The sequence below is a fragment of the Nocardiopsis sp. JB363 genome, assembly GCF_900143625.1.
Lineage (GTDB): Bacteria > Actinomycetota > Actinomycetes > Streptosporangiales > Streptosporangiaceae > Nocardiopsis.
On sequence record NZ_FRFF01000081.1, the window covers coordinates 1 to 50,765 of the forward strand.

46 protein-coding genes are annotated in these 50,765 nt (G+C 69.8%); 10 read left to right on the plus strand and 36 right to left on the minus strand.

Features of this window, described 5'->3' with window-relative positions:
- Positions 1–303 precede the first annotated feature (303 nt).
- From BQ8420_RS12035 to BQ8420_RS12045, 3 genes are all read right to left on the minus strand, one after another.
- The gene (locus tag BQ8420_RS12035; protein ID WP_087098415.1) at positions 304–603 is read right to left on the minus strand and encodes a chorismate mutase; all 300 of its coding nucleotides are present in this window, start codon (positions 601–603) and stop codon (positions 304–306) included.
- Positions 604–844: 241 nt separating this feature from the next.
- Positions 845–1,504 carry a PaaI family thioesterase gene (locus tag BQ8420_RS12040; protein WP_087098418.1) on the minus strand — a complete coding sequence of 220 codons (660 nt, stop codon included), beginning with the start codon at positions 1,502–1,504 and terminating at the stop codon, positions 845–847.
- Between the two features lie 151 nt (positions 1,505–1,655).
- Positions 1,656–2,093, minus strand: coding sequence for a GNAT family N-acetyltransferase (locus tag BQ8420_RS12045; RefSeq protein ID WP_087098420.1), 438 nt, complete (start codon positions 2,091–2,093; stop codon positions 1,656–1,658).
- Positions 2,094–2,155: 62 nt separating this feature from the next.
- Here BQ8420_RS12045 and BQ8420_RS12050 point away from each other — a divergent pair, with 62 nt between their 5' ends.
- The 4 genes from BQ8420_RS12050 to BQ8420_RS12065 all read left to right on the plus strand — a co-directional run bounded on the left by BQ8420_RS12050 (position 2,156) and on the right by BQ8420_RS12065 (position 6,006).
- Positions 2,156–3,028 carry an AraC family transcriptional regulator gene (locus BQ8420_RS12050; protein ID WP_087098422.1) on the plus strand — a complete coding sequence of 291 codons (873 nt, stop codon included), beginning with the start codon at positions 2,156–2,158 and terminating at the stop codon, positions 3,026–3,028.
- Between the two features lie 68 nt (positions 3,029–3,096).
- Entirely contained in the window at positions 3,097–3,837 is a 741-nt protein-coding gene (locus BQ8420_RS12055) for an AzlC family ABC transporter permease (protein WP_087098424.1), read from the plus strand.
- Positions 3,834–4,148, plus strand: a complete 315-nt coding sequence (locus tag BQ8420_RS12060; RefSeq protein ID WP_087098426.1) for an AzlD domain-containing protein — start codon at positions 3,834–3,836, stop codon at positions 4,146–4,148. Before BQ8420_RS12055 ends, BQ8420_RS12060 begins: the two co-directional genes overlap by 4 nt.
- 175 nt (positions 4,149–4,323) lie before the next feature.
- The gene (locus BQ8420_RS12065) at positions 4,324–6,006 is read left to right on the plus strand and encodes a thiamine pyrophosphate-dependent enzyme (RefSeq protein WP_087098501.1); all 1,683 of its coding nucleotides are present in this window, start codon (positions 4,324–4,326) and stop codon (positions 6,004–6,006) included.
- A gap of 137 nt (positions 6,007–6,143) precedes the next feature.
- Here BQ8420_RS12065 and BQ8420_RS12070 read toward each other — a convergent pair whose 3' ends face one another.
- On the minus strand, positions 6,144–7,049 hold the full coding sequence (locus BQ8420_RS12070; protein ID WP_087098428.1) for a LysR family transcriptional regulator: 906 nt from the start codon (positions 7,047–7,049) through the stop codon (positions 6,144–6,146).
- Between the two features lie 73 nt (positions 7,050–7,122).
- Here BQ8420_RS12070 and BQ8420_RS12075 point away from each other — a divergent pair, with 73 nt between their 5' ends.
- Entirely contained in the window at positions 7,123–8,133 is a 1,011-nt protein-coding gene (locus tag BQ8420_RS12075; RefSeq protein ID WP_087098430.1) for a DMT family transporter, read from the plus strand.
- 114 nt (positions 8,134–8,247) lie between these two features.
- Here the strand turns inward: BQ8420_RS12075 and BQ8420_RS12080 are convergent, their stop codons facing one another.
- The 4 genes from BQ8420_RS12080 to BQ8420_RS12095 form a co-directional block, all read right to left on the minus strand.
- Positions 8,248–9,174 (minus strand): RluA family pseudouridine synthase, encoded by a 927-nt coding sequence (locus BQ8420_RS12080; protein WP_087098432.1) that lies wholly within the window; start codon positions 9,172–9,174, stop codon positions 8,248–8,250.
- Positions 9,171–9,755 carry a signal peptidase II gene (gene lspA, locus BQ8420_RS12085; protein ID WP_087098434.1) on the minus strand — a complete coding sequence of 195 codons (585 nt, stop codon included), beginning with the start codon at positions 9,753–9,755 and terminating at the stop codon, positions 9,171–9,173. Before lspA ends, BQ8420_RS12080 begins: the two co-directional genes overlap by 4 nt.
- A gap of 29 nt (positions 9,756–9,784) precedes the next feature.
- Positions 9,785–10,195 (minus strand): TraR/DksA C4-type zinc finger protein, encoded by a 411-nt coding sequence (locus BQ8420_RS12090; protein WP_087098436.1) that lies wholly within the window; start codon positions 10,193–10,195, stop codon positions 9,785–9,787.
- 145 nt (positions 10,196–10,340) lie between these two features.
- A complete protein-coding gene (locus BQ8420_RS12095) occupies positions 10,341–10,601 on the minus strand; it encodes a hypothetical protein (RefSeq protein WP_087098503.1) in 261 nt (86 codons plus the stop codon).
- A 384-nt stretch (positions 10,602–10,985) separates the two neighbouring features.
- On the opposite strand from BQ8420_RS12095, the gene ileS reads away from it, so the two are divergent.
- Positions 10,986–14,186 (plus strand): isoleucine--tRNA ligase, encoded by a 3,201-nt coding sequence (gene ileS, locus BQ8420_RS12100; protein ID WP_200815909.1) that lies wholly within the window; start codon positions 10,986–10,988, stop codon positions 14,184–14,186.
- A 54-nt stretch (positions 14,187–14,240) separates the two neighbouring features.
- Here the strand turns inward: ileS and BQ8420_RS12105 are convergent, their stop codons facing one another.
- The 15 genes from BQ8420_RS12105 to BQ8420_RS12175 form a co-directional block, all read right to left on the minus strand.
- Positions 14,241–15,539, minus strand: a complete 1,299-nt coding sequence (locus tag BQ8420_RS12105; RefSeq protein WP_235006118.1) for a hypothetical protein — start codon at positions 15,537–15,539, stop codon at positions 14,241–14,243.
- Between the two features lie 95 nt (positions 15,540–15,634).
- Entirely contained in the window at positions 15,635–16,558 is a 924-nt protein-coding gene (locus tag BQ8420_RS12110; RefSeq protein WP_087098442.1) for a DivIVA domain-containing protein, read from the minus strand.
- Between the two features lie 130 nt (positions 16,559–16,688).
- Positions 16,689–16,985, minus strand: coding sequence for a YggT family protein (locus tag BQ8420_RS12115; RefSeq protein ID WP_087098444.1), 297 nt, complete (start codon positions 16,983–16,985; stop codon positions 16,689–16,691).
- 39 nt (positions 16,986–17,024) lie between these two features.
- Entirely contained in the window at positions 17,025–17,552 is a 528-nt protein-coding gene (locus BQ8420_RS12120; protein WP_087098447.1) for a cell division protein SepF, read from the minus strand.
- 134 nt (positions 17,553–17,686) lie between these two features.
- Positions 17,687–18,415, minus strand: coding sequence for a YggS family pyridoxal phosphate-dependent enzyme (locus tag BQ8420_RS12125; RefSeq protein ID WP_087098449.1), 729 nt, complete (start codon positions 18,413–18,415; stop codon positions 17,687–17,689).
- A gap of 127 nt (positions 18,416–18,542) precedes the next feature.
- Positions 18,543–19,262 carry a peptidoglycan editing factor PgeF gene (pgeF, locus tag BQ8420_RS12130; protein WP_087098451.1) on the minus strand — a complete coding sequence of 240 codons (720 nt, stop codon included), beginning with the start codon at positions 19,260–19,262 and terminating at the stop codon, positions 18,543–18,545.
- A gap of 118 nt (positions 19,263–19,380) precedes the next feature.
- Positions 19,381–20,904 carry a cell division protein FtsZ gene (gene ftsZ, locus BQ8420_RS12135; RefSeq protein ID WP_087098505.1) on the minus strand — a complete coding sequence of 508 codons (1,524 nt, stop codon included), beginning with the start codon at positions 20,902–20,904 and terminating at the stop codon, positions 19,381–19,383.
- Between the two features lie 459 nt (positions 20,905–21,363).
- Complete coding sequence (locus tag BQ8420_RS12140; RefSeq protein ID WP_200815905.1) at positions 21,364–22,092, minus strand: cell division protein FtsQ/DivIB; 729 nt, start codon at positions 22,090–22,092, stop codon at positions 21,364–21,366.
- An 11-nt stretch (positions 22,093–22,103) separates the two neighbouring features.
- Complete coding sequence (gene murC / locus BQ8420_RS12145; protein WP_087098455.1) at positions 22,104–23,558, minus strand: UDP-N-acetylmuramate--L-alanine ligase; 1,455 nt, start codon at positions 23,556–23,558, stop codon at positions 22,104–22,106.
- Positions 23,555–24,715 (minus strand): undecaprenyldiphospho-muramoylpentapeptide beta-N-acetylglucosaminyltransferase, encoded by a 1,161-nt coding sequence (gene murG / locus BQ8420_RS12150; protein WP_087098457.1) that lies wholly within the window; start codon positions 24,713–24,715, stop codon positions 23,555–23,557. Before murG ends, murC begins: the two co-directional genes overlap by 4 nt.
- Positions 24,712–26,142 (minus strand): putative lipid II flippase FtsW, encoded by a 1,431-nt coding sequence (gene ftsW, locus BQ8420_RS12155; protein ID WP_087098459.1) that lies wholly within the window; start codon positions 26,140–26,142, stop codon positions 24,712–24,714. Before ftsW ends, murG begins: the two co-directional genes overlap by 4 nt.
- A 177-nt stretch (positions 26,143–26,319) precedes the next feature.
- The gene (gene murD, locus BQ8420_RS12160) at positions 26,320–27,786 is read right to left on the minus strand and encodes a UDP-N-acetylmuramoyl-L-alanine--D-glutamate ligase (RefSeq protein ID WP_087098461.1); all 1,467 of its coding nucleotides are present in this window, start codon (positions 27,784–27,786) and stop codon (positions 26,320–26,322) included.
- 4 nt (positions 27,787–27,790) lie between these two features.
- A complete protein-coding gene (gene mraY / locus BQ8420_RS12165) occupies positions 27,791–28,864 on the minus strand; it encodes a phospho-N-acetylmuramoyl-pentapeptide-transferase (RefSeq protein ID WP_087098463.1) in 1,074 nt (357 codons plus the stop codon).
- Positions 28,861–30,303, minus strand: coding sequence for a UDP-N-acetylmuramoyl-tripeptide--D-alanyl-D-alanine ligase (gene murF, locus BQ8420_RS12170; protein ID WP_087098465.1), 1,443 nt, complete (start codon positions 30,301–30,303; stop codon positions 28,861–28,863). The genes mraY and murF overlap by 4 nt, the downstream gene beginning before the upstream one ends.
- A 396-nt stretch (positions 30,304–30,699) precedes the next feature.
- On the minus strand, positions 30,700–32,364 hold the full coding sequence (locus BQ8420_RS12175) for a UDP-N-acetylmuramoyl-L-alanyl-D-glutamate--2,6-diaminopimelate ligase (RefSeq protein WP_087098467.1): 1,665 nt from the start codon (positions 32,362–32,364) through the stop codon (positions 30,700–30,702).
- Positions 32,365–32,505: 141 nt separating this feature from the next.
- Between BQ8420_RS12175 and mmuM the strand changes: the two genes are divergently transcribed.
- Positions 32,506–33,396 carry a homocysteine S-methyltransferase gene (mmuM, locus tag BQ8420_RS12180; protein ID WP_087098469.1) on the plus strand — a complete coding sequence of 297 codons (891 nt, stop codon included), beginning with the start codon at positions 32,506–32,508 and terminating at the stop codon, positions 33,394–33,396.
- Positions 33,397–33,451: 55 nt separating this feature from the next.
- Here the strand turns inward: mmuM and BQ8420_RS12185 are convergent, their stop codons facing one another.
- The 4 genes from BQ8420_RS12185 to mraZ form a co-directional block, all read right to left on the minus strand.
- The gene (locus BQ8420_RS12185) at positions 33,452–35,431 is read right to left on the minus strand and encodes a penicillin-binding protein 2 (protein WP_087098471.1); all 1,980 of its coding nucleotides are present in this window, start codon (positions 35,429–35,431) and stop codon (positions 33,452–33,454) included.
- Positions 35,428–35,871: a hypothetical protein gene (locus BQ8420_RS12190; protein WP_087098473.1), complete on the minus strand. Its 444-nt coding sequence runs from the start codon at positions 35,869–35,871 to the stop codon at positions 35,428–35,430. Before BQ8420_RS12190 ends, BQ8420_RS12185 begins: the two co-directional genes overlap by 4 nt.
- Positions 35,872–35,880: 9 nt before the next feature.
- Entirely contained in the window at positions 35,881–36,936 is a 1,056-nt protein-coding gene (gene rsmH, locus BQ8420_RS12195) for a 16S rRNA (cytosine(1402)-N(4))-methyltransferase RsmH (protein ID WP_087098475.1), read from the minus strand.
- Between the two features lie 279 nt (positions 36,937–37,215).
- Complete coding sequence (gene mraZ / locus BQ8420_RS12200) at positions 37,216–37,647, minus strand: division/cell wall cluster transcriptional repressor MraZ (protein WP_087098477.1); 432 nt, start codon at positions 37,645–37,647, stop codon at positions 37,216–37,218.
- A gap of 473 nt (positions 37,648–38,120) precedes the next feature.
- On the opposite strand from mraZ, the gene BQ8420_RS12205 reads away from it, so the two are divergent.
- From BQ8420_RS12205 to BQ8420_RS12215, 3 genes are read left to right on the plus strand one after another with little or no spacing between them, the layout of a single operon-like run.
- Positions 38,121–39,113 (plus strand): MoxR family ATPase, encoded by a 993-nt coding sequence (locus tag BQ8420_RS12205; protein WP_087098479.1) that lies wholly within the window; start codon positions 38,121–38,123, stop codon positions 39,111–39,113.
- Between the two features lie 40 nt (positions 39,114–39,153).
- Complete coding sequence (locus tag BQ8420_RS12210) at positions 39,154–40,401, plus strand: DUF58 domain-containing protein (protein WP_087098481.1); 1,248 nt, start codon at positions 39,154–39,156, stop codon at positions 40,399–40,401.
- Between the two features lie 8 nt (positions 40,402–40,409).
- Positions 40,410–42,746: a DUF3488 and transglutaminase-like domain-containing protein gene (locus BQ8420_RS12215; protein ID WP_087098483.1), complete on the plus strand. Its 2,337-nt coding sequence runs from the start codon at positions 40,410–40,412 to the stop codon at positions 42,744–42,746.
- Positions 42,747–42,944: 198 nt separating this feature from the next.
- On the opposite strand, the gene BQ8420_RS12220 is transcribed toward BQ8420_RS12215, so the two are convergent.
- The 9 genes from BQ8420_RS12220 to BQ8420_RS12260 form a co-directional block, all read right to left on the minus strand.
- On the minus strand, positions 42,945–43,361 hold the full coding sequence (locus tag BQ8420_RS12220) for a DUF3040 domain-containing protein (protein ID WP_087098485.1): 417 nt from the start codon (positions 43,359–43,361) through the stop codon (positions 42,945–42,947).
- Positions 43,362–43,605: 244 nt separating this feature from the next.
- The gene (gene dinB, locus BQ8420_RS12225; protein WP_087098489.1) at positions 43,606–44,892 is read right to left on the minus strand and encodes a DNA polymerase IV; all 1,287 of its coding nucleotides are present in this window, start codon (positions 44,890–44,892) and stop codon (positions 43,606–43,608) included.
- Between the two features lie 90 nt (positions 44,893–44,982).
- Entirely contained in the window at positions 44,983–45,780 is a 798-nt protein-coding gene (locus tag BQ8420_RS12230) for a methyltransferase domain-containing protein (RefSeq protein WP_200815907.1), read from the minus strand.
- A 66-nt stretch (positions 45,781–45,846) separates the two neighbouring features.
- Positions 45,847–46,260, minus strand: a complete 414-nt coding sequence (nusB, locus tag BQ8420_RS12235) for a transcription antitermination factor NusB (protein WP_087098491.1) — start codon at positions 46,258–46,260, stop codon at positions 45,847–45,849.
- Positions 46,260–46,823: an elongation factor P gene (gene efp / locus BQ8420_RS12240; protein WP_087098493.1), complete on the minus strand. Its 564-nt coding sequence runs from the start codon at positions 46,821–46,823 to the stop codon at positions 46,260–46,262. Before efp ends, nusB begins: the two co-directional genes overlap by 1 nt.
- 137 nt (positions 46,824–46,960) lie before the next feature.
- Entirely contained in the window at positions 46,961–48,061 is a 1,101-nt protein-coding gene (aroB, locus tag BQ8420_RS12245) for a 3-dehydroquinate synthase (RefSeq protein ID WP_087098495.1), read from the minus strand.
- Positions 48,058–48,558 carry a shikimate kinase gene (locus tag BQ8420_RS12250; RefSeq protein WP_087098497.1) on the minus strand — a complete coding sequence of 167 codons (501 nt, stop codon included), beginning with the start codon at positions 48,556–48,558 and terminating at the stop codon, positions 48,058–48,060. The genes aroB and BQ8420_RS12250 overlap by 4 nt, the downstream gene beginning before the upstream one ends.
- Positions 48,559–48,733: 175 nt before the next feature.
- Positions 48,734–49,915 carry a chorismate synthase gene (gene aroC / locus BQ8420_RS12255; protein ID WP_087098508.1) on the minus strand — a complete coding sequence of 394 codons (1,182 nt, stop codon included), beginning with the start codon at positions 49,913–49,915 and terminating at the stop codon, positions 48,734–48,736.
- 51 nt (positions 49,916–49,966) lie between these two features.
- Positions 49,967–50,765 (minus strand): A24 family peptidase (locus BQ8420_RS12260; RefSeq protein WP_143847218.1); only part of this gene is annotated, 799 nt, incomplete at its 5' end.

The following is a 50,765-nucleotide window of genomic DNA, read 5'->3' on the forward strand; positions in this document are numbered from 1 at the left end:
GCCCCGCCCAACAACCAGCAGGACCGCCCCCTCAGGCGCCCCACCAACACACCCGAGAGACGCCCAACAACCCCAAGGAACTCGGCCTCAGGCGCCCCCACACTGAACCAGTAGATCCTGCTTGCAGCACCCATCGCAGCACCCATCTCGGCGCCGAACCCGGCGCCCCTCCCAGCGCCCCTCCCGGCACCGAACCCGGTACCGAACCCGGCGCCCCTCCCAGCGCCCCTCCCGGCACCGAACCCGGCAGCGAACCTGGCACCGAACCCGGCGAGCGCTGCGAGCAAGAAGCGTCATCGTGGTTCAGCGGGTCGCCTCCTGCTGGGCGGCGTCGAGTCCGGCGCTGATGACGCTGTCCATGATGGCGGCGAGCCGGTCCGGCCCGAGACGGGGCGCGTGCGCGGCCATGCGCTCGACCAGGAGGCGCTCGCGTTCGGAGTCCCGTCCGGCGAAGTAGCCGACCGGCTTGAGCCGCTGCACCTCGGCGGCGACCAGGGCACGGCGTTCGAGGAGCTGGGCGAGTTCGGCGTCCAGTACGTCGATCCGGCCGCGCAGGTGGGCGATGTGTTCGTCGGTCTGCGGCGGGATGCGGTGGTCGTGCACGGTGGGCCCTTCCTCGGTGTGTACGGGTGCGCGGTGCGGCCGTACGTCCCCGAGGGCGGGGGAAGCGGGGCGTCGGCCGCCCGGAAAAGCGAAAGAGCACCGGGCGTTGCCCGAGTGCTCCCTTGCCGACGTTCCCCTGGTTCCGCCTACGTGGAAGCGGCCGACGGGTCCGTCGGCTTACTAAACACGAAATAGCGGTGGGTCATGGGGACGATCGTACCCGCTACCGAAGCCGAGGAGGCTATTCGGGGACCTCGACACGGATCATGAGCGCGGTGCCCTCCGCGGTGATCTTGCCGTGCGCGCGAATCTGTCCGGCGACGTACACCTTGCGGCCCTCGACCCGCTCCACCCACGAGGTGATCTCCAGCGGGGTGAACAGCGGGGTCGGTCTGCGGTAGTCGATCTCCAGGTTCGCGGTCAGGCCGGGGCTGGTCTCGACGGCGGAGACGCTTCCGACCGCCTGGTCGAGCATGGCGGCGATCCAACCGCCGTGCACTAGCCCGGGAGGGCCCTGGTAGATGGTGTTGAGGGTGATCTCGGCGCGCAGGCCCTCATCGGTGCGCATCAGGGCGAGCCGCGGCGCCGCGGGGTTGGTGTCGCCGGCGACGATGTTGGTGATGGTGCCGATCTCGGTGGTTCCATCGCCGAGCTCGCGGGAGACCATGGTGCCGATCTGACGGCGGGCGACGTTGAGTCGTTCGGTGAGGCCCTCGACGGTGGCGGCGGTCTCGGCGAGCGTGTCGGTGTCGACCTCGGTGTTGGCGACGGCGTCGATGAGGTCGTGCACGCGGGAGACCAGGGAGCGCAGTTCGGCCGGGATCTCGGTGCCCTGGACCAAGGGGAGGCCGTAGGCCCGGGGGTCGGGCGTCTCGATGGCCGGCTGCGTGTTGACCGTCATGTGTTCCTCGTCGAAGTTCGTGGGCGTCGGCCCGGGGTCAGGCCTGGCTCAACGTCAAAACCGAATCGTACTCGGTAGTATTCCGATTTCCCGTGACACGGCGGTGCGCTCCCCGTCACACGCACCGGAGACGGGGACCACCGACGACGGTTCAGGACAGCTCGTGCTCCATGTGGCGGTGCGGGATCCCCGCGTCGAGGAATTCCGGTCCGTGGGCGACATAGCCCAGCCGTTCGTAGAAGCCGAGCGCGTGGGTCTGCGCGTGCAGCTCGACCCTCTTCAGTCCCATCTCCCTTGCCAGGTCCCCGACCGCGCGCACCAGGGCCGCACCGATCCCCTTGCCGCGCCCCTCCGGCAGAACCGCCATGCGTCCCAGCAGTCCCACGCCCTCACCCTGGTCCACCAGCCGGACCGTGCCCACCGGCACGTCGCCCTCCTTGGCCAGGAGGAACTCGGCGGTGGTGTCGCGCTCGTCCCACTCCTCGGCGATGGGCACCCGCTGTTCGGCGACGAAGACCGCACCCCTGATGACGAAGACGGCCGCACGGTCCCGTTCCCCGCGCGCGCGAAGGATCTGTGGCTTGCTCATGGGCGCAGACTAACGGAGCCCTCCCCCGCCACCGACCGGCGCCCACGCCCTAACCTGGGGGTATGGGTACGCCGAGCGAGGTCCATCCCACCGTCGAGGATCCGCGCGTGGAACAAGCGCGGTACTGGCGCTTTTCCGGCCTGCCCGGAACCGAACTGTTGACCGCCCGGTTCGTCACCACGGCCTTCACCCGGCACACCCACCCCACGTACACGATCGGGATGATCACCGGCGGGATCGAGGAGTACACCCACCCGCGCGGACGCTCCCGGGTCGGCCCGGGAGGATTGGCCGTGGTCGCCCCCGGCGAGGTGCACACCGGGCACGCCGGTGTACCCGAGGGGTGGGACTACCGGGTGTTCTACCCCTCCCCCGAGGTGGTCGAGGAGATCGGCCGTGAACTGGGCATGCGGGGAACGCCCGGCTTTCGCGAGTCGGGAATCGACGCCCCGGAGGTGTCCCGGGTCCTGGTCGCCGCGCACAGGGCCGCCGAACGCGGGGACCGGTTGACCTCCTCCGCCCTGGCCCGACAGGGGTTGGCGATGCTGCTGCGTTCGCACGGCCGTGAGCGGGTCCCGGACGCCGCGGAAAGGACCGCGCGCCCCGAGGTGCTGCGGGCGCGCGACCTGCTGGCGCGGGATCTGACCGCCCCTCCGACCCTGGAGGAGCTGGCCGCCCACGTGGACCTGGGCCCCTTCGCCCTCAACCGGGCCTTTCGCGCCCGTTATGGGCTGCCCCCGCACGCGTACCTGAACCAACTGCGGGTGGACCGGGCCCGAGCTCTGCTCCTTGAGGGAAGACGGGTCGGGGAGGTCGCCACGGAGGTGGGCTTCGCCGACCAGCCCCACCTGACTCGACACTTCCGCCGCCATCTGGGGGTGCCGCCCGGCGCCTACCGGCGCGACCTGGGTGACCGTCCCCCGCGGGGCGGGTGACGGACCTCACCAGGAGGGCGCAAGAACGTTCAAGACCGATGACGCGAACCCGTCTAACGTGGGCGAACGTGAGTATCCTGTCGCAGCTGCGCTCCCCGGCCGTCCGGGACAGCCTGGGCATCGGCGTCGCCGTGGGCGCCGCCGGCCTGGCCTTCGGTACGGCCGCGGTGGCCGCGGGGCTGTCCCCCGCCCAGTCCGTGTTCCTCAGCCTGTTCATGTTCACCGGCGCCTCCCAGTTCGCCCTGGTGGGGGTGATCGCCGGCGGTGGGAACCTGGCCGCCGGCGCGCTCGGCGCGCTCCTCCTGGGCGCCCGTAACACCCTGTACGGGTTGCGGTTGACCGAAGTGCTGGGGTGGCGGGGCGCCAAGCGGGCGCTGGCCGCCCACGGGGTGATCGACGAGACCACCGCGGTGACCCTTGCCCAGCCGGACCGGGAGTCGGCTCGGATCGCCTTCGTGACGACCTACGCGGTGCTGGGATCGTTCTGGGTCGCCTTCACCCTGTTGGGCGCCCTGGCCACCGAGCGGGTGAGCGACATCGACGCGTTCGGGCTGGACGCGGTGGGTCCGGCGATCTTCCTGGGGCTGTTGTGGCCCCGCTTGCGTGACGAGGGTGGACGCACTCGGCTGATCGCCCTGTTGGGCGCGGGCGTGGCGCTGGCCACCACCCCGATCCTGCCGCCCGGGGTACCGGTGCTGCTGGCCGCCTCTGCCGGGCTGATCGCACTGTTCGGTCCGGAGCCGCGGGTTCCCGGTCCGGTCGACGGGAACGGCCCCGTGTCGGGCCGGAACGAGGAGGTGGGGTCATGACCCTGTGGATCGCGTTGATCGCCACCGCCGCGGGTTGTTACCTGCTCAAGTACGCGGGCATGGCCGCGCCCCGACGGCTCCTGGACAACCCCTGGCTTCGACGGTTCGCCATCGCCGTTCCGGTGGCGCTGTTGGCCGCGCTCATCGCGGTGGAGGCGCTGCGCGGTGAGGGCCAGGCCCTGGCCTGGGACACCGCCCGCATGGCGGGGGTGGGCGCTGCGGTGCTGGCTCTGGTGCTGCGGGCGCCCTTCCTGGTCGTGGTGGTCGCCGCAGCCGCCACCACGGCCGCCCTGCGGGCCCTGGGGTTGTGAGCGTCGGGCCGGTCAACGGATTCGAGAGGGCTTGGGGGGAGTTGTCCACAGGCCACGAAGCGCACCCTTGACCGGCCATGGGCCGCCTGCGAGAGTCGGCCGCATGCACCTGGGGCACACCCTGGCCCCGGGTGCGCCTTGAGAGGACCTTGCGACGATGGAAGGACCCGCCTCCATGGCCCCTGCCGCACAACGGCCCCGACCCCCCACCGACACCGCCGCGCACGCGGCCGTGGAAGTCCTGGCCACAGCCGGGATCAGACGCTGCTACACCGTCCCCGGGGAGAGCTTCCTCGAACTGGCCGACGCCATCGACCACCACCCGGAGATGACGTTGGTCTCCACCCGGCACGAGGGCGGCGCCGCCTTCATGGCGGAGGCCGACGCCAAACTCACCGGAGTCCCGGCGGTCGCCGCCGCCACCCGCGGCCCGGGCGCGGCCAACCTGGCGGTGGGCGTGCACACCGCGATGCAGGACTCTACCCCGATGATCGTGTTCCTCGGCCAGGCCGAGACCGAACGGCTGGGGCGAGAGGCCTTCCAGGAGGTGGACCTGACCGCCTTCTACGCACCGATCACGAAGTGGTCCACCACCGTGCACCGGGCCGACCGGTTGCCGGAGATCACCGCGCGGGCGATCCGGATCGCCACCACCGGACGCCCGGGCCCGGTCGCGATCGCGGTACCGGGAGACCTGTTCGGACAGCGGCTGGGAGAGCGCCCGGTACCGGAGCCGTTCACGGTGCCTCGACCACCGCTGGACACGGCCGACCGGGACCGGTTGGCGTCCTGGCTGACCCGGGCGGTACGGCCGGTGATCATCGCCGGAGGCGGCGCGCGCGCCTCGCGCGAGGATCTGGTGCGGGTGGCCGAACGCTACGGCGCGGGGGTGTACGCGGCCTGGCGACGTCAGGACGTGTTCCCCAACGACCATCCCCTGTACCTGGGCCACCTGGGGCTGGGGGCTCCCAGCGCGGTCCTGGGCGCGCTGGCCGACGCCGACGCGGTCCTGGTGGTCGGATGTCGGATGAGCGAGACCACCACGCAGGGGTATCTGCTGCCGGAGTCCGACGGGCGGACGCGAGTGGCGCAGATCGACGTCGACCCCGAACAAGTGGGCGCGACCTGCCCGGTGTGGCTGGGCGCCGTGGCCGATGCCGGCAAGGCCCTGTCCACCCTGGCCGACGCACCGGGGCAGGTGCCCTACCGGGATTGGAGCGCGGCCCGGCGGTTGTGGGTGGAGAGCACCACCCCGCCCCGGGAGGTCGCCGAGCACCAGGGGGACCGCATGCACCCGTGGTCGGTGGTGGCCGGGATGCGCCAGGCGCTGCCCGAGGACACCCTCCTCACCAACGACGCGGGCAACTTCGCGTCGTTCCTGCACCGCGGCTGGTGGTTCCGGCATCCACGGACCCAGCTCGCCCCCACCAGCGGGGCCATGGGCTACGCCGTCCCGGCGGCGGTGGCGGCCAAGATCGCCGCCCCCGAGCGCACCGTGGTGGCGGTGGCCGGTGACGGTGGGGCACTGATGACCGGACAGGAGCTGGAGACCGCGGTGCGCATGCGCGCCGCCGTGACCGTGGTGGTGTTCCAGAACGGCCTGTACGGCACGATCGCGATGCACCAGGCACGTGAGCTGGGTCGGCTCGCGGGGACGGAGATCAGCGGACCCCTGGACCTGGCCGGGTACGCCCGTTCCCTGGGCGCGCGGGGGGCCACCGTGCACACCAGGGAGGAGTTGGAGAAGGCCCTGGCCGAGGCGATCACCGCCGATGCGCCGACCTTGGTGGACGTGCGCACCGACCCGGAGGTGATCAGCCCGACCACCACCATGTCGGACCTGCTCGGACCGGGCTGATCGGGCCCGCGCCGACGGTGACGCTCGTGTGTCGAGCGGTGGGCCGGTCACCCTTCCCGGTCCACCGCTCGATCGATCTCCATCGCCCCCGCACGACAGGGCCGCGGCCCACCGGGCGTCACTTCCGGCAGTGGCCGTCAGGGCGTGTGGTGGGCGGTGGCCTCGCGTAGGGCACGGACGACGGCGCGGATGGCCGGGCGGCGGGAGGCGTCGGTGCGCCAGAAGACGTAGACCTGGCGGACCATCGCGGGTTGGACGGGGACGACCCGCACCCCTTCGGGCAGGGGGCCGCGGCCGAGACGGGGCATGACGGCGGCCCCGATCCCGGCGGCGATGAGCGCCAGTTTGGTCTGGTGTTCCTCCACGTTGTGCACCACGTTCGGTTCCCCACCGCGTTGTCGGATGATGTCGTGCAGCCAGTCGTCGCAGATGGAACCGCGTCCCCAACTGATCCATGGCAGGTCGAGGATCTCGTCCAGTTCCAGCAGTTCGCGGTGGGCCAGCGGGTGGTCTGCGGGCAGGGCGATGTCGCCGATGTCGTCCATGAGCGGGGCACGGGTCATCCCCTCGGGCAGGCGCAGGGGGCGACCGATCCAGTCCACGACCATGGCCATGTCCGCCTCACCGCGGACCATGGTGGGCACGCTCTCGTGGGGTTCCTCCTCGTACAGCTCCACGCGCAGCCCGGGGTGGGCGTCGCGCAGGGCGGGCAGCGCTCGGGGCAAGAGCCCGCGGACGGCGGTGGGGGTGGCGGACAGGCGCAGGTGTCCGGTGACGTCGTCGCGATGGGCCTCCAGGTCCGCTTCGGCCCGGTGGACCAGGGACAGGATGCGGGAGGTGTGGTCGACGAGGAGTTCGGCGGCGTCGGTCAGCCGCACACCACGTCCGTTGCGTTCCACCAGGCGCTGACCCACCTCGCGTTCGAGCTTGGTGAGCTGTTGGGAGACGGCGGAGTTGGTGACGTGGAGGGCCTGGGAGGCGGCACTGAGGGATCCGTGTACGGCGATGGCGTGGAGGACGCGAAGCCGGTCGACACTGAGCATGTAAGAAATACTAACCGAGTACTTTAGAAGAATGAAGTAGACCTAATGGCCTTGGTGGGGATAGAACCGTCTCATGAAGACCTCCCCGGATCCCTCCGTCACGACCACCGCCGCACCGCTACGCCTTCTGTCCGGGTGGCGCGCGAAGTTCGTGCTGCTCACCCTGGTGTGGGGGATGAGCTTCGTCCTGATCCGGATCGGCGCGGAGGTCCTCACCCCCGTGCAGTTGTCCCTGGGACGCATGCTCCTGGGTGCGCTGCCCCTGGTGGCCGTCCTGTTCCTGCGCGGGGGTCGGCTGCCCACCTCCCCCCGCTTGTGGGGTCACCTGTTCGTGGCGGCTCTACTGCTCAACACGATTCCCTTCACCCTGTTCGGGTTCGCCGGGAAACTCATCCCGTCCGCGCTCATGGGGATCGTCAACGCCTCCACCCCACTTTTCGGCGTGGTGTTCTCGATGCTGTTGCTGTCCGACGAACGACCCGACCGCGAACGCGTACTCGGGCTCGCGATCGGTTTCCTCGGCGTGCTCACCGTCTTCGGGGTGTGGAACTCCCTGGCCACGGTGACCGTGGACGACCGCGACGCGATGCTCGGCATGCTCCTGGTGGTGGGAGCCACCGTCTGCTACGGGATCGGTACTCCCTACCTGCGCCGGTTCGTCGCCGGGACCTCGCACAGCGCCTTGGAACTGAGCGCCCTCCAGCTTCTGCTGGGCTCGTTGCCCCTGCTGCTGATCGTCCCGTGGTCCGGTGGTGTACCCACCGGTCTGACCTGGCAGGTGGTGCTGGCGGTGACCGCCCTGGGCGCCCTCGGCACCGGCTTCGCCTACATCCTCCAGTACGGGATCGTCCGCGGGGCCGGAGCGACCGTGGCCACCACCGTCACCTACGCGGTGCCGGTGGTGGCGGTGACCGCCGGGGTCGTCCTCCTGGGCGAGACCTTGACCTGGAATCAGCCGTTGGGCGCGCTGGTGATCATCGTGGGCGCCGCGCTGTGCCAGGGAGTGGTACGAGTGCGACGTCCCCGAGGGAGCGGCGGACGTGCCCATGCCAGGGCCACCGTCGGCACCGAAGGCCGGTCCTGAACCCGGTAGAGGCCCTCACATGAAGAACGCCCGTGCCCGGGAAGCGGGCACGGGCGTTCTCCCCTGCGAGTGAAGGATCCCCATGGTCGAACGAAGCGCCGACCACGCACCGTCCTAGTCCTCGCGAAGCTTGTCGACCGCGGCGGACAGGTCGTCCGGATAGGGACTGGAGAACTCCACCGGGCGGTGCTCGGTGGGGTGCTCGAAGCCCAGGCGGACCGCGTGCAGCCACTGACGGCGTACACCCAGCCGTTCGGCCAGGGTCGGATCGGCACCGTAGAGCATGTCGCCGACACAGGGGTGACGCAGCGCGGACATGTGCACCCGGATCTGGTGGGTGCGCCCGGTCTCCAGATTGATCTCCAACAGACTGGCGGCCCGGAAGGCCTCCTGTGTGTCGTAGTGGGTCACCGAGTCGCGTCCGCCCGCGACCACGGCCCAGCGGCCGTCCCCGGCGGGGTGCCGGTCGATCGGAGCGTCCACGGTGCCGCGCAGCGGGTCCGGGTGGCCTTGGACCAGCGTGTGGTAGCGCTTGTCCACGGTGCGTTCCTTGAACGCCCGCTTGAGAACGCTGTAGGCGGTCTCGCTCTTGGCGACCACCATCAGTCCGGTGGTGTTGGCGTCCAGGCGGTGCACGATGCCCTGGCGTTCGGCGGCGCCACTGGTGGCCAACCGCACCCCGGAGGCCAGCAGTCCCTCCAGGACACTGGGCCCGGTCCAGCCGACCGTGGGGTGGGCGACCACACCGACCGGCTTGTCCACCACGATGATGTCCGCGTCCTCGTGCACGATGCTCATGCCGGGGACGGGGTCGGGGCGTGGCACGGGGGCGGTGGGCGGTGGCGGAAGGGTGACCTCCAGCCAGGCCCCGGCCTGGACCCGGTCGGACTTGCCGGCCTCGGCGCCGTCCAACAGGACGCCGCCGTCACCGATCAGTTCGGCCGCCCGCGTACGGGAGAGTCCGAACAACCGCGCGATGGCGGAGTCGAGTCGATCACCCTCCAGGCCGTCGGGGACGGGCAGGTTCCTGATGTCGCTCATTCGGCCTTCTTCCCCTCACCGTCGGCGTCCGGATTCTCCGTGTTCGCCTCGGCTTTGGCGGTGTCCTCGTCGACGACCTTCGTCCCGTCCAGGTTGAGGCCCTTGAAGGTCAGCGCGACCACCAGGCAGGCCCCGACCACCACGCAGGAATCGGCGATGTTGAACACCGGCCAGTTCGGCACCCGGATGAAGTCGACGACGGCGCCGTGCAGGGGCGCCGGGTCACGGAAGAAACGGTCGACGAGGTTGCCCGCGGCGCCGCCCATCATCAGGCCGAGGGTGACGCCCCACCACACGCTGCGCACGCGCCAGCCGATGTAACCGATGGCGAGGACGACGATGCTGGCGATGATGGTGAACACCCAGGTGTAGCCGGTGCCCAGTGAGAAAGCGGCGCCGGTGTTGAAGACCAGGGTGAACTGGAGAAAGCTGCCGATCACGTCGACGCTCTCGCCCGGCCTGAAGGCCGCGAGGGCCCACTCCTTCGTGGCGAGGTCGACGGCGATCGCCACGAGCGCGACCAGCAGCAGGAGAAGGTACCTGCGCGGCCGGGCCTTGGTCTTGTCGTCGGTCGTGGTCATGTTGTCGTCCCCAGGGGGCTCTACCTCGGTCAGCGACGCTCCTCGCGCTGTTTGCAGGTCACGCACAGGGTCGCTCTGGGAAAGGCCTGAAGGCGTGCCTTCCCGATGGCCTGACCGCATGACTCACAGACCCCGTAGGTTCCCGCGTGCATTCGTTCGATCGCCCGTTCGCCCTCGGCGAGCAGGTCACGAGTATTGTAGGCCAACGCCAGGTCGTGTTCGCGTTGGAAGGCCTTCGCACCGGTGTCGGCGGGATCGTCCCCGGCGCCCTCGACGGGGTCCTGGAGCCGTTCGGCCACCTCGTCCTCGGTCTCCTGGACCTTCTCCCGCTGGAACCCGACCTCGGTCCTCAGTTGTTCGCGGACCTCCGCGAGCTCCTTCGGGGTCCACGGGTCCTCCCCGGGACGGATCGGTAGCCTCGACGCTTCGGTGGTGTTCATCGCACTCCCCTTCGCGCGACTCACGATCTGCTCCGCGCCCCTTCGGAACTGCGAGTTCGCCCCCGGCGCGGTGCCGTGAGTGGTGCGGCGAAGCCTAGGAGCTCAACCGGCGCATGGCAATCGACCACCCGTGGCCCGGATCATGTCACTCGGCGGCGGCGAACCCGCCGTAGTCCTCCGCGAGCAGCGCCAGATGCGGTTCGTCGAAGACCGCCGGGCCGCCGTGCGGTCCGGTGAGCACCTCGATCACCCAGTCCACGTCCTCGGCGTCGTCCTCGCCCGCGAGCATGTCCCGGTGCACCCGGCACGGCTCGTATCCCTGCTCCCACAGCTGCTCGGCCAGCTCGTCGGCGTCCTCACGATCCGCCAGGGTCACCAGCACCGCGCCTCGTGTGCGCTCGGCCATGGCCGCGCCCTCCCACATAATCAGCGGTACGCCTTGCCGTACTGCGTTATCCTGAATGCCGTGTCGATGGGGACGAGTAACGCTGGCCCCGACCGGACAGGCACAGCCTAGAGGCGCGGTGCCGGTCCAAGCGACCCGGGGACGGTGCGAGCCCGGGGGTACGACCAGCGCGAAGATCACCCCGGAGCAGCCGGAAGAACAGGCGTGCCACCTCCTCGATGAGCGGTGGAGCACCCCAGTAGAACCGGCGTGAACCCAATGAAGTGGGACCCGTCACCGAACCGCTCCGCGGTCACGGTCACGGTTCCAAGGAGGGTGGTACCGCGGGGCGCAGTATGCCTCGTCCCTCCGTCAGGAACATCCCTGATGGAGAAAGGTACGACGGTGACCGACGACCCCCGGCCCGAATCCCGCGCGCTGCCACAGCTGCCCGCTCAGATCGACCTGCCCGAGACGGAGCGCGAGATCCTCGGCCGCTGGTCGAAGGAGAACGTCTTCCAGCGCTCCCTGGACCAGACCCGCGGCAAGCAGAACTGGGTCTTCTACGAGGGCCCGCCCACCGCCAACGGCCAGCCCGGCGTCCACCACGTCGAGGCGCGCGCCTTCAAGGACGTCTTCCCGCGCTTTCGCACCATGCGCGGCTACCACGTCGACCGCAAGGCCGGCTGGGACTGCCACGGCCTGCCCGTCGAGGTGGCCGTGGAGAAGGAACTCGGCCTGAGCGGCAAGAAGGACATCGAAGAGTTCGGCATCGCCGAGTTCAACGAGCGCTGCCGCGAGTCCGTCCTGCGCAACGTCGACGCGTTCACCTCCATGACCGAGCGCATGGGCTACTGGGTGAACATGGACGACGCCTACCGCACCATGGACCCGCAGTACGTGGAGTCCGTGTGGTGGGCGCTCAAGCAGATCTGGGACAAGGGCCTGCTGGTCCGCGACTTCCGGATCAGCCCCTACTGCCCGCGCTGCGGCACCACGCTGTCCGACCACGAGCTCGCCCAAGGGTACGAGACCATCACCGACCCGTCGGTGTACGTGCGATTCCCGGTCACCTCCGGCCCGCTGGCCTCACCCGAGCACCCCACCTCGATGCTGGTGTGGACGACCACCCCCTGGACCCTGGTGTCCAACACCGCGGTGGCCGTGCACCCCGAGGTGAAGTACGTGGTGGCCACCAACGGCGACGAGCGCCTCCTGGTCGCCGAACCACTGTTCGAGAAGGTCCTCGGCGAGGGCTGGGAACTCACCGGTGAGAGCTTCGAGGGCGACGAGATGGAACGCTGGACCTACCAGCGCCCCTTCGAGCTCGTTCCGTTCGAGGAGACCGCGCACTTCGTGGTGCTCGCCGACTACGTCACCGTCGAAGACGGTACCGGTCTGGTCCACCAGTCGCCCGCCTTCGGTGCCGACGACATGGTGGTGTGCCGCGCCTACGACCTGCCCGTGGTCAACCCGGTGCGCCCCGACGGCACCTTCGAGGAGGAACTGCCGCTGGTGGGCGGTGTCTTCTTCAAGGAGGCCGACAAGACCCTGGTGGCCGACCTCAAGGACCGGGGGCTGCTCTTCCGCCACAAGGCGTACGAGCACTCCTACCCGCACTGCTGGCGCTGCCACACCGCGCTCCTCTACTACGCCGTCCCGTCCTGGTACATCCGCACCACCCGGGTCAAGGACGAACTGCTCGCGCAGAACGACGTCACCAACTGGGTGCCGGAGAACGTCAAGGAGGGCCGCTTCGGCGAGTGGCTGCGCGGCAACGTCGACTGGGCGCTGTCCCGCAACCGCTACTGGGGCACCCCACTGCCGATCTGGGAGTTCCCGGACGGCCGCCAGATCTGCGTGGGCTCCTTGGCGGAACTGAGCGAGCTCAGCGGCCAGGACCTGTCCAACCTGGACCCGCACCGCCCCTACGTCGACGACGTCGTCATCCCCGACCCCGACGCCGACCCGTCCCTGCCCGAGGACCAGCGGGTCGCCCGCCGTGTGCCCGAGGTCATCGACGCCTGGTTCGACTCCGGTTCCATGCCGTTCGCCCAGTGGGGCGCCCCGCACCAGAACAAGGACACCTTCGAGGCGAACTTCCCGGCCCAGTACATCTCCGAGGCCATCGACCAGACCCGCGGCTGGTTCTACTCGCTGTTGGCGGTCAGCACCCTGGTGTTCGGCCGTAACTCGTTCGAGAACGTGGTCGTGCTCGGCCACATCCTCGCCGAGGACGGGCGCAAGATGAGCAAGCACCTGGGCAACGTCATGGAGCCCATCCCCGTGATGGACCGGCACGGCGCCGACGCGCTGCGCTGGTTCATGCTGGCCAGTGGTTCGCCGTGGAACGCCCGCCGGGTGGGCCACAGCGCCCTGGAGGAGATCGTCCGCAAGGTGCTGCTGACCTACTACAGCACCACGTCGTTCTTCACCCTGTACGCCAACACCGGTACCGGCTGGGATCACTCCCGGCTGGCCGAGGCACCCGCGCCGCAGGACCGTCCGCTGCTGGACCGGTGGCTGCTGTCGGAGCTCAACGAGGTCGTCCGCGACGTCACGCGGTCGATGAACGACTTCGACACCACCGGAGCGGGTCGTCGTCTGACCGCGTTCGTCGACGACGTGTCGAACTGGTACGTGCGCCGTTCCCGTCGCCGGTTCTGGGGCGGGGCCGACACCCCCGAGGGCGCGGCGGCGTTCGCGACGCTGTTCGAGGCCCTGGAGACCATCACCCTGCTGATGGCGCCGATCGTGCCGTTCCTGACCGACCACGTGTGGTCGGCGCTGCGCCGGCCCGACGCGGCCGACTCGGTGCACCTGGCCTCCTGGCCGGAGGTGAACGAGGACCTGATCGACTCGGACCTGTCCCGTCGGATGGCGTTGGCCCGCCGCCTGGTGGAGCTGGGACGTTCGGCCCGGGTGGACTCGGCGGTGCGCACCCGTCAGCCGTTGGCCCGCGCCCTGGTGGGCGCCTCGGGCTTCGCGGACCTGCCGGAGCAGCTGCGGGACCAGGTGTCGGACGAGCTCAACGTGGTCGGCCTGGACTCTCTGTCCACGGTCGGTGGCGACCTGGTCGACTACGTGGTCAAGCCGAACTTCCGTGCCCTGGGCAAGCGGTTCGCCAAGCGCACCCCGTTGGTCGCCAAGGCCATCCAGGCGGCCGATCCGGCGGCGCTGGTCGAGCAGGTGCGGTCCAGCGGATGGACGCAGGTGACGGTCGAGGACGAGCCGGTCGACGTGAGCGCCGACGAGGTGCTGGTGACCGAGCAGCCCCGTGAGGGTTGGGCGGTGGCGACCGAGTCCGGTGAGACCGTGGCCCTGGACCTGGATCTGACCCCGGAGCTGCGCCGCGCCGGTCTGGCCCGCGAGATGGTCCGGATGCTCCAGGAGGCCCGCAAGAGCGGTGGCCTGGCGGTGTCCGACCGGATCCACGTGTGGTGGACCGCCGAGGACGAGACCGTTCGGCACACCCTGGCCGAGCACGGGCAGGCGATCGCCGGTGAGGTGCTGGCCGACGCTTTCGTGGCCGGCACGGGTGAGGGGGCGCCGCACTCCACCGCTTCGGAGGAGCTCGGTGTGACCTTCGTCTTCCGCAAGGCCTGATCCGAGAGCCGAAGGGCGCCGCTTCCGTTGCGAAGCGGCGCCCTTCGTGTGTGCTCAGTTCGTGTGGGAGGGATCCTTGGGGCGTTCCTCGACCTCGTCCGAACCGTTCTCGTCGTCCTCCGGGGCCGACTCGTCGAGGATCGCCGCGTAGGCGACCGCCGCGTCCTCTTCCGAGGCGGTGAGGTCCTCCTCGGGTTCCCTCACCTCGTCGGTCTCCTGGACCTCGTCCTCGTCGTCCTCTGCGTCCTCGGAGTCGTCCACCGAGAAACTCTCATCGGTGTCCGTTTCCCGAGCCGCGGTCCGATCCGGGTCTGCTTCGTCCTCTTCGTCCTCTTCGGCCTCTTCGAGGACCTCGTCGGTCTCGTCCTCGTCCTGGACGTCCTCGGCGGACGCGTCCTCGTCGGAGACAGCCACCTCCCCCGGCTCGTCCTCGTCCGGTTCGAAGGTTTCGACAGTGTCGGCCTCGGCCTCGGGTGCGTCACCCTCCGGCTCTACGGTCTCCTCGACTTCGGGATCCTCGACCGGTACGTCCTCGTCGACCTCATCGGCCTCGTCCCGGACGGCGGTCTCAGTGGGTTCCCGGGAGCCATGGTGGTCGTCGAAGCCCTCGGAGGTCTCCTCAGGCTCCACGGACGCGTCCTCAGTGGTCTCCGTGGGCTCCTCGTCCTCGACGGTGGGCTCCGGGTCGAGGTGGGTGAACGCCGCACTGGCACCGACGGGTTCCGCGGTGTCCGCGGACTCGTCATCGTCGGAGCCGGCTTCGCTCGTGTCGTCCGCCGGCTCGAAGGTCTCATGGGGTTCCGCCGCGTGCGCGTCGCTCGGCGAGGGCTCGAAGTCCTCGTCCACCGGATCGGTGGTCACGGGGGTGTCGAGGTCGCGCTCGGGGGTGCGGTGGTAGGCGAATGCGGAGGCAGGGGCCTCTTCGGATTCGTCCTGATCGGGCTGGGGCGGGGTCTGGGCCACCCGGATCGGTTCAGGCCAATCGCCCTTGGTGGGGGTCTCCCACCGGGGAACGTCGAACTCCGGTTCCTCCTGGGGTTCCTCGCCCCAGGGCCGAGGCTCCGGAACAGGGGTGTCCCGCACCGACTTCTCGGCCGGTGCGGGTACGCGCCCAGGTTGCTCCGACTCCCATGTGGGGCCCGGTACCGCGGCGGGGGCCGCGGGGACGGACGACTTCCCCAAACCGTCCGTCCGTGCCGTATCCGTTCTGTCCGCGCCGAACCTGCCTTGGAGCAGAGCGCCCAGCAGAAGGAGGACGCTCAGTGCGCCGAGTCCCAAGGCGATGTACACCAGGGTTGTCTCGGCGAACACCAGTGCGGCCGCGATGACGGCGATGGCCGCCAGCACCGCCACGGTTGCGAGGATGCTAAGGATCACGGGTCGACCAGGGCCTTTACACGTGTTGAGCCGGAGTCTTCAGTTGTTCGGAGTCACATACCGCTGGAGGGTCAGCGACGCTCGTGCGGGACCTCGCCAGGGTGGAAACCATGGGGGGCCGGCTCGGGGTGACCGAACGGGTTGCCGCCGGGGCCACCAGGACCGCCGGGACCACCGTGCTGCTGCATGGAGGGGACGCCACCGGTCTGAGGGGCCATGGTCTGGAAGCCACCCGTGGTGTTCGGGTTGAGCTCCGCCGACTTGGCCTTCTCCTCCTCGCTCTTCAGCTCGTTGAGCTGACGCTCGAAGTAGTCCTTCAGACGGCTACGGTACTCGCGCTCGAAGTCCTTGAGCACGTTGACCTTGTGCTCCAGCTCCTCGCGCTGCTGGACCAGGCTGCCCATGACCTGACGGTGGCGCTCCTGGGCGTCACGGTCGAGGTTCTCGGAACGGGCACGGGCCTCACCGATGATCTGGTCGGCCTGGCGGCGCGCCTTGCCGAGGATGTCCTCGGACTCGTTGCGCGCGCGACCGAGCGTCTCGTCGGCCTCGCGACGGGCGTCGCTGATCGCCTGGTCGGCGGTCTGCTGGGCCAGGGCCAGAACACGGGCGGCCGTGTCCATGTTCTCCTCGCCGCCCATGGCGATGTTGGCACCGGTCATGGCCATCTGGGCCTGCTGCGGCGCGGGCGGCTGGGGCTGCTGCTCGACGGGCGCCTGGGCCTGGACGGGCTCCGGACGCATCTGCTCCATCGGCTGCTGCTGAGCCTCCGGCTGTTCCTGGGGCTGCTGGAAGTCCTGCATGCCGGCGTTGGGGACCTTGCCCCGCAGGCACTCGGCGAGCTTGCCGCGCAGTTCCTCGTTCTCCTGGATCAGTCGGTCCAGCTCTGACTCGACTTCATCGAGAAAGGCGTCGACCTCTTCTTCGTCGTACCCAGGCCGTAGCCGTGTGGTACTGAACTGCTTGTTCCGCACATCGGCGGGTGTCAGCGGCATGTTCGTCTCCTTGGCGCGCTTGGAGTCTGTCCGTAGGGACGCTACCTGATCGTGACCTTACGGCAATCCAGATCATGACCAAGACCACAAATCGGAATCGAGGGCTACTTTTACACCCCTGACTTCCCCATCACAGGCTCGCCGCCATCGTCGCCAGAAGACTCTGGAGGATAATGATGGCGAAGAACAGGATCAACACACTCAGGTCGAGTGCGATGCTCCCCAGCCTCACCGGCTTGATGAACCTGCGGAGGAACCTCAGGGGTGGATCCGTGATCGTATACACGATCTCGGCGAGCACGAGCACGAACCCGCTGGGCCGCCAGTCCCTGGAAAAGGACTGCACCATCTCCAGTACCACCCTCGCTATCAGCACGAAGACAAATAGCTGAAGGAGGAGGGACAGTACTGATAGGACGATACTCACGGTCGTTCCCCGACCCAATCTCTGGACAAATGTGATGGTCTAGCTCTGATTGAAGAACCCTCGCTCGGCGATCCGCGCCTTATCTTCGGCGGTCACCTCGACGTTGGCCGGGGACAGCAAGAACACCTTGTTGGTCACGCGTTCGATACTGCCATGGAGACCGAAGATCAGACCAGCCGCGAAGTCGACCAGACGCTTGGCGTCGCTGTCGACCATCTCGGTCAGGTTCATGATCACCGGCGTACCTTCCCGGAAGTGCTCTCCGATCGTACGCGCCTCGTTGTACGTGCGCGGGTGGAGCGTGGTGATTCGGGCAAGATCGGCGGTCGAGGCCGCCGTGGTGGTCCCACCGCGTCGTTCACCCGTTCCCAGGTAGTCGCCGGGATCCATCACGGCATCGCCTCGTGTTTCCTCGCCTCTCGGAGAGTCGGCGTCGCGGTCACGCTGCTCCTCCACACCCTCGTCGAATTCCTCGAACTCATCATATTCGTCCGCATAACGGTGATCGTAACGGTCGTCCTCCACGAGACCGAGGTAGACCGCCATCTTGCGCATCGAGCCGGCCATCTCACATCCTCCGTCGTTCCCGCGGCCTCGACCGCAGCCGACTCCTCCGTCTACCCGTCCTGGCCCCACATCCGCGGGGCGGGCACCCTTTCGGGCGAACACCACAGACAGGCCCCAAGGTCTATGTGGGGACATTACCCCACGTTCGTGCCTCGGGCGCCGAGCAACGCCGCACCAAGACGCAGGTGTGTCGCGCCTCGTTGGATCGCGGCTTCCAGGTCCCCGCTCATACCCGCGGAGACCATCGTCGCCCGAGGGTAACGATCCCTGATCCCCATCGCCACCTCGTGAAGACGGGCGAAGGCGGTGTCCGGATCCCCACCCAAAGGTGCGACGGCCATCACACCTCCCAATTCGAGCGCCTCGTGTTCGGCGATGCGCTCGGCGAGCCCGGGAGCGTCGGCCGGGTCGACACCGCCGCGCGGCCCCAGCACTCCCGCCCGGGCATCGTCATCGAGGTCCACCTGGACCAGACAGGTCAGGCGACGTCCGGCCGCCGCCGCCCTCTCGCCGAGGGCCCGGGCCAGCTTGGCCCGGTCCACCGAGTGGACGACGTCGGCATAGGAGGCCACCGATCTGGCCTTGTTCGTCTGCAACTGACCGACGAAATGCCAGGTCAGATCGAGGTCGGCGGTTTCGGCGGCCTTGGGTGCGGCCTCCTGGTCCCGATTCTCGCCGACGTCGGTGACGCCCAGAGAAGCGAGAGCACGCACGTCGCTCGCGGGGTGGGTCTTGGTCACCGCCACCAGGGACACCTCGGCGGGGTCGCGGTCGGCCTTCGCGCAGGCCGACTCGATCCGGGTTCGCGCCTCCTGGAGGTTGGCGCGGATCTGCTCGGTGCGCTCGGGGTCGGTGTGTGACACGGCTGTTCCTTCTGTTCCCTGCTGTGGTGACTGTGTTCGGTGTGGTGTCCGCTACATCGGTGGTCCCGTGGAAGATTGGCCGGTTCCGGTAACGGAGGTTTGGAGGGTGGGCTCAGAGCCGTACGGGTCAGATGCGCCAGATGAAGGAGGCGAACCGGCCGGTGGGAGCGTCGCGGCGGTGGGAGAACAGTTCGGAGCTCTCCAGGGTGCAGCGGCCGTCGGAAGTGATGTTGTCCACTCCCGCGCGGCGCAGTTGGGCGGTGACGGCGGCGGTCATGTCCACCCCGGTGGTGCCCTGGCGGGTGGTGGAGGCCGCCTCCGGCGTGCGTTCGGCGGTCTGTGCCTGGAGCTCCGGCGGCACCTCGTAGCAGCTCCCACAGATGGTGGGCCCCAGGAAGACGGTGATGTGCTCGGTGCGGGCGCCTTCGGCGACCATGGTCTCGACCAGGTTCGCGGCGATCGCCTGGGCGGTGCCGAGTCGACCGGAGTGCGCGGCGGCCAGGACCCCCGCCTCGGCGTCGGCGGCCAGCACGGGCAGACAGTCCGCGGCCATCGAGGCCAAGACCAGATCGGAGCGGGTGGTGACCACCCCGTCGCAGGTGCCCACCCCTCCGGGTTCGGTGGCCACGAGCACGTCCGCGCTGTGCACCTGGTTCATCCACACCACCCGGTCGATGTCGAAGCCCAGGTCCTCGGCGGCGCGCACCCGGTTGACCAGGACCTCCTCACGGGTATCGCCCGTGCCGAGTCCGAGGTTGAGCGAGTCGAACGGTGGAAGGCTGACCCCGCCCTTGCGTTCGGTGACGGCGGCGCACACGCCGTTCCCCAGGTCGATGACGTTGCCCATCGGTGTGTCCGTGGTCCTTCCCTCGGCCCCGCCGGCGGTCCGGCCGTTCCGACCCCGGGGGCGGCGACGGCCCCGCCACAAGGGTCGGGGCCGCTGACACGTCGATGGTACCGGTGGACTACTTGAGGAACTCCGGGACGTCCAGGTCGTCGGGGTCGTCGAAGATGACCCGACGACGAGGCGTGGGAACCTCGCCGCGCCGCTCGGAGGCGTCCGAGACCGCGTGGATGGGGCCGGACCCGGTCTCGGGCTCCGGTTCAGGCGTCACGGGCCCCTCCGCCGGCGCCGGCTGCGCCGTCGGTGCGGCCGTGGGCTCCGGGGTGGTGGGCACGGCCGCGGTGTCGTCGTAGGCGACCCCGTGGCCGTTGCCCTGGTAGGGGTCGGTGCTCTGGTGGGGCTCCGGTTCGGGCCGCGAGGACACCGGAGGTGTCTGCGCGTACCGGGGCTCGGGGCGCGGGGGCTCCGGGTCGGTCCAGGACTGGACAGGCTCGGTGGGCCGGGGCGCCTCCGGCTCGGTCCGGACCGGGCCCGACGGGGGCATCCACGGCGTGTTGGTGGCCGACGCCCCGCTCGCGCCCTCGGCGGACGGAGCGGCCATAGCGGACTCCTCCCTGCCGGACGTGATGCCTGCGGTGGGGGCGACGGCCTCAGGAGGGTCCACCGGCTGACGCTCCCGCGTCCCCGGCAGGATGACCTCGGGTTCGTCGAAGCCCGCAGCTATGACGGTGACCCTCACCTCATCGCCCAGGGCGTCGTCGATGACGGCGCCGAAGATGATGTTGGCTTCCGGGGCCGCCGAGTTGGCGACCAGTTGCGCGGCCTCGTTGATCTCGAAGAGCCCGAGGTCGGAGCCGCCCTGGATGGACAGCAGAACCCCGTGCGCCCCGTCGATGCTGGCTTCCAGCAAGGGTGAGGAGATCGCCAGTTCGGCCGCTGCCACGGCCCTATCGTCCCCTCTCGCGGATCCGATCCCCATCAATGCCGACCCTGCCCCGGACATGACCGACTTGACGTCGGCGAAGTCGAGGTTGATCAGGCCCGGTGTCGTGATCAGGTCGGTGATGCCCTGGACACCGGAGAGAAGGACCTGGTCGGCGGCCTTGAACGCGTCGAGGACACTGACCTGGCGGTCGGAGATGGACAGGAGGCGGTCGTTCGGGATGACGATGAGTGTGTCGACCTCCTCGCGGAGCATCGCTATCCCGGACTCGGCCTGGGTCGCGCGCCGCTTGCCCTCGAAACCGAAGGGGCGGGTGACCACGCCGATGGTCAGGGCTCCCAGGGAGCGGGCGATGTTGGCGACGACCGGTGCACCTCCGGTGCCCGTGCCACCGCCTTCGCCGGCCGTGACGAAGACCATGTCGGCCCCCTTGAGGACCTCCTCGATCTCCTCACGATGATCCTCCGCGGCCTTACGGCCGACGTCGGGGTTGGCTCCGGCTCCCAGGCCGCGGGTGAGCTCACGGCCGACGTCGAGCTTGACGTCCGCATCGCTCATCAGCAGCGCTTGGGCGTCGGTATTGATCGCGATGAACTCAACGCCCTTGAGCCCCTCTTCGATCATTCGGTTGACGGCGTTGACACCGCCGCCGCCGATGCCGACGACTTTGATGACCGCGAGGTAGTTCTGCGGTGCTGCCACGACGAGGGGCCTTTCCGCTCGCATGAGCCGTTCCGTCTTCGCGTCCGCGAGTGGTTCCGCGGGTGCGCCGGCGGTCCGGCATCCGGTTCTACTGAGTCCGTTTCGGGTTCACCCGCCTCCCGGTTCGCACGGACCGTCGGCGGGGACCCCGGGTCACCGGTACCGCTCTCCGGGCCTGTGGCCTCGGTTGAACGGTTCCTGAGTATCCCGAAAAGCGTGTTTTACTACGTTGTGGATGGTGGTTGTGCTTCCCGACAGTAAGCGGACCGTGGGGTGCGAGCAACCAGTGACGGCTTCAGCCTAACCGCGTATAACACGAGGAAGCGAAGTGCGTACTCGGCGCGTCGCGTCTGGAATGTCCTCTCGGTGGACCGTTTCGCGGCGGTGGGGACCCGCTTGTCCGGGGAACGGCGCCTTGCCCCGACTCCGCCCGAACCAGAACGTCCCTTGGTACTCCCTTCACCTGACCATGGCCAGGTCGGGCGTTCCGACGTCGTAGACACGCCCCTCGCCGGTGGGGTGTTCGCGCATCAGCACCCGCAGGACCTCGCTCTTGTCCGCGGTGTGCTCGGCGTCACCCCACTCCACGAGGGAGCCGTCCCCCAACTCGATCCGGATCGCTTCGGGATCCTTGGCGTCGATGAGCTGGATCTGGGCGACGAAGGAGTCGGGAGCCTCGCGCACGATGTCCGCGGCGGCCCGCACCGCCTCGTTGTCCTCGACCTCCCCGGTGACCGACACCAGTGGATGCGTGCCGGGTCTGGTCGTGGAGTCCTCGATGCGCACACCGTCGCCGTCGACCAACCGGTACTCCTCCCCCACCGCGATCGCGAGCAGGGGGGTGCGCTCGACCACCTCCACCTTCAGGGTGGCGGGCCACCCCCGGGTGACGGCGGCGGACTCGACCAGGTCGAGCCCTTCGACCCGGCCCCGACCGGCGTCCAGGTCCACCCGGATCAGCGGGGTACCGGTGTTCACCGACACCGCGGCCTCGACCTCGGTGGAGGAGATCCGATCCGTGCCGGTGACCGCGACGTCGCGGACGACCAGCAGCCGGGAACCGAGGAGCAACCACACCACGGCGCAGACCAGGGAGACGACCAATAGGACCGCGAAGGTCACCTTCCAGGGATCCGAACCTCCCCGCCGTGCCGCCGCGGCCTTCTCCCCACCCTGGTCAGCGCCCACGTGTGCACCCCTCAGTCGTGTCCGTTGCCCTCGGCCCTCTCCGACAGGGCCGCGATGATGTGCGGGCCGAGCTCGGTGATGTCGCCGGCGCCCATGGTCAGGACGATGTCCCCCGAACGGGCGAGTTCGACCACCGTACGCACCGCCTCCTCGCGACCGGGCACGTAACGCACCCTGTCGTGGGAGACCTTGGCGGTGATGAGTTCGCCGGTCACACCGGGTTCGGGGTCTTCGCGAGCCGCGAAGACCTCCATCACCACGACCTCGTCGGCCAGGCTCAGCGCGGCCGCGAACTCTTCGGCGAAGATCCGGGTCCGGCTGTACAGGTGCGGTTGGAAGAGGGCCACCACCCGGCCGAGGGGGATGTCGTCCTCGGAGTCCTGGGTGAAGGACTCCAGCGCGGCGCGCGTGGCGCGCAGGTCGGCGTCGATCTCGGTGGGGTGGTGGGCGTAGCTGTCGTAGACGCCCACACCGTCGCCCTCGCCCTTGAGCTCGAAGCGGCGAGCGGCCCCGCCGAAGTCGGCGATGCCCTCCACCGCCACCTCCAGGTCGTGCCCGAGTTGGTCCGCCACGGCCACCGCCGCGGCCGCGTTGAGGACGTTGTGCAGGCCGGGGACGGCGACGGTCCCGTCGATCGGCTCGCCACCGGTGGTCCGCAGAGTGAACTCGGTGGTGAAACCACGGGCGCGGATCCGGGTGATCCGGTAGTCGGCGTCGGCGGCCTCGCCGTAGGTCAGCACCTTCTTGCCGCGTTCGCGGGCCAGTTCGGCGACCCGACGGGCCCCGGGATCATCGACACCGACGATGAGGGTGCTCTCGACCCGGTCGACGAAATTCGCGAAGTTGTCGTGGATCTCGTCGATACCGCTGTAGTTGTCGAGGTGGTCGGCCTCGACGTTGGTGACCACCGCGATCTTGGGCGAGAGCATCAGGAAGGAACCGTCGCTCTCGTCGGCCTCCACGGCGATGACGTCACCGACCCCGGCGTCGGCGCCCAGACCCGTGGTGACCAGCTTGCCGCCGATCACGTAGCCGGGATCGACGCCCAGGTGTTGCAGGAGCACGGTGATCATGGAGGTCGTGGTGGTCTTGCCGTGGGTACCGGAGACGGCGATGCCCTCACGGTTCAGCAGGAGGGCGCCCAAGGCCGCGGCCCGGGGCAGGATCCGGATGCCGCGACGGCGTGCCTCGACGAGTTCGGGGTTGTCCTCACGGATCGCGGAGGAGACCACCAGGGTCTCGGCGGTGCCGAGGTTCTCGGTGGCGTGCCCCACGTGGACCCGCGCCCCCATCAGTTCGAGCTCGCGCAGGGTGTCGCCATCGCGAGCGTCGCTGCCCGAGACCTCGACCCCGGACTGCAACAGCACCCGGGCGATACCGGACATGCCAGCCCCTCCGAGGCCGATGAAGTGGGTGCGTCCCAGCTTGTCGACGGGGACCGGTTCCGTCTGCCGGACCAGGCTCATCTCGCGTCCTTACCGTCGTCGTAGTAGACCTCGTCGCCGTCGTCTTCGGGCAACTGCATGTCCGGGGTGGGTTTGTCGCCGCGGGCGACCGCCATGACCTCGCGGGCCAACTCCATGTCCGCGTCGCGGCGGCCCATCCGTCCGGCCGCCTCCGACATCGCCACGACCCGGTCGGTGTCGGTGAGCAGCGGGATGAGCTGCCGGAAGATCCATTCCGGTGACAGGTCGGCGTTGTTCACCATGACGCCACCGCCCGCACGGACGATGGGCTCGGCGTTCAGGGCCTGTTCACCATTGCCGATGGCCAGCGGGACGAAGGCACCCGGCAGACCGACCGCTGTGAGTTCGGCGCAGGTCAGCGCCCCGGAACGGCACATGGCCACGTCGGCTGCGGCGTAGGCCATGTCCATGCGGTCGACGTACGGAACAGCGACGTAGGGGATGCCGTCCTGGGTGAGGTCCTGCGGTTCCTCGGCGTTCTTGGGGCCGACCACGTGCAGGACCTGCACACCCGCGTCACGGAAGGCGTCGCGGGAGGCGAAGGCGGCCTCGTTGACGCGCTGGGCGCCCTGGGAGCCGCCGAAGATCAGCAGGGTGGGCAGGTCGGGGCGCAGCCCGAAGTAGGCGCGCGCCTTGTCGCCCATGGCCAGGCGGTCCAAGGAGGTGACCTGCCTGCGCAGCGGGATGCCGATGAAGCGCCCGTTGCGGATCTGGGCGTGGGGGTGCCCGGTGAAGACGTGCGGTGTGAGCCGCGCGCCGAGCCGATTGGCCAGTCCGGGCAGCGGGTTGGCCTCGTGCACGATGATGGGCATCTTGCGACGACGGGCCGCGAGGTATCCGGGAGTGGCGACGTAGCCGCCGAAACCGACCAGGACGTCGGCCTGGATCCGGTCGAGCTGCTCGCCCGCGGCGCTGAGGGCGCCGGCGAGTTTACCCGGAACGGTGAGCAGTTGTGGGGTGAGCCTGCGCGGTAGGGGAACCGCGGGGATCAGGCCCAGTTCGTAACCGCGCATGGGGACGAGTCGGGTCTCCAGACCGCGCTCGGTTCCCAGGCAGAGGATCTCGGTGTTGGGGTCGATGCGCCGCAGCGCGTCCGCAAGTGAGAGTGCGGGCTCGATGTGCCCGGCCGTGCCGCCTCCGGCGAGGGCTACCCTCATCGTCGTCGATTCCTCCTTGGCCGGTCACCCGCCGGGACCGGTCCGCTCTGGTTCTTGGCCGTTGTCTTGGTGTCGCGCTTGCGCGCCGTGCGAGGGGTGCTCGGCGCGGTGGTGCGCTTGGATGCCGTGCCTCCACCCCGATTCTGGACGGAAGCGACGAAGTTCTCCAGGCCAAGCCAGCTTAGAGCCCTTTCGAGCCATCCGGGACCGCGGGCCGCCAGTGCTTTCTGTGCCTGGGGCTCGTTACGGGCGATGGCGAGCAGCACACCGAGGGCGAGCATGGTGGGAATCAGCGCCGACCCACCGTAGGAGACCAGGGGCAGTGGGATGCCGGTGACCGGGACCAGGCCGATGACGGCGGCGATATTGATCATGGACTGGCCGATGATCCAGGTCGAGATGGCGAAGGCGGCCAGGCGCGAGAAGGGGTCCTTGACGCGGAAAGCCACCCGCAGCCCGGCGTAGCCGAGCATGCCGAGCAGGCAGAGCACCAACAGGGTGCCGAGGAGACCGAACTCCTCGCCGATGATGGCGAAGATGAAGTCGGACTCGGCGAAGGGCAGGAACCCCCACTTCTCGCGGCTGGCGCCGATTCCGACACCGAAGAGGCCTCCGGTGCCCAGCGCGTAGAGGCCGTGCAGCGATTGGAAGCCCGCACCGGAGGGGTCGGCTCCGGGGTCGAGGAACGCGGTGATACGGGTCATCCGGAACGGTTCGACCGCGATGACGATTCCGGCCAGGCCCAGAACCAACCCGAACATGGCGACGAACAGCCTGCCGGGAGCGCCCACGACCCACAGCAGGCTGAGGAAGACCAGCAGCAGCACCAGGGTCGTGGACAGGTCCGAGCCGATCAGGACCAGCAGGGTGAGCAGACCACAACCGGGCAGCAGCGGGATCAGTAGCTGGCGCCACTCGGTGAGCTCCTTGAGCTCTTCCTTGCGGGCCAGGATATTGGCGCCCCACAGGGCGAAGGCGAGCTTGGCGGGTTCGGAGGGCTGGATGACCAGACCGCCGATCTCCAGCCACCGCATCGCGCCGTTGACCTCGGTGCCCTGGAAGGCGGTGAGCAGCAGCAGCGCCACCGACAGGATCATCGCCGGGTAACCGATCATCCGGAAGACCCACAGCGGCAGCTGGGCGGCCAGCAGCATGAGCGGAAGGCCGATCGCCGCGGAGGCCAGCTGGCGATGGAAGACGGAGAAGGCGGACCCGGTCTCGGTGGTGGAGTTGACCATCGTCGAGGACAGGACCATCACCAGGCCCAGGGCGATGAGCATCATCCCGGTACTGAGGATCAGGTAGTAGGAGGTGAGCGGCCGGTTCAGGGACCTGGCCCACTCACGCCAGAGCGCACGCTCGCGCCCACCGGAGGCCATACGCCCCCGAGTCCGGGTCTCCCCGGGAACCGCTGTCGTCGCCGCCATCCACACATCCTCCGCACCATCGGCGCCTCAATAGTGGCGTACCGGCGGGTCGGGACCAGTGGACATTTCCCGCGTGTTGGCCATCTTTGCCGGGCTCGTCCGGTGGTACGGCACACAACAGGGCCACCGAGACACGATGAGTCGCGGCTCGGTGACCCTGGGTGCGAAGGCGGCGCCTCAGTCGAGGCGGTGGACCGCCTCGGTGAAGAAGCGGCCCCGCTCGGGGTAGTCGGTGAACATGTCCATGGACGCGGCCGCCGGGGCGAGCAACACCGTGTCGCCCTCGTGGGCCAGCGCGGTGGCCTCGGCCACCACGGCGTCCATGACGGTGTGCTCGGGCGGAGCGTCGGCGGCGAGCCCCTCGACCTCCACCACCGGCACGTCCGGGGCGTGCTTGCCCAGGGCCTCTCGGATGCGCGCACGGTCGGCGCCGATCAGCACCACGCCGCGCAGCCGGTCGGCGGCCTCGGCGACCAGGTCGTCCACCTCCGCGCCCTTGAGCAGACCGCCGGCCACCCACACCACGGAGGCGTAGGAGTTCAAAGACGCCGCGGCGGCGTGCGGGTTGGTGGCCTTGGAGTCGTCGACGTAGTCCACACCCGCCAGCCGCGCCACGTGGGCGATCCGGTGGGGTTCCGGGACGAACGCGTTCAGACCGGCGCGGATCGACTCGGCGGTGACACCGATCGAGCGGGCCAGGGCTGCGGCGGCCAAGGCGTTGGCGACGTTGTGCGGGGCGGCCGGGTGGACGTCGCCCAGGGTCGCCAGTTCCTCGGCGCTGCTGTGCGGTTCGGTGACGAAGGCCCGGTCCACCAACAGGTCCTCGACCACGCCCAGTTCCCCGGCGCGCGGGGTGTCCAGGCGCAGACCCACCAGCGGGGTGTGCGGGTCGCCGCCCTCCTCGGCCAGGCGCACCGACCAATCGTCGGCGGTGTTGACCACGCGCACGGTGCCGCGGGCGAACACCTTGCCCTTGGCCCGGGCGTAGGGGTCGAGCCCACCGTGCCAGTCCAGGTGGTCGGCGGCGATGTTGAGGACGGTGGCGGCGTGCGGACGCAGGCTGTTGGACCAGTGCAGCTGGAAGCTGGACAGTTCCACGGCCAGGACGTCGTACACGTGTCCGTCGGCGTCCGGGCGGACCGCGTCGATGACGGGGGTGCCCACGTTGCCCACGGCGAGCGCGTCACGACCATCCGCGCGCAGGATCGATTCGAGCATGCGCACGGTGGTGGTCTTGCCGTTCGTGCCGGTGATGGCCAGCCACACCTGGTCGGCGGGCTTGATCCGCCAGGCCAGCTCCACATCGCCGACGACCTCGACGCCGGCCTCGGCGGCGCGGAGCAGCAACGGCGAGTCGGGGCGCCAGCCGGGTGAGGTGACGACCAGGTCGCACCCCTCGGGGAGGGGGGTGTCGCCGAGGACGACCTCCGCTCCGGCCTCGGTGAGTGCGGCGGCCACGGCGCGGGTGGTGTCGTCGTCACGGCCGTCGACGACGACCACTCGGGCCCCTCGTTCCAGGAGTGCCCTGGCGACGGGGGGACCGGAGACTCCGAGCCCGGCGACACAGACCAACGCGCCCGCGAAGGGGGTGTCGCCTTCGGCGGGCGCGGTGGTCGGGGAGGTGGAAGATCGGTGGTGCGGCATGCTTCTAGCTTGGCATCCATTCCAGGTAGAACAGGCCGATCGCCACCGCCATGAACAGACCCTGGATGATCCAGAAACGGATCACGATGGTCGGTTCGGCCCAGCCTTTGAGCTCGAAGTGGTGCTGTAGCGGTGCCATGCGGAACACACGTTTGCCGGTGAGGCGGAACGACGTGATCTGGATCATCACGGACATGGTGATGATGACGAACAGACCACCGATGAGCAGCAGCAGGAGCTGGGTGCGCGTGGTGATGGCCAGACCCACGATGAGACCGCCCAGGGCCAGCGATCCGGTGTCGCCCATGAAGATCTTCGCCGGGGGTGCGTTGAACCACAGGAAGGCGATGCAGGAGCCGAGCACCGCGGAGGCCACCACGGCCAGGTCCAAGGGATCGCGGACCGTGTAGCAGCTGGAGGTGAGCGCCTCCACGCAGGACTGACGCAGCTGCCAGTTGCCGATGATGACGTAGGCGGCCAGTGACAGGATCACCGCGCCGGTGGCCAGACCGTCCAGACCGTCGGTGAGGTTCACGGCGTTGGAGAACCCGACGATGAGGAACAGCGCCCAGATGACGAACACGCCGATCATCAGCGGCGGTCCGAAGTCGCGCAGGAAGGAGAGCTGGGGGGCGGCCGGGGTGTAGCCGTACCCGTTGGGGAACTGGGTGACGCCGTAGGCGAAGCCCACGCCGATGACGGCCTGACCGACCATCTTGGCGCTGCTGCGCAGACCCAGGCTTCGACGTTTGTAGATCTTGATGAAGTCGTCGAGGAAGCCGACACAGCCCATACCGACGAACAGGAACATCACCAGCAGCCCGGAGGCCGTCGGTCCGGACGCGGCGGGCTGGACCACCCACAGCACCAGGTGGGAGCCGAAGTAACCGATCACCGCACCGAGGATGATGACGAGGCCGCCCATGGTGGGCGTGCCCTGCTTGGTCTTGTGACCCTCGGGTCCGTCGTCGCGGACCTCCTGGCCGAACTTGAACCGGTACAGGAGTTTGATGAGCGGCGACATCAACAGCATGGAGACGATCAGCGCGAGCGCCGCCGCAATCGTGATCCCGATCACTGGGCATCACCCTTGGTGATGAGGTCGATAACCCTTTCGAGCGCAGCCACGCGCGATCCCTTCACAATGACGACGTCTCCTGTGCGCATCCGCTCGCGTACCGCTTCGGCTGCCGCCTCGGCGTCGGGCACTCGGATGCTCTCACCGCTCCACCGGTCGGCGGCGCGTTCTGCTCCGACGGCGATGCCCTCGGCTGCCTCCCCGACCACGACCAGGTGGGCCACTCCGATCTCGGCGACCAGTGCACCCACCTTCTCGTGTTCGGTATCGCCTCCCTCACCGAGCTCGGCCATGTGGGCGAGCACGGCGATGGCACGGCGGTCCCGGGCCAAGGAGGCCAGGGTGGTCAGCGCTGCCCGCATCGATTCGGGGTTGGCGTTGTAGGCGTCGTTGACGAGGGTGACACCGTCGTGTTCGGTGACCTCCATCCGCCAACGGCTGACCGGGGTGGCCGCGCCGAGGGCGGCGGCGATGTCTTCGATGTCCATACCGAGCTCGTCGGCGACGGCCGCGGTCGCCAGGGCGTTGCTCACCTGGTGGGCGCCGACCAGGCCCAGCCGGACCGGGACCGTGCGACCGCGCAGGTGGAGCGTGAACGCCGGGGCGCCGCTGTCCTGGGTGGTGACGTCCGTGGCCCGCACGTGAGCGTCCTCGGCGGTGCCGTAGAGGACGACGCGCGCGTCGGTGCGAGAGGCCATGGCGCGGACCAGCGGGTCGTCGGCGTTGAGGACGGCCACGCCGCCCGCGCCGTGCCGCTCGGAGCCGGCCGGGAGGCCCTCGACGAGTTCGCCCTTGGCCTTGGCGATGGCGTCGCGGCCGCCGAACTCACCCATGTGCGCGCTGCCGACGTTGAGCACCACACCGATCCGAGGCGGGGCCACACGGCACAGGTGGGCGATGTGCCCGACACCACGCGCGGCGACCTCCAGGATCAGATGGCGGGTGTCGGTGTCGGCGCGCAACACGGTGAGCGGGTGGCCGATCTCGTTGTTGAAGGAGCCGGCCGGGGCCACCGTGGACCCCATGCGGCCCACGACCTGGGCGATGAGGTCCTTGGTCGTGGTCTTGCCGGAGGAGCCGGTGACGCCGACTATCTGCGTCGTGGCGTCCTCGCGCGTCGGGTCGCCGAGTTCACCCGCCACGTACCGGGCCAGGCGGGCCAGGGCCGCGACGACCTCGTCGTCTCCGCCGTCCACCAGCAGGTGGGGGGCCTCGACCGGGCGCGAGACCAGGACGGCGACCGCCCCGGTCGCCACCGCGGATTCGGCGTAGTCGTGTCCGTCGACCCTCTCTCCGTTGAGCGCGACGAAGAGCGCTCCGGACTCCACCTGACGCGAGTCGATGACGACGGGGCCGTCGACGACGGCGTCGGGGCGCGCTGATCCGCCGATGGCGGTTTGGGTGATCTCAGCGATCCGATCGAGCGTGAGCGCGATCAAATCCACTCCTCAGGTCAGGCCCGGCCCACGGCGCCCCAAGGGCATTGGCCACCCGGCCTCGGGTTCGGGTCAGGGGATGGCACCGCGGGTACCGTGCGCGCGGCGCCGCACCGGGCCACTGAGGACCCGACGATGCCGGGTCATGGGCGCCACGTGGGCGGCACTTCGGGCTGCGATTGCCGGACCTACCTTAGAACATGTTGGGGCGTCCGGTGTCCCGACAGGGCCCTGTGAACGCCAATATGCTCCACTTCGTGACCGCCAGGGGCCACACGGAACGTGATCCGTGCACGTCAGGCCGACGCAGGTGACCGGGACACGGCCACAGGCCGTGTCCCGGTACGTGGACGGCACCGCTTTCGGCGCGTCTTCGGTGTGTCTTCGGTGTGTCGGACGTCAGCCCTGGTCCGGTACGCGGTGCACGTCCCGAAGAGCGTTGCCGAGCCGTTCGCCGGCCCGAGTGCGCAGCGCGTCCTCGATGGCCCCCCGCAGCACCTCCCGATCGTCGAAGGGCAGGACCTCGCCCTTGACGTACTGACCGGTCTCGTGGCCCTTGCCGGCGATCACGACGACGTCGCCGGGGCCGGTGCGCGCCACGCCCAGGCCGATCGCCTCGGCCCGGTCGAACTCCACGGTGACGCGGGCCCGTCGATCCTCGGGGACCTTGGCGACCCCTTCGAGCATCGCCGTGGCGATCGCCACCGGGTCCTCGGTGCGCGGGTTGTCGTTGGTGATGATCAGGTGGTCGGCCAGGCGTGCGGCGGCCTCGCCCATGAGCGGGCGTTTGGCCCGGTCACGGTCGCCACCGCAGCCGACCACCATGGTGATCCGCCCTTCGGTGGTGACGCGCAGCGCGTCCAGGACCGCCTCGATGGCGCCGGGCTTGTGCGAGTAGTCGACCAGCGCGGTGAAGTCCTGCGGCTGGGCCGCGTCGCGGGCCGACACCTGCTCCATGCGGCCCGGAACACCGGGCGCCGCGGCCACACCGGCGATGGCGGTCTCCATCGGAAGGCCCGCCTCGACCAGACCCACGATGGCGGCCATCGCGTTGGAGACGTTGAAGGGTCCGGGCAGCGCCACGGACGCCTTGGACTCCATACCGCCGGGTCCGACGATGCGGAAGGTGCTGCCGGTGGCGCCCAGGTGCACGTCCACGGCGTTCCAGTCCGCTTCCATGGCGCTCTCGGGGTCGGCGTCGGAAAAGCCCTCCACGGCGAAGGTGGTGACGGGGACGTCCCCGCGCGGCTGCACCATGTCGACCAGGGCCCGACCGAAGCGGTCGTCGACGTTGACCACCGCGATGTCGCAGTAGTCGGGGGTGAACAGACGCGCCTTGGTCTCGAAGTAGTCGCGCAGGTCCGGGTGGAAGTCCAGGTGGTCCTGGGACAGGTTGGTGAAGATCGCCACATCGAAGCGGGCACCGCCGACCCGGCCCAGGGCGAGGGCGTGGCTGGAGACCTCCATCGCGGCGGCGGTGACACCGCGTTCGGCCATGAGGGCGAAGAGCCCGTGCAGGTCGGTGGCCTCGGGTGTGGTCAGGGAGGAGGCGACGCGTTCGTCACCCACCCGCATCTCCACAGTGCCGATCAGGCCGGTGCTCATCCCGGCCTGGCGCATCCCGGACTCGATCAGGTAGCTGATCGTGGTCTTGCCGCTGGTGCCCGTGGTCCCGACCAGGAGCAGGTCCCGGGCGGGATCGCCGAAGACCCAGGCGGCGACCGTGCCGAGCGCGGCACGCGGGTCGGGGACCACGAGCACGGGTAGGCCCGTGGCGGCGGCCTCGTCGGCGCCGTCGGCGTCGGTGAGGATCGCGGCGGCCTCGGCGTCGGCCGCCTGCTGAGAGAACCGGGCGCCGTGGACGCGGGTTCCGGGCAGGGCGGCGTACAGGTCGCCTTGGCCGACCTGCCGAGAGTCGTGGGTGATGCCGCGGACGTGGATCTCGCGTGGAGGCATGTCCGCGGGCCGGTCCGGATCCAGGTCCGGGCGCAGCAGGGTGGTGTCCGGACCGAGCTTCGTCGCCAGGTCGGACAGTGGACGGAGTTTGGAGTGTTCAGGTCGCATTACCGGTGGCACGTCTGGAGATTAACGGCTGTGGGGAGCCGGTCGGTAATTTCCACGCTGTGTCGCTCCACCTTTCCCTGTCGAGGGATGGTGTGGCGTTTCGTCCAGGTTGGGACAGGTGTGTCGACAAGGGTGGTGACGATGACGGACCGGACACTGGTGGTGGACGGAGGACTAGCGACACGGTTGGAGGCCTACGGCCGTGACCTGGGCGGTGGCCTGTGGTCGGCCCGGCTGTTGGCTCAGGAGCCGGAGCTGATCGCGCGGGTGCACCGCGACTACTTCGAGGCCGGTGCGGACGTGGCGATCGCCGCCGGCTACCAGGCGAGCGTCGGCGGGTTCACCGCCCTCGGATACTCGCGCGCCGAGGCCTCGGCGTTGGTGGCGCGGTCGGTGGAGCTGGCGGTGGCCGAACGGGACGCGTTCGGCTCGGGGCTGGTGGCGGCGGGGGTGGGCCCCTATGGTGCGGCCCTGGCGAACGGGTCGGAGTACACCGGCGACTACGACCTGGACGAAGAGGGGCTGTACCGGTGGCACCGGGAGCGGTGGCGGATACTCACCGGTTCCGGGGCGGACCTGGTGGCCTGCGAGACGCTGCCCTCGGCCGCGGAGGCGCGGGCGTTGGCCCGGCTGGTGGAGGAGACCCCGGGAGTTCGCGCGTGGTTCGGCTTTTCGTGCGCCGACGACACAAGGATCGGCGACGGCACCCCGCTGCGCGAGGTGGCGCGGGCGTTGGCGCCGTTGTACCGGCGAGGACGCGTGGTGGCGGTGGGGGTGAACTGTGTTCCCCCGTCGCACGTATCGCGGTTGGTGCGGGAGGTGGCCTCGGTGGGGCTGCCCGCGGTGGCCTACCCGAACTCGGGTGAGGTGTGGGACGCCGAACGCGGGGTGTGGACCGGTTCCACGGACGTCGAGGGTTTCGGGTCGGCCGCGGCCGGTTGGTGCGCGGACGGCGCCGTGCTGGTGGGCGGGTGCTGCCGCACCGGGCCCGAGCACATCCGCGCCATCCGTGAGGCGGTGGACACCCCATGAGCGGCGTTCAGGGCGGGCACCCGGGTCGGTGCCCGCCCTCCACGACGGTCCGTGGTCAGCCGTCGGCGTCCTCGTCCTCATCCTCGACCAAACGGAGTGCCGGGGCCTCTTGGTCGGTCGGCGGGACCTCGTAGGACTTCAGGGCGAAGGACATGATGTCGTTGAACACCGGGCCCGCGGCCTCACCGCCGTAGTAGGTGTCCTGCGGGTTGTGCAGCACCACCTGGACCACCAGTTCCGGATCGTCGGCGGGGGCGAACCCGGCGAAGGTGGCCGTATAGCCGCCTTCGTCGTAGCGGCCGGTCTCCGGGTCGATCCGGTTGGCGGTACCGGTCTTGCCGGCCACCCGGTAGCCATCGATGCGGGCCTCCGGCGCGGTGCCCTCGTCACTGGTGACCGCCTCCAACATCAGCTGGAGCCGCTCGGCGGTCTCCTCGCTGATCACCCGCTGACGGTCGGGTTCCTCGGCGGCGGTGAACTCACCCTCCGGGTCGACCGTTCCCGAGACGAGGGACGGCTCGACCCGCACTCCCCCGTTGGCGACGGTGGCGTACACCGACGCCATCTGCACGGCGTTGACCGACAGACCGTGTCCGATGGACACCGACGGTAGTTGGGTACCCCACCAGTCGTCGGGGTCGGTGAGCACACCGGCCTCTTCACCGGGCAGGGCCAGGCCGGTGGGCTGCCCCAGACCGAAACCGGTCATATAGCGGTGCAGGACCGGGGCGCCCACCTGATCGGCGATCTTGATCGTGCCCACGTTGCTGGACTGGGCCATGATCCCGTTCGTGGTGAGGCGCTGGGTTCCGTTGTCGGTGGAGTTACGGAAGGTCTGGTCGTAGTACTGGAGCGAGTAGGGCACCGTGTAGACCGTCTCGGGGGTGGTCTTCCCCTCCTCCAAGGCCGCCGCCAAGGTGATGACCTTGTTGGTGCTACCGGGTTCGAAGGTGGAGGCCACCGCTCCGTTGCTCCGGTCCTCGGGTTCGGAGGAGGCGATGTCGGTCTGGGAGTAGGTGGGGAAGTCGGCCATGGCCAGGATCTCCCCCTCCTTGTTGGAGACCACGACGCTGCCCGCCTCGGCCTCCAGTTCCTCCACTCGGTCGGCCAGCGCCTGTTGGGCGTACCACTGCAGGTCGCGGTCGAGGGTCAGCCGTACGTCCTGACCGGCCTCGGGTTTACGCACCAGACCGTTCAGCATGGGGATCTGGGTGCCGTCCTGGCCGACCTCGACCTGGTGTTTTCCGGCCTCACCGGCGAGCGTGGAGTCCAGGTAGCCCTCCAGGCCCTCAAGACCGTGCCCCTCCGCGCCGACGAAACCGACCAGGTCGGCGGCGCCGGTCTCCTCGGGGTAGACCCGCTCATAGTCGACGTCGGCGCCGACCCCGCTCAGGCCCAGGTCCTGGAACTCCTGCCAGTCCCCGGGGGGGACCTCCTTCGCCACGACCTGGTAGCGGCTGGGCTTGGCGTCGACCTTGCCCGCGACGGCCTCTTCTTCCAGGTCGAAACGGGTCACCAGTTCGTCGATGAGCTGGTCCCGTTCGTCCTCGGGGACCTCCTCGGGGTCGACGAAGACGTCGCGGACCTCCACCGACAGGGCGAAGGGGTTGCCCTCGGAGTCGGTGATCTGCCCGCGCAGGGTGGGGATGTCCTTGGTCTGCATGCGCAGGTTCGCCGCGGCCTCGGCGTAGGTGTCGGCCTCGAACGCCTGGATCCAGGTGAGGCGCCCGGCGAACAGCAGCAGGATCACCACGATGATGGCCCCGCCGGCCTTGATCCGCTTGCGGGGGTCTCCCGCGCGGAAGGTACGGCGCAGCAGCGGTGGGGGCGGTGGCGGACTCGACCGGCGCGGGGGCCGTTCACCCCGCCGGACCGGACGGCCCGTGCCACCGGAGCCACCGCCGGCCCGCGCCCGCCCACCCTGGGCGGGCCGGTTCGGTTTTCTCTGTGGGCCCTTGCTCGGCCGCGACCCGGAGCGGCTGGACGCTCCGGGTCGGCGGGGGTCACGCGGGCGTCGGTCCCGAGGGGTGCTCAATCATCGCTCCCGGCGTCCCCGGTGATCTCACCGTTGTCCAAGTCCAGGAAGAGCGGGGCCTCACCCGGCTGCATCCCCAGACCCTCCGCTTCCTCCGCGATGCGATCGGAGGTCTCCAGGTGGGCGACGGACTTCTCCAACCGCTGTTCCTCGTAGGACATCTCCTGGTTCTGCGCTTCCAGGGCTTCGATGGCGTAGGCCTCCTCCACCACGAGGGCGCGCAACATCAACAGGCCGGCCAGGGCCCCGCCCAACAGGCAGAGGATGAGCAGCACGAAGGGGATCTTCGGTGCGCGACTCGCTCCGGCGGCGCCCGCCGAACGCGAGGTGGCCGTCGGAGCCTTGCCACGCACCGTGCGCCGAGGCGCGGCGGGACGCGTGCCGGCCCCGGTGCGCCCGCGGCCCTTGGTGGTGCGGCGGGTGTCCGTCTTCGTGCCCATCTGCTCTCCCTACTTCCGCGACGGCTCGCGCACACGCTCGGCCGCCCGGAGACGGGCGGACTGTGCGCGCGGATTACGTTCGTTCTCTTCGTCCGTGGGGAGTTCGGCGCCCCTGGTGAGGAGCTTCAGTTCCGGCTGACGGTCCGGGAGGGGGACCGGAAGGTCGGGGGGTGTGGTGTCGATGGCCAATGCGGCGAAGGCCTTCTTGGTCATCCGGTCCTCCAGGGAGTGGTAGGACAGCACCGCGATGCGTCCGCCCAGGGCCAGCCGGGACAGGGCGGCGGGCAGGGTCTCCTTGAGGATGGACAGTTCGGCGTTGACCTCGATGCGCAACCCCTGGAAGGCGCGTTTGGCGGGGTGGCCTCCGGTACGCCGGGTGGCGGCGGGGATGGCCTCGCGGACCAGATCGGCCAGGTCCCTGGTGGAGGTGATGCGCTCTCGCGTACGGCGGCGTTCGATGGCCTTGGCCACGCGCGGGGCGAAGCGCTCCTCGCCGTAGGTGCGCAGGACACGGATGAGCTCACCGACGGGGTAGTCGTTGACGACCTCTTCGGCGGTGAGTCCCTGGGTGCGGTCCATGCGCATGTCCAGGGGTGCGTCCTGGGCGTAGGCGAACCCGCGGTCGCTCTCGTCCAACTGGGGTGAGGACACCCCCAGGTCGAGCAGGACGGCGTCGGCGTGGGCGTACCCGGCCTCGTCCAAGGCCTGCGGGATCTCCGAGTAGACCGCGTGCACGAAATGGGTGCGGTCGGCGTAGGGCCGGAGTCGCTCGGCGCTGCGCTCCAGGGCGGTGGTGTCGCGGTCCACGCCGACCAGTCGCAGGTTCGGGCAGGCCTGGAGCAGGGCCTCGGAGTGGCCGCCCAGTCCGAGGGTGCCGTCGACGAGCACCGCGCCGGGGCGGGTGAGCGCCGGGGCGAGCAGTTCGACGATCCGGTCCAACATGACCGGCACGTGTGCGGGCGCGGTGTCTTCTCCAGGCGCGGACTCGTCGCGAGCGTCGAGGTCTTCGTGGTCCTGTGACACGTCGTCCCCGTCGGGACGGTCGTGCTTCCGGGTCTCCCCCATGCGGTGCTGTTCCTCCACGCTGTCGCGATCTCCCCTGTAATCCGTGACCGCGCCCCGGGGGCGCGTCACGGTGTCCTTCGCGTGGCCCGGCCGGAAGTCACCGGCAAGGGCCTCCGGACACGGCCGCTATTGTCCACCCTTCGATGGACCAAGCGTTCACGACCTGGCACCGGGGAAGTCGCGCCAGCTCGTGTCGGACGTGTCCGGAGACCTCTGCCGGTCCCGGCATTGCATGGACGTCGTGCCGTCCGCGTGGCGGAGAAAAGCGAGCCGCCCCGCTCACAGCACCCCGGGCAGCACCTCCTCTGAGAGTTGCGCGAACTCCTGCTCCTGCTCGGCCTCGTACTCCGACCACGCAGGGGAGTCCCAGATCTCCAGACGCGTGTTGGCGCCGATGACGACGCACTCTCGGTCCAAGCCCGCGTAGTCGCGCAGTTTCGGCGGGATGGTGACCCTGCCCTGCTTGTCACAGGCCTGATCCGACGCGCTGGCGAAGAGGACCCGGCTGTAGTCGCGAACCGCCTTGGCGGTGACCGGTGCGGAGCGCAGGGCTGCGGTCAGACGAGCGAACTCGTCTGTTGGAAAGACATAGAGGCAGCGCTCCTGGCCCTTCGTGATCACCACACCCCCCGACAGTTCGTCGCGGTACTTCGCGGGAAGGAACAGCCGTCCCTTCTGATCGAGGCGAGGTGTGTGGGTGCCGAGGAACACACGCTCACCCCCTCACCCCCCGTGTGGAGAATTCACGCTCTCCACGCTGCTCCACCTTACTCCACTCTTCCCCACCGTCAACAGCTCGAATCGGCGCACGACGCTTGAAAGATCGACAAAGATGCAGGTCAGGGCAGTGGTGTTCGAATGGGGCGGTGCGGGAGTGCCCGAGCGTCGCGGCTCGCTCCCCCACCGGCTCCCCCACCACGACGGCGACGCGAAGGGAGGATCCGGTAGCACCACGACGTTCCGAAGACCACCCCTTGAGGGCGTCTTGAGCGGTTTTCCACATCCGCCCCGCTTTCACATAGCCCGGCCCCCCGAGCGATCAGAAGCGCGATTCGGGATCATGCGACACATCCGCCCCCACACCCCGCATTCCACGGCCTATTCCGGCACTTTGGTTTGCATAGGGCCTGATTGGGCCTAGCCTCGGATCGATACACCGGGGCATACGGAGCGAGAGGGGTCTCGTGTCACTCGGCACACAGCACGACGGTCACGGGGGTGACGTCCGAGAGGACGTGGGCACGGTCGCGACCGTGGCCGAACGCGTCCGCGACGCGATCGAGACCGTCATCGAGGGCAAACCCGAGGTTCTGCGCATCACGCTGACCGTTCTTCTCGCCGAGGGTCACCTGCTCATCGAGGACGTCCCCGGAGTGGGCAAGACCATGCTGGCCAAGGCCCTGGGACGGGCGGTGGACTGTTCGGTCCAGCGCGTCCAGTTCACCCCGGACCTGCTGCCCAGCGACATCACCGGTGTCAGCATCTACCACCAGGACCGCAGCGAGTTCGAGTTCAACCCGGGTCCGGTGTTCGCCAACATCGTCCTCGGCGACGAGATCAACCGCGCCTCGCCCAAGACCCAGTCGGCCCTGCTGGAGTGCATGGCCGAACGGCAGGTCAGCGTGGACGGCGAGACCCGCACCCTGGAGCGCCCCTTCATGGTGGTGGCCACCCAGAACCCCACCGACATGGAGGGCACCTACGCCCTGCCCGAGGCGCAGCGGGACCGGTTCATGGCACGCGTCTCGGTCGGTTACCCCTCGCCGCAGGCCGAACTCGACATGATCGACTCCCACGGGTCACGCTCCCCGCTGGAGGACCTGACCCCCGTCACCAACACCGCCGAACTCCGCGACCTGGTCGAACGGGTCCAGAACGTCCACGTCGCCCCGGGCATGCGCCGCTACGTCGTCGACCTGGTCAACTCCACCCGGACCGCGCCCGAGCTCAAACTGGGCGCCTCCCCTCGCGCGACCCTGCACCTGGTACGCGCGGCCCGCGCCCACGCCGCCTTGGAGGGCCGCCACTACGTGGTGCCCGACGACGTGCAGACGCTGGCCGTCCCCGTCCTGGCCCACCGGCTCCTGCCCGGACCCGAAGCCCAGATGGAACGCCTCAGCGCCGAACAGATCGTGGCCGAGCTGGTCACCCGACTGCCCGTGCCCGGACCCCGCTGACCCCTTTCCGGCAGCGCCCGATCCCACCGAGAGACAAGCGATGCGCCCGCAACGCACCCTCACCGCCCGTGGCGGCCTGATGCTGTTCTTCGGAGCGGTCGCGCTCGCGAGCGGTCTCATCGTCGGTCAACGCGAGATCGTCGGCGTCGGTCTACTCCTGCTCCTGGTGCCGGCGTTCGGCGCGCTCACCCTCGTCGGCGCGGCCGCGCGCATCGTCGACAGCCGTGACCTGCGCCCGCGCCGGATCCCCGCGGGCAGCGACACCCAGGTCCTGGTGCGGGTCGGCAACAGCTCCCCCACCTGGCCCGTGGGCTGGGTGCGCCTGGAGGACACGCTGCCGGTCCGTCTGGGCCACCAACCCCGCTACACCGTCGGTTTCCTGGGACCGCGCGCCGTCCGTGACCTCACCTACCTGGTGCGTCCGGCCGTCCGCGGTCGCTACCCGGTGGGGCCTTTGCGGGTGAGCGTGCTCGACGCGCTGGGTTGTGTCCGCGTGACCCGTGCCCCGGGGACGCCCACCCCCCTGTTGGTCACGCCCCGCTTCGTACCCCTGCCCGAGCGAGGGCGCACCGACGGCGCCGCCGGTGAGGATGCCCCTCGACGTTCGGTGACCGGGATCGGCGAGCAGGATCCGATCCCCCGCGCCTACCGTCACGGCGACGACCTGCGCCGAGTGCACTGGCGTTCCACCGCCAAGCACGGCGAACTGATGGTGCGCCGGGACGAACAGCACCGACGCGAACACAGCACCCTGCTGCTCGACACCCGCGCCGACGCCCACGCCGGCGACGGCCCGTACGGTTCCTTGGAAACGGCGGTGAGCGTGGCCGCGTCGGTGGCCCTGCACGTGCTCGACCACGGACACGAACTGCGCTTCCACACCGAACGGGGCCGCCTGGTCACCGAGCACGCCTCCGGTGTGCTGGACGGACTGGCCGTGGTGGAACCCTCCGACAACCCCGGTCTCGGCGGTGGCATCGCCGAACTGGAAGGGGTGCGTGGTGTCTCGGCCGGAATGGTCGTGGCGGTCCTGGGCGCCCTGGGCATCGAGGACGCCACCGCACTGTCCCGGGCGGGCGGTTCGGCGACCCGGGTCGCGGTGCTGTGCGCCAACGCCGCCTGGCCGGACACCCAGGCCGCAGGACGAGTGGGCGACCTGCTGACCGCCAACGGCTGGCGAGTCCTCTCGGTCACCGAACCCACCGAACTTCCCGCGCTGTGGCAACGGGTCGTCTCCCCCGCGCCCGCCGCCGCAGGAACACGAAACCCCTGGGAGAGCCCGCGTTGAGAGCTCTGATGCCCCTGGCCACCCTGGTCACGTTGCTGGCGTCACTGCCCCTGCTGAGCGGCCTGGTCCGCGGCGACCAGTGGTGGGTGCCCGCCGCCGTGCTCATGACCGTGGTCGCGCTCGTCTCCACGGCGTACCGGTCCCTGGTGGGCGGGGCCTTCGCGGTCCCCTTCCTCCAGTTGTTCGCGGTGCTGCTGCTGTACGCGCCACTGTTCGCCCCCGGAACCGCCGCCCTGGGGTTCCTGCCCACGCTGGACACGCTCGACCACACCGCGGCCCTGTTCGAACAGGGTGTGCACACCATCGACACCAACTCCCCTCCGGTGTCGCCCACGCCCGGGCTCAACGTGATCATCGCCCTGGTGTTCATGGTCTTCACGATGACCGCGGACTTCCTCGCCGTGACGGCCCGCTGCCCCGGCATGGTCGGTGGCCTGCTGCTCTCGCTGCTGGTGGTGCCCCTGTTCGTGGACGACGCCGGGATGCGCTGGGGTCCGGCCGCGATCGCCGCGATCGGCTTCCTCGTTCTTCTGGCGGTGGACATGTGGGTCCGCGCCCATGAGTGGGGGACGCGTGTCCCCTCCGCGCGCGGGCACGGCACGACCCCCGACGGCATGGCCGGTCGCGTGGGCCTGGCCGCCGTCGTCTCGGTACTGGCGGTCTCCCTCGCCCTGCTCCTTCCCCAGGCCATGCCCTCGCTGCGCACCGATGCCCTCTTCACCCTGGCCGAGGGCCGGGTCGGGGCGAACGACTCGATGACCACCACCCACCCGATGGTGTCCCTGCGCCGTGACCTGGGGGCCTCCTCCGAGCGCACCGTGCTGACCTACCGGACCGACGACCAGGAACCCGAGTACCTGCGCACCTTCGTCCTCGACGAGTTCGACGGCGAGAACTGGACGATGACGCCCGTGCACGCCGGTCGGGACAACGAGGCCGACGGCGCCCTGCCCCTCCCCCCGGGCCGCGAGGACGAACCCGACGAGGACGATCTCGTCACCACCCGGATCTCCCTGGACTCCGACACCGCGCCCATGGACTTCCTGCCGCTGCCCTACCCGGCGCGTTCGGTGGAGATCGCCGGTGACTGGTACGCGGACGAGAGCACCCTGATGGTGTTCACGACCGGCACCCCGCCCAGCGGCTACAACTTCGTGGTGACCTCGGCGGAGAACCGGCCGGGGGCGCGGGCGCTGGCCTCGGCCGGACCACCGAGCTCCCTGGCCGACGACCGGCTCCACCTGCCGGGGGAGCTGGACGATCGGGTCCAGGAGCTCACCGACACCCTCGTCGAGGGCGCCGACTCCGACTACGAGAGCGCCCTGGCTCTCCAGGAGTTCTTCACCGATGGCGACTTCACCTATGACCTGAGCCCGCCATCGGTACCCGAGGACTCCGATCCGCTCACCCACTTCCTCTTCGAGGACCGAATCGGCTACTGCGAGCAGTACGCCGGAGCGATGGCGGTCATGGCCCGGCAGGCCGGAATCCCCGCCCGGGTCGCGGTGGGCTACACCGCCGGGCGGCCCAGTGGCGAAGACCGGTGGACGGTGGCGGCGAGCGACGCCCACGCCTGGCCCGAGCTGTACTTCGAGGGGTCGGGATGGGTGCGATTCGAACCCACACCCGCCGACCCCGACGGTGGTCAGGGCACCGCCTCCCGCCCCGACTACAGCGCGGGGGTGGACGAGTTGCCGGACAACGTGGCCCCCGAACCGAACCCCGATGACGACCCCGAGCCCAGCGAGACGCCCGAGGAGGAGCCCTCTCCCACCCCGGAGCCGAGCGAGTCCGCCGGCGAGGAGTCCGACGAAGCCGCCGAGGAGTTCGATGAGACCGGCGCGGTGACCGGTGGCCAGGGTCCGCCCGGATGGCTGCCCGCGATCCTGGTCGGTCTGGTCGCGTTGCCGGCAGCGGCACTGCCCGCCCTGATCCGCGCACTCGTCCGCGGAGCGCGCCGGTCGACGGTGGCGGCGGGTGGGCCCGCCGCCGCGCACACCGCCTGGCGGGAGCTGCGCGACACCTGCCTGGACCTGGGATCGACCTGGGACCTGGCCGAGAGTCCACGCAGCACCGCCGCTCGGCTGGCCGCGTCGGGTGAGTCGGGGCTCGGAGCGGAGGCGAGGGACGCGCTCTGGCGGCTGGCCCTGGCCGAGGAGGGCGCCCGCTACGCCCCCGAACCACAGCAGGTTCAGGGGCTCCGGGATGACCTGGACACCGTGGTGTCCGCGTTGTCCGGGGCGGCCACCACCGGCCGACGGTGGCGTGCGGTGCTGTTGCCGCCGTCCCTGGCGCCCTGGCGACGACCCAGGGCCGGGGCGGAGCCGCTGCCCGGCCTGCTCTGAGGCTCCGGGGACTCTCTCTCGGACTGCGGGGACGCGCCCCGGCATCGGCGCGAGGGGCCGGATCCGCACGAGGAGCTCCGCACAACGGTGGGGCCCGCGGATGACCACTGCTGGTCGTCCACGGGCCCCACCGTCACGAAACCTCGTGTCTTCGAGGAATTTCCGGCTTCGAGACGGAACGGATCCGCCGGTCGGCTACTATTCGTCGCCCTGCTGGCGACGGCGCCAACGCTCCTCGAACCGGTTCATCATCCCGGGCCGTTTGTCGCCTTTGCGTCGCTTGGGCACGGGCTCCTCGGCTGCCATCTCGGCACCGCCACCGGACGCCTTACGCCATGCTTTGGCCCCCATGAGGAAGGAGGCCAGCATCAAGACGAACCCGAGGACGCTGATGCTCACCGGCAACACCATGGAGGTGTCCGGGTTGCTCAGCAGCAGCCCCAGAAGCAACAGCACGATACCGGCGGCGAAACCGGTCCCGGCCCTGATGAGCCAGCGCTTGTAATGCACCGAGGGGTTCGTCTGCCGAACGGTGTTGGCGAACTTCGGGTCCTCGGCATACAGCGCCCGCTCGATCTGGTCGAGCATGCGCTGCTCGTGTTCAGAGAGCGGCACGGCGCCTCCCTACGGCAGTCCCCGGTTGGGGTGACGGGTACTGGTGAACTGTCTCTTGCTCGGTGATATGCCCAGAATACGGGTCGCTAGCGCCTGTTGGAAAGAAAAGCTGCGTGTGTACCTGGCCCACCACAGCCACGATACCCCCGCCTTCTTGAGGAAACACCGGCTTCCATGCCTCTCTTCTTACCCTGCACTCCGGTTCTACTCTGACAACGCTCAGAGGGCCCCGGAAGTTGCCGTATCATACGTCGTTTTCGTCACGTTTGGCCAACACGGCCGACTGTATCGCGCCCGGCCCGAAACGCGCCGTCACACGGTCCATAACCCGTTCAACGTCCCGCCAACCCGTGTCCTCCTCCCCCAATGCCAGCTGCCGATGGCTCTCTCCCTCGGTCATCACGCCCTCCACACGCACACCCACCAGCCTCAACGGGACACCTTTGAGTCCCGAGGCGGCGTGGAGCTCGCGCGCCACCGTGTTGATCTCACGGGCGACGTCGGTGGTCTCGGAAAGGGTGCGCGAGCGGGTGATGGTGGAGAAGTCGGCCCGACGAAGTTTCACGCTCACCGTGCGTCCCACCTGCCCCGAGGCGCGCAGACGGCGCGCCACCTTCTCGGACAGGCGCAGCAGCTCGCGGTCGATCGTCTCCGGGTCGTCGACATCCTCGGCGAAGGTCTCCTCCGCGCCGATGCTCTTGTCCGGCGTGTCCGCCACCACGGGGCTGGGATCGTGTCCCCGGGCCAGTTCGGCCAGGCGGGTGCCGGCCTTGTCGCCCAGCTCCATCCGCAACAGTTCGAGGTCGGTACGGGCCAGGGCCCCGGCGGTGCGCAGCCCCAACCGGCTCAGCACGCGTTCGGTCTTGTCGCCCACCCCGGGAAGGGCGCCCACCGGAAGCGGGTCCAGGAAGCCGCGGACGGCGTCGGTGGGCACCACCAGCATCCCGTCGGGCTTGCAGTGGGTGGAGCCGAGCTTGGCCACGAAACGGGTGGCCGCCACCCCCACCGAACAGGTCAGGCGCTGCTCGCGGCGGACCCGTTCACGGATCATCGCGGCGATACGGGCGGGGCCGCCCAGCCGTCGCCGGGCCCCGGACACGTCCAGGTAGGCCTCGTCCAACGACAGCGGCTGCACCAGCGGCGTGACCGAACGCAGGATGTCCATGACCGCTTCGGACGCCTGCCGGTAGGCCTCGCCGTCGGGCGGGAAGACCAGGGCCTGCGGACACAGACGCATCGCCTGGGTCATGGGCATGGCGGAGTGCACGCCGTGTCGGCGGGCGATGTAGTCGGCGGAGGCGACGACGCTGCGCGGCCCGGTTCCGCCCACGATCACCGGTCGTCCGCGCGCCTCGGGACGGCGCAGCTGTTCGACACTGGTGAAGAACGCGTCCATGTCCAGGTGCAGGATGTCGCAGTCGGCGTCCGGCCCGGAGCCGTCCACGGGGAAACCCGAGTCGAGGGGCACGATGCCATCGAGGGTCACCACCCCCCGCAACGCGGCCCCACGCTCCAGCTGACGTCGGCTCATGATTCCAGGTTATGTGCTGCCCCGGACCGGCCCGCCCGGTCCCCCGGACTTAGTCGACCCGGGTCGACGGCGCGGTGGAGCGAGACGGACTCAGGGCTTGTTCGCGATGACGTGCAGTTGGGTGGCGATACCGAGCAGCTCGGGATGGTCCGCGGCGGCCTTCTCCAGCTCCACCAGGTGCTGGCCGGCCTGCGCGTCACCCTCCCAGGCGTGCCCTGGCAGGATATCGGCGAACACCCGCACCCCGCGGAGGGTCTCACCGCTCAGACCGCTCTGGGCGATGAGCTCCAACAGCTGTTGTGGGGCGAACCGCCGCGGCATCGGGTCGGCCTCGCCCCATCGGCCCTCCGCGTCCGACAGCAGGTGCTGGGCCTCGGTGATCTGCCCGGCCAGGGCTCGGTGCAGGACCCCGGCGACCGCGTTGGTCGCCAGCAGGCTCACCGCGCCGCCGGGCCGGGTGATCCCCGCGACGTCGGCCAGAGCGGCGGCCGGTTCGTCGACGTATTCGAGCACGTTGTGCACCAGCACCAGGTCGGCACTGCCCTCGGGGAACAGGGACGCCAGGTCCCGGGTCTCCCCTTGGACCCCGCGCACCGTCACACCGCTCTCGGACGCACGGCGCTCCAAGGCGGCGAGCGAGTCCGGGCTCGGTTCGACGACGGTCACGCGGTGACCCAGTTCGGCGAGCGGGACCGCGACTCCCCCGGTGCCCCCGCCCGCGTCGACGATCTCCAGGGGTCCGTCCTCGGACAGGCGGGCCAGCAGCCGGGACAGCGCGTCCCATACCACCGCGGTCCGCGCGGCGTTGGCCGCGCGCGCCGGGCCGGTCAAACCGCTCACACCGAAGCCGCCGGTGGCGGACGCGGACGTGCCGCTGCTGTCAGTCACCTGTTCCCTCATTCAGCTCGTGGCCCCTCACCCGAGGCACCGGGGCGTCGTCCCCGGTAGGGCGCCTCAGAGCGAGAGCGTCGACTTGTTCTCCATCAGCCTAGACAGAAGTCCGCTGATGAAGTTCGGCGAATCGTCGGTGGACAGCTCCTTGGCCACCCCGACCGCCTCGGCGATCGCCACACCGTCGGGGATGTCCTCCGCCCACAACAGCTCGTAGGCGCCCATCCGCAGGATGTTGCGGTCGACGACCGGCATGCGCTCCAGGGTCCACCCGATGGCGTACTCGTCGAGGAGCCCGTCGATCCGCTCACGTCGTTCGTCGATGGAACGGGCGAGTCGCTCGGTGAACTCGTTGATCGGCGGCTCGGGCTGGGCCCGGCGACGCTCGATGACGTCTTCGACCGTGGTGCCGCGCACCTCGGCCTCGTAGAGGACCTCCACCGCGCGTCGACGCGCCTTACGCCGTGCACCACTCATCAGTTGACACGCCCGAGGTAGTCACCGGTGCGGGTGTCGACCTTGACGCGCTCACCGGTGGTGACGAACAGGGGCACCTGGATGGTGGCGCCGGTCTGCACGGTGGCGGGCTTGGTGCCGCCGGTGGAGCGGTCGCCCTGCACGCCCGGGTCGGTCTGGGTGATCTCCAGCTCGACGGCGGCGGGCATCTCGATGTACAGCGGGTTGCCCTCGTAGGTGGCGACCGTGACCTTGGTGTTCTCCAGCAGGAAGCCCTTGGCGTCGCCGACGACGGCCTCGGGGACCGGGAGCTGGTCGAAGGTCTGGTTGTCCATGAAGATGAAGGAATCACCGTCGTGGTACAGGTACTCCATGTCGCTGCGGTCCACGTTGGCGAACTCGACCTTGATGCCGGCGTTGAAGGTCTTGTCGACGGTCTTGCCCGTGAGGACGTTCTTCAGCTTGGTACGGACGAACGCGCCGCCCTTGCCCGGCTTGACGTGCTGGAACTCGATGACGTTCCAGAGAACGCCGCCGTCGAGTCGCAGGGTGGAGCCGTTCTTGATGTCGTTCGTCGTGGCCACTTCGGTCGTCTCTCCAGGGGTTTGACACGTGGGACACCGGACTCGGCCGGCCCGGTCGATGATCGGTGGGGCGAGGCGCGGGGTCCGTCACCGTGCTGCTTCGCGGACCGCGGACGCTCCTCGCCTTCCTCCGCAGTCTAGTGGCTTCGTGACGCGCCGGTGTCGCCCGAGATCGCGCGATAGGCCTCGTCGAGCAGCTCATCGGCGGGGCCGGCGAGGATCGCCGGGGTGGCCGAAGCGTCCAGGACCACGAACCGCAGGATGTTGCCACGGGCCTTCTTGTCCACGCTCATGGTGGCGCGCAGCGCCTCCCAGGAGTCGGCCGTGTAGGAGGTGGGCAGACCCACCGAGGCCAGCACCTCGCGGTGGCGGCGGACCAGCGCCTCGTCGATGCGCCCGTCGAGACGGGCCAGTTCGGCGGCGAAGACCATGCCGATCGCGACGGCGTAGCCGTGCCGGAACGTGTAGTTCTCGGCGCGTTCGATGGCGTGACCGAGGGTGTGACCGTAGTTGAGGACCTCCCGGCGCCCGCTCTCCTTGAGGTCGCCCGAGACCACGTCGGCCTTGAAGCGGATGGCGCGCTCGATGAGTTCCCGGGTGTGCTTGCCGCCGGGGGTGGTGGCGCCCTCGGGATCGTCCTCGATGAGGTCGCAGATGACCGGGTCGTCGATGAACCCGGCCTTGATGATCTCCGCGAGACCGCCGATGTAGTCGGCCTTGGGCAGGCTCGCCAGGGTGGTGAGGTCGCACAGGACCCCGGCCGGGGGGTGGAAGGCCCCCACGAGGTTCTTGCCCTCGGGTGTGTTGATGCCGGTCTTGCCGCCCACGGCGGCGTCGACCATGCCCAGCAGTGTGGTGGGCACCAGCACCGAGCGCACCCCGCGCAGCCAGGTCGCGGCGACGAAACCGGCCAGATCGGTGGCGGCGCCGCCACCGACACCGACCACGGCGTCGCTGCGGGTGAAGTTGAACGAGCCCAGCCGGGACCACAGGTCGGTGGCGACCGCGGCGGTCTTGGCGGCCTCACCGTCCGGCACGGGCATCGGGCGGACGGTGTATCCGCCGGCCTCCAGCGCGGTGGCCACGTCCCGGGCGATGTCGGTGAGGCCCTCCGGGTGGATGACGGCGACCTGCGCGGCGCCCTCCACCAGCCCGGGGAGCTCGCTTCGGAGGTTCTCTCCGACCAGTACGTCGTAGTGTCCGGTGGGTTCGCCCACACCGATCCGGGTCACGCTCACCGCTCGACCTTTCCGGGCAGCGAGGAGACGATGGTGTCCACGATCTCCTCGGGGTGGTAGTCCGTGGTCGGCACCGTCACCGTGGCCAGGCCCTCGTAGACGGGCAGGCGCTCGTTGAGGAGCTTGCGCAGCTGGGTCCGGGGGTTGCCGGACAGCAAGGGGCGGGCCACGTCCATGCCCACGCGCTTGGCGGCCTCACCGAAGTCGACCTGAAGGTAGACCACGTGGTGTTCGGCGAGGTCCGTGCGGGTGTCCTCGTCCAGGACGGCGCCGCCACCGACCGCGATGACGCCTTCCCAGGACCGCAGCCCCTCCGCGACGACCTCGCGTTCCAAGGCGCGGAAGTGTTCTTCACCGTCCTGGATGAAGATGTCGCCGATGGGCTTGCCCGCGCGCTTCTCGATCTCGGTATCGGTGCACAACAGGTCCGCGTCCAGGCGTCGGGCCAACGCCTCTCCGACGGTGGACTTGCCCGAACCGGGCGAACCGATGAGCACCGCGATCGCTCTTGCCACGCTCTGCCTACCTAATCGGGGTCGCATCTTCCCACGCGCGTGGGAAGGAAGGTCGCTGCCGTTCGCCCTCTTGTCTAGCAGAAGGCCCCACCCTCGCACGCACGAACGGCACCCATGGTCCGGCCCGCCCTCCGGGGAGGGCGGGCCGTGTCGGTCTCTAGCGGATCGTCAACGAGTCCAGGTAGCTCTGGAGGTTGCGGGCGGTCTCGGGGACCGAGTCGCCGCCGAACTTCTCGATGGCGGCCTCCGCGATGACCAGGGCCACCATCGCCTCGGCGACCACGCCGGCGGCCGGGACCGCGGTGACGTCGCTGCGCTGGTGGTCGGCCCGGGTGGGCTCCCCGGTCTCGACGTCGATGGTGTCCAACGCCTTGGGCACGGTGGCGATGGGCTTCATAGCGGCGCGTACCCGCAGCGGGTCACCGGTGCTCATGCCACCCTCGACACCTCCGGCGCGGTTGGTGCGGCGACGCACCCCGTCCGGGCCGGGCTCGATCTCGTCGTGGGCCTGCGAACCACGGCGGGCCGCGGTGCGGAAGCCGTCACCGACCTCCACGCCCTTGATGGCCTGGATGCCCATGAGGGCGCCGGCCAGACGCGAGTCCAGACGACGGTCCCAGTGCACGTGGCTGCCCAGTCCCGGCGGCAGGTCGTAGGCGAGCACCTCGACCACACCGCCGAGGGTGTCCCCGGACTTCTTGGTGTCGTCGACCTCCTCGACCATGCGGGCGCTGGTGGCGACGTCGAAGCAGCGCAGCGGGTCGGCGTCGATCGCGGTCAGGTCCTCGGGGCGCGGCTCGGGGGCGTCCTCGGGCACCGACACCGGGCCCATGGACACGACGTGGCTGATGATCTCCACACCCAGGGCCTGGCGGCAGAACTGTCGGGCGACCTCACCGATGGCCACACGCGCCGCGGTCTCGCGGGCGCTGGCCCGTTCGAGGATGGGGCGGGACTCGGTGTGCCCGTACTTCTGCATGCCCACGAGGTCGGCGTGGCCGGGCCGGGGCCGGGTGAGCGGGGCGTTACGCGCCAAGCTGTCCAGTTCCTCGGCGGGAACAGGGTCCGGCGACATCACCTTCTCCCACTTGGGCCACTCGGTGTTCCCGACCTCGACGGCGACCGGCCCCCCTTGGGTACGGCCGTGTCGGATGCCTCCGATGACGGAGACCTGGTCTTTTTCGAACTTCATCCGGGCGCCTCGACCGTACCCGGCGCGGCGGCGGAGCAGCGCGGCGGCGATGTCGTCAGAGGTGACGGACACGCCGGCCGGGAGGCCCTCCAAAATCGCGACGAGCGCCGGTCCGTGGGACTCCCCCGCGGTCAGCCAACGCAACATGTGCACGATCATCCCACGGATCGTGACCCCGGGTCGCACCCGGGATGGGGGTTATGGAAGGAGTGGTCGGCCCGCGAGGACGGTGGCGAGGGTCGCGGCGATCATGAACGGCCCGAGGGGCAGGGGGTCGGAACGACCGGCTCTGCGCAGCAGCAACAGGACCAGACCGACCACGGAGAAGGCGGCGAAGGCCCAGAACGCGCCGACCAGGGCGCCGACCGGACCGGCCGCCCATCCGGTGTAGAGACCGGTCAGCCCGGACAGTTTGACGTCTCCGAAGCCGAGCCCGCGGGGGTGGACCCGCCACAGGCTCCAGTACAGGACGGCGATGAGCACCATACCGACCAAGGCTTGGGCTGCGCGGTCCAGGTCCGGACCGCTGGGCGGCAGCAGCACGGAGGCGGCCAGCAGCAACGCGGCCATGGGGTAGGCGGGGGCGACGACGGCGTCCGGAAGGCGCATCACCCTCAGGTCGATGGCGGACAACAGGGCGCCCAGGGCCGCGAACCAGAGCACCGCCGCGAGACCGAACAGGGACCAGTCCCCCAGGTGGTTCGGGAAGACCGCGCCGACCAGGGCGAACAGGACGGCGGTGGCGATGGCGGCCGGGGCATGCGGGCCCACGTCCCGTTCGCACCATGGGCAGCGTCCGCGTCGTCGGAAGGCGCGATCGGCCACGGTCGGTAGCCCGCGCACGAACGGCAGTGCGGTGCGGCAGTGCGGACAGCGCGGTGGAGGCGGGCCGGTGTCCTGTTCCTCCAGCGCGCCTTCCTCGGTGGCGGGCCCCGGTGTGGCACCGTCCTGACCTGGGGGACCCACGGGTGCGGGGCGGGCCGGTTCGGTATGGGGG

Excerpts from the sequence above, each read along its gene's own strand:
- BQ8420_RS12040 (WP_087098418.1), bottom strand. The coding sequence starts at position 1,504 with ATGACGGTCAACACGCAGCCGGCCATCGAGACGCCCGACCCCCGGGCC.
- BQ8420_RS12045 (WP_087098420.1), bottom strand. The coding sequence starts at position 2,093 with ATGAGCAAGCCACAGATCCTTCGCGCGCGCGGGGAACGGGACCGTGCG.
- BQ8420_RS12050 (WP_087098422.1), top strand. The coding sequence starts at position 2,156 with ATGGGTACGCCGAGCGAGGTCCATCCCACCGTCGAGGATCCGCGCGTG.
- BQ8420_RS12060 (WP_087098426.1), top strand. The coding sequence starts at position 3,834 with ATGACCCTGTGGATCGCGTTGATCGCCACCGCCGCGGGTTGTTACCTG.
- BQ8420_RS12065 (WP_087098501.1), top strand. The coding sequence starts at position 4,324 with ATGGCCCCTGCCGCACAACGGCCCCGACCCCCCACCGACACCGCCGCG.
- BQ8420_RS12070 (WP_087098428.1), bottom strand. The coding sequence starts at position 7,049 with ATGCTCAGTGTCGACCGGCTTCGCGTCCTCCACGCCATCGCCGTACAC.
- BQ8420_RS12075 (WP_087098430.1), top strand. The coding sequence starts at position 7,123 with ATGAAGACCTCCCCGGATCCCTCCGTCACGACCACCGCCGCACCGCTA.
- BQ8420_RS12080 (WP_087098432.1), bottom strand. The coding sequence starts at position 9,174 with ATGAGCGACATCAGGAACCTGCCCGTCCCCGACGGCCTGGAGGGTGAT.
- lspA (WP_087098434.1), bottom strand. The coding sequence starts at position 9,755 with ATGACCACGACCGACGACAAGACCAAGGCCCGGCCGCGCAGGTACCTT.
- BQ8420_RS12090 (WP_087098436.1), bottom strand. The coding sequence starts at position 10,195 with ATGAACACCACCGAAGCGTCGAGGCTACCGATCCGTCCCGGGGAGGAC.
- BQ8420_RS12095 (WP_087098503.1), bottom strand. The coding sequence starts at position 10,601 with ATGGCCGAGCGCACACGAGGCGCGGTGCTGGTGACCCTGGCGGATCGT.
- BQ8420_RS12110 (WP_087098442.1), bottom strand. The coding sequence starts at position 16,558 with ATGCCGCTGACACCCGCCGATGTGCGGAACAAGCAGTTCAGTACCACA.
- BQ8420_RS12120 (WP_087098447.1), bottom strand. The coding sequence starts at position 17,552 with ATGGCCGGCTCGATGCGCAAGATGGCGGTCTACCTCGGTCTCGTGGAG.
- pgeF (WP_087098451.1), bottom strand. The coding sequence starts at position 19,262 with ATGGGCAACGTCATCGACCTGGGGAACGGCGTGTGCGCCGCCGTCACC.
- murC (WP_087098455.1), bottom strand. The coding sequence starts at position 23,558 with ATGAGCCTGGTCCGGCAGACGGAACCGGTCCCCGTCGACAAGCTGGGA.
- murG (WP_087098457.1), bottom strand. The coding sequence starts at position 24,715 with ATGAGGGTAGCCCTCGCCGGAGGCGGCACGGCCGGGCACATCGAGCCC.
- ftsW (WP_087098459.1), bottom strand. The coding sequence starts at position 26,142 with ATGGCGGCGACGACAGCGGTTCCCGGGGAGACCCGGACTCGGGGGCGT.
- murD (WP_087098461.1), bottom strand. The coding sequence starts at position 27,786 with ATGCCGCACCACCGATCTTCCACCTCCCCGACCACCGCGCCCGCCGAA.
- BQ8420_RS12175 (WP_087098467.1), bottom strand. The coding sequence starts at position 32,364 with ATGCGACCTGAACACTCCAAACTCCGTCCACTGTCCGACCTGGCGACG.
- mmuM (WP_087098469.1), top strand. The coding sequence starts at position 32,506 with ATGACGGACCGGACACTGGTGGTGGACGGAGGACTAGCGACACGGTTG.
- BQ8420_RS12190 (WP_087098473.1), bottom strand. The coding sequence starts at position 35,871 with ATGGGCACGAAGACGGACACCCGCCGCACCACCAAGGGCCGCGGGCGC.
- rsmH (WP_087098475.1), bottom strand. The coding sequence starts at position 36,936 with ATGGGGGAGACCCGGAAGCACGACCGTCCCGACGGGGACGACGTGTCA.
- BQ8420_RS12210 (WP_087098481.1), top strand. The coding sequence starts at position 39,154 with ATGCGCCCGCAACGCACCCTCACCGCCCGTGGCGGCCTGATGCTGTTC.
- BQ8420_RS12215 (WP_087098483.1), top strand. The coding sequence starts at position 40,410 with ATGCCCCTGGCCACCCTGGTCACGTTGCTGGCGTCACTGCCCCTGCTG.
- dinB (WP_087098489.1), bottom strand. The coding sequence starts at position 44,892 with ATGAGCCGACGTCAGCTGGAGCGTGGGGCCGCGTTGCGGGGGGTGGTG.
- nusB (WP_087098491.1), bottom strand. The coding sequence starts at position 46,260 with ATGAGTGGTGCACGGCGTAAGGCGCGTCGACGCGCGGTGGAGGTCCTC.
- aroC (WP_087098508.1), bottom strand. The coding sequence starts at position 49,915 with ATGTTGCGTTGGCTGACCGCGGGGGAGTCCCACGGACCGGCGCTCGTC.